The sequence below is a fragment of the Paenibacillus sp. 1182 genome (genome assembly GCF_017833915.1).
GTDB lineage: Bacteria > Bacillota > Bacilli > Paenibacillales > Paenibacillaceae > Paenibacillus > Paenibacillus polymyxa_D.
Genome location: NZ_JAFICR010000020.1, coordinates 1 through 57,671, shown reverse-complemented (window position 1 = coordinate 57,671; position 57,671 = coordinate 1). Strand labels below are relative to the sequence as shown.

General features: G+C 47.3%; 59 protein-coding genes, 1 rRNA gene and 1 riboswitch (1 of these 61 running past the window's edge). Of the genes, 3 read left to right on the top strand and 57 right to left on the bottom strand.

Annotated elements, in window-relative coordinates:
- The 32 genes from folK to pth form a co-directional block, all read right to left on the bottom strand.
- Positions 1–468: the 5' portion of a 2-amino-4-hydroxy-6-hydroxymethyldihydropteridine diphosphokinase gene (folK, locus tag JOD82_RS27335; protein ID WP_029514636.1), read on the bottom strand. It extends 81 nt beyond the left edge of the window; only the first 468 of its 549 coding nucleotides appear in the window; its start codon is at positions 466–468; its stop codon lies off the left edge, out of view.
- Positions 469–477: 9 nt separating this feature from the next.
- Positions 478–840, bottom strand: a complete 363-nt coding sequence (folB, locus tag JOD82_RS27330; RefSeq protein WP_013368705.1) for a dihydroneopterin aldolase — start codon at positions 838–840, stop codon at positions 478–480.
- A 449-nt stretch (positions 841–1,289) separates the two neighbouring features.
- The gene (folP, locus tag JOD82_RS27325) at positions 1,290–2,156 is read right to left on the bottom strand and encodes a dihydropteroate synthase (protein ID WP_029514634.1); all 867 of its coding nucleotides are present in this window, start codon (positions 2,154–2,156) and stop codon (positions 1,290–1,292) included.
- Positions 2,153–3,049, bottom strand: coding sequence for an aminotransferase class IV (locus tag JOD82_RS27320; protein ID WP_209950322.1), 897 nt, complete (start codon positions 3,047–3,049; stop codon positions 2,153–2,155). Before JOD82_RS27320 ends, folP begins: the two co-directional genes overlap by 4 nt.
- A gap of 3 nt (positions 3,050–3,052) precedes the next feature.
- Positions 3,053–3,628, bottom strand: a complete 576-nt coding sequence (pabA, locus tag JOD82_RS27315; protein ID WP_013308153.1) for an aminodeoxychorismate/anthranilate synthase component II — start codon at positions 3,626–3,628, stop codon at positions 3,053–3,055.
- A 5-nt stretch (positions 3,629–3,633) separates the two neighbouring features.
- A complete protein-coding gene (locus JOD82_RS27310) occupies positions 3,634–5,256 on the bottom strand; it encodes an anthranilate synthase component I family protein (protein WP_209950321.1) in 1,623 nt (540 codons plus the stop codon).
- Positions 5,257–5,382: 126 nt separating this feature from the next.
- The gene (cysK, locus tag JOD82_RS27305; RefSeq protein ID WP_029514630.1) at positions 5,383–6,321 is read right to left on the bottom strand and encodes a cysteine synthase A; all 939 of its coding nucleotides are present in this window, start codon (positions 6,319–6,321) and stop codon (positions 5,383–5,385) included.
- Between the two features lie 239 nt (positions 6,322–6,560).
- Positions 6,561–7,505, bottom strand: a complete 945-nt coding sequence (locus JOD82_RS27300; RefSeq protein ID WP_209950320.1) for a peptidyl-prolyl cis-trans isomerase — start codon at positions 7,503–7,505, stop codon at positions 6,561–6,563.
- 20 nt (positions 7,506–7,525) lie between these two features.
- Positions 7,526–8,410, bottom strand: coding sequence for an Hsp33 family molecular chaperone HslO (hslO, locus tag JOD82_RS27295; RefSeq protein ID WP_025718327.1), 885 nt, complete (start codon positions 8,408–8,410; stop codon positions 7,526–7,528).
- Between the two features lie 217 nt (positions 8,411–8,627).
- Positions 8,628–9,395, bottom strand: coding sequence for a type III pantothenate kinase (locus JOD82_RS27290; RefSeq protein WP_013308148.1), 768 nt, complete (start codon positions 9,393–9,395; stop codon positions 8,628–8,630).
- A gap of 6 nt (positions 9,396–9,401) precedes the next feature.
- A complete protein-coding gene (gene nadC / locus JOD82_RS27285) occupies positions 9,402–10,292 on the bottom strand; it encodes a carboxylating nicotinate-nucleotide diphosphorylase (RefSeq protein ID WP_029514628.1) in 891 nt (296 codons plus the stop codon).
- On the bottom strand, positions 10,282–11,895 hold the full coding sequence (gene nadB, locus JOD82_RS27280; RefSeq protein WP_029514627.1) for an L-aspartate oxidase: 1,614 nt from the start codon (positions 11,893–11,895) through the stop codon (positions 10,282–10,284). The genes nadC and nadB overlap by 11 nt, the downstream gene beginning before the upstream one ends.
- A 277-nt stretch (positions 11,896–12,172) precedes the next feature.
- The gene (gene ftsH, locus JOD82_RS27275) at positions 12,173–14,212 is read right to left on the bottom strand and encodes an ATP-dependent zinc metalloprotease FtsH (protein ID WP_029514626.1); all 2,040 of its coding nucleotides are present in this window, start codon (positions 14,210–14,212) and stop codon (positions 12,173–12,175) included.
- Positions 14,213–14,309: 97 nt separating this feature from the next.
- Positions 14,310–14,849, bottom strand: a complete 540-nt coding sequence (hpt, locus tag JOD82_RS27270) for a hypoxanthine phosphoribosyltransferase (RefSeq protein WP_023986447.1) — start codon at positions 14,847–14,849, stop codon at positions 14,310–14,312.
- A 47-nt stretch (positions 14,850–14,896) separates the two neighbouring features.
- Positions 14,897–16,345: a tRNA lysidine(34) synthetase TilS gene (tilS, locus tag JOD82_RS27265; RefSeq protein WP_209950319.1), complete on the bottom strand. Its 1,449-nt coding sequence runs from the start codon at positions 16,343–16,345 to the stop codon at positions 14,897–14,899.
- Between the two features lie 66 nt (positions 16,346–16,411).
- Positions 16,412–17,350, bottom strand: a complete 939-nt coding sequence (locus tag JOD82_RS27260; RefSeq protein ID WP_069011234.1) for a protein kinase domain-containing protein — start codon at positions 17,348–17,350, stop codon at positions 16,412–16,414.
- The gene (locus JOD82_RS27255; RefSeq protein ID WP_023986444.1) at positions 17,334–18,083 is read right to left on the bottom strand and encodes a vWA domain-containing protein; all 750 of its coding nucleotides are present in this window, start codon (positions 18,081–18,083) and stop codon (positions 17,334–17,336) included. The genes JOD82_RS27260 and JOD82_RS27255 overlap by 17 nt, the downstream gene beginning before the upstream one ends.
- 127 nt (positions 18,084–18,210) lie before the next feature.
- Entirely contained in the window at positions 18,211–20,718 is a 2,508-nt protein-coding gene (gene spoIIE, locus JOD82_RS27250) for a stage II sporulation protein E (protein ID WP_209950318.1), read from the bottom strand.
- Positions 20,719–20,791: 73 nt separating this feature from the next.
- Positions 20,792–21,130, bottom strand: coding sequence for a hypothetical protein (locus tag JOD82_RS27245; RefSeq protein WP_209950317.1), 339 nt, complete (start codon positions 21,128–21,130; stop codon positions 20,792–20,794).
- A 93-nt stretch (positions 21,131–21,223) separates the two neighbouring features.
- A complete protein-coding gene (locus JOD82_RS27240; RefSeq protein WP_014279051.1) occupies positions 21,224–21,748 on the bottom strand; it encodes a S1 domain-containing RNA-binding protein in 525 nt (174 codons plus the stop codon).
- Between the two features lie 123 nt (positions 21,749–21,871).
- On the bottom strand, positions 21,872–22,201 hold the full coding sequence (locus JOD82_RS27235; RefSeq protein WP_029514621.1) for an FtsB family cell division protein: 330 nt from the start codon (positions 22,199–22,201) through the stop codon (positions 21,872–21,874).
- Positions 22,202–22,205: 4 nt separating this feature from the next.
- Positions 22,206–22,784: a spore cortex biosynthesis protein YabQ gene (gene yabQ / locus JOD82_RS27230; protein ID WP_029514620.1), complete on the bottom strand. Its 579-nt coding sequence runs from the start codon at positions 22,782–22,784 to the stop codon at positions 22,206–22,208.
- A complete protein-coding gene (gene yabP, locus JOD82_RS27225) occupies positions 22,781–23,065 on the bottom strand; it encodes a sporulation protein YabP (RefSeq protein WP_025721693.1) in 285 nt (94 codons plus the stop codon). The genes yabQ and yabP overlap by 4 nt, the downstream gene beginning before the upstream one ends.
- Positions 23,066–23,243: 178 nt before the next feature.
- A complete protein-coding gene (locus JOD82_RS27220) occupies positions 23,244–23,522 on the bottom strand; it encodes an RNA-binding S4 domain-containing protein (RefSeq protein WP_016818913.1) in 279 nt (92 codons plus the stop codon).
- Positions 23,522–23,794, bottom strand: coding sequence for an HU family DNA-binding protein (locus tag JOD82_RS27215; RefSeq protein WP_007428028.1), 273 nt, complete (start codon positions 23,792–23,794; stop codon positions 23,522–23,524). The genes JOD82_RS27220 and JOD82_RS27215 overlap by 1 nt, the downstream gene beginning before the upstream one ends.
- A gap of 333 nt (positions 23,795–24,127) precedes the next feature.
- A complete protein-coding gene (gene yabN, locus JOD82_RS27210; protein WP_209950316.1) occupies positions 24,128–25,627 on the bottom strand; it encodes a bifunctional methyltransferase/pyrophosphohydrolase YabN in 1,500 nt (499 codons plus the stop codon).
- Positions 25,628–25,783: 156 nt separating this feature from the next.
- Positions 25,784–27,442, bottom strand: a complete 1,659-nt coding sequence (locus JOD82_RS27205; RefSeq protein ID WP_209950315.1) for a putative polysaccharide biosynthesis protein — start codon at positions 27,440–27,442, stop codon at positions 25,784–25,786.
- A gap of 141 nt (positions 27,443–27,583) precedes the next feature.
- Positions 27,584–28,126 (bottom strand): stage V sporulation protein T, encoded by a 543-nt coding sequence (spoVT, locus tag JOD82_RS27200; RefSeq protein ID WP_029519371.1) that lies wholly within the window; start codon positions 28,124–28,126, stop codon positions 27,584–27,586.
- A 167-nt stretch (positions 28,127–28,293) separates the two neighbouring features.
- The gene (locus JOD82_RS27195; protein WP_209950314.1) at positions 28,294–29,412 is read right to left on the bottom strand and encodes a peptidylprolyl isomerase; all 1,119 of its coding nucleotides are present in this window, start codon (positions 29,410–29,412) and stop codon (positions 28,294–28,296) included.
- Positions 29,396–32,923: a transcription-repair coupling factor gene (gene mfd / locus JOD82_RS27190; RefSeq protein WP_029519373.1), complete on the bottom strand. Its 3,528-nt coding sequence runs from the start codon at positions 32,921–32,923 to the stop codon at positions 29,396–29,398. The genes JOD82_RS27195 and mfd overlap by 17 nt, the downstream gene beginning before the upstream one ends.
- A 134-nt stretch (positions 32,924–33,057) precedes the next feature.
- Positions 33,058–33,288, bottom strand: a complete 231-nt coding sequence (fin, locus tag JOD82_RS27185; protein ID WP_007428020.1) for an anti-sigma-F factor Fin — start codon at positions 33,286–33,288, stop codon at positions 33,058–33,060.
- Positions 33,289–33,374: 86 nt separating this feature from the next.
- Positions 33,375–33,935, bottom strand: a complete 561-nt coding sequence (pth, locus tag JOD82_RS27180) for an aminoacyl-tRNA hydrolase (RefSeq protein ID WP_029519374.1) — start codon at positions 33,933–33,935, stop codon at positions 33,375–33,377.
- Positions 33,936–34,131: 196 nt separating this feature from the next.
- Between pth and JOD82_RS29660 the strand changes: the two genes are divergently transcribed.
- On the top strand, positions 34,132–34,332 hold the full coding sequence (locus JOD82_RS29660; RefSeq protein ID WP_029519375.1) for a hypothetical protein: 201 nt from the start codon (positions 34,132–34,134) through the stop codon (positions 34,330–34,332).
- Positions 34,333–34,399: 67 nt separating this feature from the next.
- Here the strand turns inward: JOD82_RS29660 and JOD82_RS27175 are convergent, their stop codons facing one another.
- From JOD82_RS27175 to JOD82_RS27110, 13 genes are all read right to left on the bottom strand, one after another.
- On the bottom strand, positions 34,400–35,353 hold the full coding sequence (locus JOD82_RS27175) for a ribose-phosphate diphosphokinase (protein WP_013308125.1): 954 nt from the start codon (positions 35,351–35,353) through the stop codon (positions 34,400–34,402).
- A gap of 59 nt (positions 35,354–35,412) precedes the next feature.
- On the bottom strand, positions 35,413–36,810 hold the full coding sequence (gene glmU / locus JOD82_RS27170; RefSeq protein WP_209950313.1) for a bifunctional UDP-N-acetylglucosamine diphosphorylase/glucosamine-1-phosphate N-acetyltransferase GlmU: 1,398 nt from the start codon (positions 36,808–36,810) through the stop codon (positions 35,413–35,415).
- Positions 36,811–37,155: 345 nt separating this feature from the next.
- Entirely contained in the window at positions 37,156–37,443 is a 288-nt protein-coding gene (gene spoVG / locus JOD82_RS27165) for a septation regulator SpoVG (RefSeq protein ID WP_007428016.1), read from the bottom strand.
- Between the two features lie 175 nt (positions 37,444–37,618).
- Positions 37,619–38,446 (bottom strand): pur operon repressor, encoded by an 828-nt coding sequence (gene purR, locus JOD82_RS27160; protein ID WP_013308122.1) that lies wholly within the window; start codon positions 38,444–38,446, stop codon positions 37,619–37,621.
- Between the two features lie 181 nt (positions 38,447–38,627).
- Positions 38,628–39,482, bottom strand: coding sequence for a 4-(cytidine 5'-diphospho)-2-C-methyl-D-erythritol kinase (gene ispE, locus JOD82_RS27155; protein ID WP_029519377.1), 855 nt, complete (start codon positions 39,480–39,482; stop codon positions 38,628–38,630).
- Between the two features lie 144 nt (positions 39,483–39,626).
- Positions 39,627–39,806, bottom strand: a complete 180-nt coding sequence (locus JOD82_RS27150) for a small, acid-soluble spore protein, alpha/beta type (RefSeq protein WP_007428013.1) — start codon at positions 39,804–39,806, stop codon at positions 39,627–39,629.
- 162 nt (positions 39,807–39,968) lie between these two features.
- Positions 39,969–40,250 (bottom strand): biofilm formation stimulator Veg, encoded by a 282-nt coding sequence (gene veg / locus JOD82_RS27145; protein ID WP_013308120.1) that lies wholly within the window; start codon positions 40,248–40,250, stop codon positions 39,969–39,971.
- A gap of 201 nt (positions 40,251–40,451) precedes the next feature.
- Positions 40,452–41,348, bottom strand: coding sequence for a sporulation peptidase YabG (gene yabG / locus JOD82_RS27140; protein WP_023986432.1), 897 nt, complete (start codon positions 41,346–41,348; stop codon positions 40,452–40,454).
- Between the two features lie 55 nt (positions 41,349–41,403).
- Positions 41,404–42,288 (bottom strand): 16S rRNA (adenine(1518)-N(6)/adenine(1519)-N(6))-dimethyltransferase RsmA, encoded by an 885-nt coding sequence (gene rsmA, locus JOD82_RS27135; RefSeq protein WP_209950312.1) that lies wholly within the window; start codon positions 42,286–42,288, stop codon positions 41,404–41,406.
- 7 nt (positions 42,289–42,295) lie between these two features.
- Positions 42,296–42,841 carry a ribonuclease M5 gene (gene rnmV, locus JOD82_RS27130; RefSeq protein ID WP_013308117.1) on the bottom strand — a complete coding sequence of 182 codons (546 nt, stop codon included), beginning with the start codon at positions 42,839–42,841 and terminating at the stop codon, positions 42,296–42,298.
- 146 nt (positions 42,842–42,987) lie between these two features.
- Positions 42,988–44,136: a resuscitation-promoting factor gene (locus JOD82_RS27125; RefSeq protein ID WP_029519383.1), complete on the bottom strand. Its 1,149-nt coding sequence runs from the start codon at positions 44,134–44,136 to the stop codon at positions 42,988–42,990.
- A 271-nt stretch (positions 44,137–44,407) separates the two neighbouring features.
- A riboswitch (cyclic di-AMP (ydaO/yuaA leader) is annotated at positions 44,408–44,690 on the bottom strand.
- Positions 44,691–44,891: 201 nt separating this feature from the next.
- The gene (locus JOD82_RS27115; protein ID WP_209950310.1) at positions 44,892–45,662 is read right to left on the bottom strand and encodes a TatD family hydrolase; all 771 of its coding nucleotides are present in this window, start codon (positions 45,660–45,662) and stop codon (positions 44,892–44,894) included.
- Positions 45,663–45,704: 42 nt separating this feature from the next.
- Positions 45,705–46,988, bottom strand: coding sequence for an HD domain-containing protein (locus JOD82_RS27110; RefSeq protein ID WP_029519386.1), 1,284 nt, complete (start codon positions 46,986–46,988; stop codon positions 45,705–45,707).
- 331 nt (positions 46,989–47,319) lie between these two features.
- On the opposite strand from JOD82_RS27110, the gene JOD82_RS27105 reads away from it, so the two are divergent.
- On the top strand, positions 47,320–47,574 hold the full coding sequence (locus JOD82_RS27105; RefSeq protein ID WP_007428005.1) for an AbrB/MazE/SpoVT family DNA-binding domain-containing protein: 255 nt from the start codon (positions 47,320–47,322) through the stop codon (positions 47,572–47,574).
- 124 nt (positions 47,575–47,698) lie between these two features.
- Here JOD82_RS27105 and rsmI read toward each other — a convergent pair whose 3' ends face one another.
- The 10 genes from rsmI to JOD82_RS27055 all read right to left on the bottom strand — a co-directional run bounded on the left by rsmI (position 47,699) and on the right by JOD82_RS27055 (position 55,629).
- Positions 47,699–48,580 (bottom strand): 16S rRNA (cytidine(1402)-2'-O)-methyltransferase, encoded by an 882-nt coding sequence (gene rsmI, locus JOD82_RS27100; protein ID WP_029519388.1) that lies wholly within the window; start codon positions 48,578–48,580, stop codon positions 47,699–47,701.
- Positions 48,577–49,332, bottom strand: coding sequence for a tRNA1(Val) (adenine(37)-N6)-methyltransferase (locus tag JOD82_RS27095; protein WP_029519389.1), 756 nt, complete (start codon positions 49,330–49,332; stop codon positions 48,577–48,579). The genes rsmI and JOD82_RS27095 overlap by 4 nt, the downstream gene beginning before the upstream one ends.
- Before the next feature lie 91 nt (positions 49,333–49,423).
- Positions 49,424–49,798, bottom strand: a complete 375-nt coding sequence (gene yabA, locus JOD82_RS27090; RefSeq protein ID WP_025722558.1) for a DNA replication initiation control protein YabA — start codon at positions 49,796–49,798, stop codon at positions 49,424–49,426.
- Positions 49,799–49,825: 27 nt separating this feature from the next.
- Positions 49,826–50,626: a PSP1 domain-containing protein gene (locus tag JOD82_RS27085; protein ID WP_013308110.1), complete on the bottom strand. Its 801-nt coding sequence runs from the start codon at positions 50,624–50,626 to the stop codon at positions 49,826–49,828.
- A gap of 138 nt (positions 50,627–50,764) precedes the next feature.
- Complete coding sequence (gene holB, locus JOD82_RS27080) at positions 50,765–51,760, bottom strand: DNA polymerase III subunit delta' (protein ID WP_023986424.1); 996 nt, start codon at positions 51,758–51,760, stop codon at positions 50,765–50,767.
- Between the two features lie 161 nt (positions 51,761–51,921).
- The gene (locus JOD82_RS27075; protein WP_013308108.1) at positions 51,922–52,365 is read right to left on the bottom strand and encodes a YaaR family protein; all 444 of its coding nucleotides are present in this window, start codon (positions 52,363–52,365) and stop codon (positions 51,922–51,924) included.
- A 197-nt stretch (positions 52,366–52,562) separates the two neighbouring features.
- Positions 52,563–52,892: a cyclic-di-AMP receptor gene (locus JOD82_RS27070; protein ID WP_007427998.1), complete on the bottom strand. Its 330-nt coding sequence runs from the start codon at positions 52,890–52,892 to the stop codon at positions 52,563–52,565.
- 74 nt (positions 52,893–52,966) lie between these two features.
- Positions 52,967–53,614, bottom strand: coding sequence for a dTMP kinase (gene tmk / locus JOD82_RS27065; RefSeq protein ID WP_209950309.1), 648 nt, complete (start codon positions 53,612–53,614; stop codon positions 52,967–52,969).
- Between the two features lie 103 nt (positions 53,615–53,717).
- Complete coding sequence (locus tag JOD82_RS27060; protein ID WP_209950308.1) at positions 53,718–55,301, bottom strand: aminotransferase class I/II-fold pyridoxal phosphate-dependent enzyme; 1,584 nt, start codon at positions 55,299–55,301, stop codon at positions 53,718–53,720.
- A gap of 142 nt (positions 55,302–55,443) precedes the next feature.
- On the bottom strand, positions 55,444–55,629 hold the full coding sequence (locus JOD82_RS27055; protein ID WP_023986422.1) for a sigma factor G inhibitor Gin: 186 nt from the start codon (positions 55,627–55,629) through the stop codon (positions 55,444–55,446).
- A 400-nt stretch (positions 55,630–56,029) separates the two neighbouring features.
- On the opposite strand from JOD82_RS27055, the gene JOD82_RS27050 reads away from it, so the two are divergent.
- The gene (locus JOD82_RS27050) at positions 56,030–56,557 is read left to right on the top strand and encodes a hypothetical protein (RefSeq protein ID WP_029519392.1); all 528 of its coding nucleotides are present in this window, start codon (positions 56,030–56,032) and stop codon (positions 56,555–56,557) included.
- 365 nt (positions 56,558–56,922) lie between these two features.
- Here the strand turns inward: JOD82_RS27050 and JOD82_RS27045 are convergent, their stop codons facing one another.
- Positions 56,923–57,342 carry a hypothetical protein gene (locus tag JOD82_RS27045; RefSeq protein ID WP_013308104.1) on the bottom strand — a complete coding sequence of 140 codons (420 nt, stop codon included), beginning with the start codon at positions 57,340–57,342 and terminating at the stop codon, positions 56,923–56,925.
- Positions 57,343–57,576: 234 nt separating this feature from the next.
- A 5S ribosomal RNA gene (gene rrf, locus JOD82_RS27040) occupies positions 57,577–57,671 on the bottom strand; the annotation flags it as partial.

Genomic DNA, 57,671 nt, shown 5'->3' with positions numbered 1-57,671 from the left:
CAATGCAGTATGCACGATACTGTACAGACCGGACGGATCTTGGTTCGGAACGATGTCAGCCAAGGGAACCAGTACAAAAGCACGCTCCAACATGCGAGGGTGAGGAAGCTCCAAATCCGGTGTAGCCAGTTGTGCCGCTCCCATCCATAACAAGTCCAGATCAATGGTTCGTGGACCATTAGGAATATGTCTTACTCTCCCCAGACGACTCTCCACCTCCAGCATATATACCAGAAGCTCCTCTGGAGCAAGTGTTGTAGATAGGGCTACCGTCATGTTCAAAAAAGAAGGTTGATCCAGATACCCAACAGGCTCTGTTTCGTACAGGCTGGAGCACCGTATTACCCGGATACCCGGATGTTCGTCCAGCGCCGTAATGGCTTCATACAGGGTATGCTCGCGCTCCCCCAAATTAGCCCCTAAAGCAATATAAGCCTCTGATGCCTCAGAGGTCGAATGTGCATTCATGTATCTTTCCTACTTTCTTGCGCGATAAAGCTCAACCGTCACGCCTTGAAAATGAATATCAAATGGCGGATGCGGCTTCGTGACTTTGACAGTCAGTGCATTGACACTAGTATAAGTGTCCAGTAGGGAAGATGCAATACGTTCGCCCAAAGCTTCAATCAATTGGTAAGACTCCTTTTCTACAATATCTTTAACGGTGTAATGCACCTCGGCGTAATTAACCGTTTTGTCCAAAGCATCCTGCTCACCCGCTTCACGCAGATCAAGCTCCAGTTCCAAATCAATATAGTAACGTTGTCCCAGCTTACGTTCCTCTGGAAAAACGCCATGATATCCGTAATACTCCATACGATGCAATTTCATTTTATCCATTGTGGGTAGGCCCCCTGTTATTTATTAGATTTTTCTAAATAAGCTCAACTAAAGGTGTACACGCGGCACCACTACGCGGTCGGATGGTACTTCCCATCGCTGTTGTGCCCAGATTTCCTTATATTAGGATAAAATGGTTGGAATCCTGGCACAAAGGCGACCGCTTCGCTTGTACAGCACCATTCCGTCCACTTCGTTTTCGTTCTACTATTTTTTCCGTTCTTCTTACATTAATTTCTCTCTAAAAAATACAGTGACTTTATGGTGCGTTGTAGCGGAATGAAGGATTTGAATCCGGAGAAGCGTAGCGCTCGCCTCCAAAGCTTTTCAAGGAAAAGCTACATCGTAAGCATATACTCAACGGGATTCCTACAGTCATATGTTTTACCAATTCAAAAGAATCCCGTTGCAACAGCGATCACAGGATCAAATCATTCATGAAGCGTCTCCTAACCACCATAACTCAGTGCATTTTTAGACCCGTACACCATCGCATCACACATACGTACGGTGCGCTTGATTTGCGCCACATCGTGTACACGCACAATCTGGCACCCTTGAGCAATGCCAAAAGCAACAGTAGCCGCCGTGCCCTCCACCACATCATTCACAGGCAAATCCAGTGCTGTACGAATAAATCTTTTGCGCGACGTAGCCAATAACAGCGGAAAGCCCAGCTGACCCAATCTATCGAGAGAAGTCATGGCATGAATATTTTCATCGTAATCCTTGGCAAAACCGATACCTGGGTCTAAAATGATCTGTTCCTCACGTACCCCCGCATCCAGCGCTAATCGGATACTCTCTTTTAAATCGGACAGCATATCAGAAACCAAATCACTATAGTTATGGTCATGACGATTATGCATCAAAATGACCGGGCAATCGAATTCCGAAGCTACACGTGCCATATCAGGGTCTGCCTTAAACCCCCACACATCATTAATGATATGTGCGCCAGCTTCGAGTGCCTTTCTGGCTACTTCAGCTTTGTAAGTATCTACAGATAATGGAATGTGCGGTGCGATACGATGGATGGCCTGGACGACCGGAATGACCCGAGCCAGCTCCTCTTCCACACCTACTGGATCATGACCGGGACGGGTAGACTCCCCGCCAATGTCAATGATATCAGCTCCATCTTCCACCAGCTTCAATGCATGTAAAACAGCAATCTCCGGGTTATAATGTAATCCTCCATCGGAAAATGAATCCGGGGTCACATTCAGTATACCCATGATCTGTGTGGAATGTCCGAGTGTAAGCTCGGCATCCCCCATTCGGTAACTACGTTGATAAAGGGTCGGTATGTTCACTTGATCCCTGCTTTCTGTCTATAATCGTGCAACAGCAAAGCTGTTATGGACTTGGGGTGCGTCAAGAGAACCGATACATGGTTGGTTGCTCCTCCCGGCTCCAACAACAAATCCACGGGCCGTATTTCTTGTATAGAGTTGGTCATAAAAATTTCATCAGCCTGTTTCAGCTCGTCCCAGCGGTACAAGCCTTGCTCACAAGGAATGTCTCGCAGATGCGCCAGCTCCAAAATGAATTCACGTGTAATGCCTGGCAGAATCCCTGTAGACAAGTCAGGGGTATACAGCGTATTATTCCGCACAAAAAACAAATTGCTGACCATTCCCTCTGCCAGAAAACCATCCGCCGTAAGCATCATTCCTTCAGCCTTATAACGGACAGCCTCGGCATACTGCTGAAGTTCCCGCTTCGCAAGAATGTTATTCATATAATGGAGCGACTTTAAGCGAACCTCACCCTCTGGAGTGTTTCTGGGGGTTCGCAACAACTGAAGCGCCGATGGGGAAGTGGATTGCCCGGTTTGTGTATTGGTAGAGGGCAACGGTTTGGCAAACAAAATATGGTTGGGGCGCGTATAGTCACCCGTCGGCAATCCTAGCGCCTCTTCACCCGCTGATACGGTGTAGCGGATATAGGCTTCATCCAGTCCATTCGCCACCATCAGATGCTGAATGTGTTTCGTAAGCTGCTCCTCATCAGGTTGAAAAGGAATGCCAAGCATTCGGCAGCCTTCCTGTAGTCGATGCAGATGCCGATCCAGCAAGAATGGGGCACCCTTGTAGGTGCGGAATGTTTCAAACAAACCCATTCCGTATAAAAAGCCGTGATCACTTACGTGAACCACGGCTTTTGCGGCTTCCGTGAGGACGCCGTTGACTCCGATATATTTCATGAATCAAACGCCTACCTTGCGTTTTAGGAAATTGCGTAACAGCTGATGCCCGTAATCCGTAATAATGGATTCTGGATGGAACTGAACTCCTTCTACGGCAAATTCTTTATGCCGCAAACCCATAATTTCACCTTCTGCGGTTTCAGCGGTAATCTCTAGACACTCAGGCAGACTCTCGCGCTCTACCAGCAATGAGTGATACCGGGTTGCTGTGAACGGAGAAGGCAAGCCTTCAAATACTGACGTATTGTGATGAAGAATCGGTGAGGTTTTACCGTGCATGAGTCGTTCAGCCCGGATAACCTTACCGCCAAAAGCCTGTCCGATGGCCTGATGGCCGAGGCAAACGCCAAAAATCGGAATGCGACCTTTAAAATGGCTGATCACATCCAGTGATATCCCCGCCTCATTCGGCGTGCATGGACCCGGCGAGATCAAAATATGCTCTGGTGCCAGCTCTTCTATGCCTTTCACATCAATCTCATCGTTCCGTTTTACGGTTACTTCTTCGCCAAGTTCACCCAAATACTGAACAAGATTGTACGTAAACGAATCATAATTATCAATCACCAAAATCATACGACTCACCCTCCTGTGATACCGCTTCTGCTCAAAGCGGCTTCTTCTTCACCACATTGTACCGCCTTCATGACAGCTCTGGCCTTGTTCCGACATTCCCGATATTCCCTGTACGGGTCTGAATCAATGACGATCCCCGCACCTGTCTGTAAATAGGCAGTGCTGCCTTTAACAGCTAGTGTTCTTATTATAATATTTAATTCCATATTACCGTTATAGTCAATCCATCCAAGGGACCCAGTATAAGGCCCCCGCCGGACAGGCTCTAATTCTTCGATGATTTCCATCGTGCGCACCTTGGGTGCCCCGGTAATGGTTCCGCCTGGAAAGGTAGCCGCAATTACATCTATAGCTGTACGACCTGAGGCTAACTTCCCCTCCACCTGAGAAACCAAATGCATAACGTGCGAATAATACTCGACAGTCAGCAGTTCAGGTACATGCACCGATCCGTATTCGGCAATCCGTCCGATATCGTTACGCTCCAGATCGACGAGCATAATATGCTCGGCGCGTTCTTTTTCGCTTGATAGAAGCTCTGCTGCCATAGCGGCATCTTCATCCGGTGTTAGCCCCCTTCTTCTCGTACCTGCAATAGGTCGGGCGCTCACACGTCCATCCTCCAGCTTCACCAACAATTCTGGCGATCCACTGACGATCCGTAAATCTGGCATACGCAGCATACCCATATAAGGGGATGGATTCAGCAGACGAAGCCATTCATATATATTCTCAGGAAGGGCTGCAAGCGTACGTTGCTGACGAATCGACAAGTTAACCTGAAATACATCCCCTTGGGCAATATATTCCTGCACACGTTTCACGGCATGTTCAAAATCTTGTTGGTTGAATGCCGCTGCCCATCCTTCAGATTCTTGATGAGCAGCCTCTAATCCTTTTTCGGACAGCCGAGCACAACGGCGAGGATGAGCTGGATCAGTCTCTCCCGCATGTATGATGTTCTTCCACTGAGTCAGCATGCGTCCTGCACGTTGGACCGCTTCCGCATAAAGTTTGCCAAGTATCGATATGGTCTCATCCACCATAAGCTCATTAGCCAAATCAGTCTGGCTAATGAATTCACCGGAGCGGGCAGGATTGGGCATATGAACAGCGCAATATATGCAGGATTTTTCGTGATCATAAATCCACAGCTCATTCACCCTCATCCATACATAATCAGGTATGCCCGTATCGTCTGCAGCTTGAGATGGCAAACGCTCCAACGAGCGAGCTACATCGTATCCAAGATAACCCGCAAATCCTCCAGAGAAAAAGGGCATGCCAGGTACACGCGGTGCACGGTAAGGAGCGATCCAGTTGTTCATGACTTTCAAAGGTTGACCATGCATATCTCCATGCTTCCCACTTTGCAAATCAGTCCAAACTGCATGTTCTCCCTTGCCTTCCAATACAGCAACCGGATTTAAGGCCAGATAGGTGTACCTCCCACCTTTAGCGCTCTCCAGCAAAAAGGCATATGGCGACGAATCCTCCCAAGCCTTCCGCCACGATGACGGTAGCCCTCCCACGGGTAATGGGTACTCGGCGATATAGGGAAGTATGCTCCAGCCTTCCTCCTGCCAAACCTGCCACTGCGCCTCCGTCACTCTAGCTGTCGATTTCATCCGTGTGTGCTTCCCCTTCCCAACTTTTCAATAAGTCTACATTCTCTCCTTAAAAAGAAACCCCCACTCCCCTGCAACAGGGAAATGAGGGAATCCTTACGTATAGTATACACAATTACGACATAATTACAGCTCGAAATTGTACAGTGGTGTACTCAGGTAACGTTCTCCATTACTTGGAATAATGACAACGATCCGTTTACCCTTGCCCAATTGCTTAGCAAGTTTCAAAGCCGCATGGACAGCCGCGCCAGATGAAATACCGGACAAAATGCCCTCTTCCTTGGCCACTCTACGTGCTACCTCGAAAGCTTCGTCGTTTTCTACATGAATAATTTCATCATAGATATCACGGTTTAAAATTTCAGGAATAAAGTTGGCACCCAACCCTTGGATCTTGTGGGGTCCTGGCTTACCGCCTGCTAACAGCGGGGAAGAGGCAGGTTCTACGGCCACAACTTTAATATCAGGGAATTCTTTCTTAAGCACTTCACCGGCTCCAGAAATGGTTCCGCCAGTACCTATTCCCGCTATAAAAGCGTCCAGAGTTCCGCCAATGGAATGAATGGCTTCCACAATCTCAGGACCGGTCGTTTCACGGTGAATTTTGATATTAGCTTTGTTCTTGAACTGCTCAGCAGCAAAATAATCCGGATTTTCACTCAGCAATTCTTCCATTTTCTTAACGGACCCGTTCATGCCTTCTGATCCTGGTGTTAACACAAGTTCGGCTCCATAAGCGCGCAACAAATTACGACGCTCTATGCTCATCGTTTCTGGCATAACGATGACTGCCTTATAGCCCTTCGCAGCAGCAACCATAGCCAAGCCGATTCCTGTATTACCGCTAGTTGCTTCAATAATGGTACCGCCTGGCTTAAGCAGACCTTCACGTTCAGCTTCTTCTACCATACTAATCGCAATACGATCTTTTACACTGGAGCCTGGGTTCTGATATTCCAGTTTCAAATAGATTTCAGCGCTATCTTCCGGTACGATCCGGTTGAGGCGAACGAGGGGGGTTTCCCCGATAAGTTCGGTGATGTTATTAACAACTTTAGCCATGATAATTCCTCCCTGACTGTAGATGATATATTAAAAAATGCGAAATCATATTGTAGATCAATCTTAGTCAATCACTTTAATTTTGTACCGTTCATTTAATTTCCGATAAAAATAGTGGGTTTTATACGCTAATCATAACAATCTTCAATTCCAATGTCAATACGAGTGAGTAAGCTGCGATGCTGTCAACCCGCGTTATCAGCATCGCGCTTCCTTCAAACCAATGTTCTTTCACTACGTTACAGAGAAGCGGAGGATGCATTCTTTCCAGATAAAATACGCGCTCCATACTTATCACGCAGACTCTTCTCAACCTCTTCCAAAGGAGCGGCTTGTGCAAGCGCAAGAGATCGACGAATTTGCTGCCGGATCTGCTGCTTATCCGGAGAATTCTTCAACCGGACATCCTGTACATAAATGACAGCATAGCCATCGTTAACAGAGATTGGACCCGCAACATCCCCAGAGCTTAGCTCTCTCGCCGCCTTCATAATCGCCTCCGGTTGCAATGGATCATATTCATCCACCCATCCCAGCTGTCCACTGCTATCTTTGTCGAAAGGCTTACCTGAATGCTCTTGAATCAGCACATCGAAGCTCTCCCCCTGCTTAACCCGGTCTAGCAACGCTTCTGCTTCCTCCGCATTATCCACATAAAGAGCTGCCAATTGGATCTGCTTACCGACGGCAAATTCCTCGGGATGCTGCTCCCAATACTCGTCAATCTCAGCTTCCTGAACTTGAATACCCTGCGTAGCTATTTTCTCCAAACCAATCCGGTATTCCGCTTCATTCCGCAAGTCAACCGGATCTAAGCCAAACTGTCGCTGCATTTCATCAAAGTAGGTATGATCTGAGTCATACCCTTTACTATCCTGCTCCAGCACCTGCTGTAAGTCCTCTTGGGTGATCTTGATACCGAGACGCTTGGTTTCAGCCTGCACGGCTTTACGATTCAACATTTGCAACAGCGTATTGGTTCCATATCGCTTTTTCAGTTCCGCTACCCACTGTTCCTCCGATATGCCTTCCTGACCCATCTCCGCCACAGTATGATCGCCGTCATCCTTGCTTACATCACCCGGCTTTGACAGCCCCCGAAGCATGATAAGACCACCCAAGGCGGCGACGCTAACGGTCAGAATAATGACAGCTGTCCATAATCCCTTTTCCCGTGTAGTCATCGCTTGCACCGCCCATCCGGTTAGGCTTTGGCTTGATCTAACAGATTTTGCAGCTCATCTTTATTAAACTGATAAGCCTCATTACAAAAGTGACATACGACCTCAGCCTGTCCTTCTTCCTCAATTAACTGCTCTAATTCGCTTTCTCCCAAACTGATCAATGTTTTTTCCACGCGCTCACGTGAACACTCACATTGAAAATGGATATCCAATTCATCGAGAATCCGAACGTCCGGCAACATCCAGCGCAGCATTTCATCAAGTTCCAACCCTTGATCCAGCAAAGCGGTAACGGGCGGAATGGAGCTGACTGCATTTTCGATCGCAGTTATCTCATCATCATTCAAGCCTGGAAGCAATTGAATAATAAATCCACCGGCCACAATAACCGAGTTATCAGTATCTACCAGCACACCCAAGCCCACCGCTGACGGGGTCTGCTCCGATTTGGCAAAATAATAGGTAAAGTCCTCACCCAGTTCACCGGAAATAATCGGAGTACTGCCGCGATACGGTTCTTTTAACCCCAAATCCTTGATGATATGAATGAACCCCTCTGTACCTACAGCACCCGCTACATCCAGTTTGCCCATACTATTGCTCGGCAAATGCACATGTGGTTCAGTAACATAACCTCGCACTTCCCCTACAGCATTGGCATCAACGACGATTTGCCCAATCGGTCCATCACCTTTAACTTGAATGGTTAATCGCTCTTTGCCTTTTAGCATAGAACCCATAATAGCTCCTGCTGTGAGGGTTCGCCCCAAAGCAGCGGTAGCCGTTGGATACGTATCATGTCTTCTCCGCAATTCCTCTACCAATTGAGTTGTCCGAACAGCAAAAGCTCTAACCCTCCCATCCATGGCTGTGCCACGAATAAGTCGATCCTGCTTATTTTCCATATTGATATCCTCCCCTATTCTCCAGGACAGCTATGCTGCTTATTTTCGTTGTATTGCTCATCATTGAAGCATAATTTCCTACTATATAAACAACCTGCATCGACAGATCACGCGAATTGTTCAAAAACGTAACATATTTCAGTATAGACGAAAAACGCCGCTAATCCAAACCGATAAGATCATCGGTTGGACGCAGCGGCAGCTTATATCCACTTTTTTATTCAGCGTTACGTTGGTAAATGATACGTAATCCTTCAAGCGTCAACATCGGCAACACTTTCTGAATGCTCTCTGTCTCTGATGCGATTAGCTCTGCAAGACCTCCGGTAGCAATAACCGTAGGCTCCGCCTGCATTTCTTCCTTAATGCGCCTCACAATGCCATCCACTTGCCCAGCATAACCGAAGATAATCCCAGCTTGCATGGCATGAACCGTATTACGACCAATAACCTTTTTGGGTTTCTCCAACTCGATACGGGGCAGCTTGGAAGCCCGTTGATACAGTGCCTCTGTCGAAATCCCGATACCCGGTACAATTACACCACCCAGGTAGTTTCCCTTATCGTCAATACAATCAAACGTCGTCGCGGTTCCAAAATCCACCACAACCAGCGGCCCGCCGAACCGTTCGACAGCCGCAACAGCGTTCACGATCCGATCCGCACCTACTTCACGCGGATTCTCATAACGCAGGTTAAGACCGGTCTTGATTCCCGGTCCGACGATTAACGGCGTTTTGCCTATGTATTTATCGCACATTTCTTCTAATACACGGACCAATGGCGGAACGACAGAGGAAATAATAACTCCTTGGATGTCATCCTTTAATACGCCACCCATACTAAAAAGATTATGTATGAGTACGCCGTATTCATCTGCGGTTGCCTGTCTGGAGGTACTGATCCGGTAATGGTGCAACAGCTCCCGCCCTTCGTACATCCCCAGAACAATATTGGTATTACCTACATCCACTACAAGAATCAATGGGTGTCACCTATCTTTCTTTGCGTTAAGGTCAAGGCTGATATCCAGACTATGAAAAGAGTATGTCAGCCTGCCTACAGAAATCACATCTACGCCACTCTCAGCCATCTCACGCACTGTATCCAGCGATACATTGCCCGAGGCTTCTGTTTTGACATGTGGTGCCCGTTCCCGAATGAACCGAACGGCTTCCTTCATATCTGGGGCAGACATGTTATCCAGCATAATGATATCCGCCCCAGCTTCCAGGGCTTCCTGCACTTGTTTCATGTTTTCCGTCTCTACTTCAATCGTCATCGTATGCGGTATATTAGCGCGCGCTCGACTCACAGCTTGTTCAATCCCACCTGCGCCCTTAATATGATTATCCTTAATCATAACAGCATCGTACAGGCCAAAGCGATGATTCGAGCCACCGCCTACACGAACAGCATACTTCTCCAGCAGCCGATGTCCCGGTGTTGTTTTGCGTGTATCCACCAAGCGGGTGGACAAACCATGCAATTGTTCTATAAAAGCTCGAGTCCGCGTGGCAATGCCAGACATTCGTTGTAGCAAATTTAACGCCAGTCGCTCTCCAGTCAAAATCGCATGGGTACTTCCATTCACTTCAGCCAAAACGCTTCCCTTTTCAATCCACTGTCCATCGGTCACCAGCGGAGTAAACGACAAGGAAGGGTCCACTACCTGAAATACAAGGGCAGCCACGGGTAAACCCGCAACTACGCCGCTCTCCTTGGCATGAATGACAGCCTTGGATTGGTGGCCCTGCTCAATCGTCCAGCGCGTGGTCACATCGCCAGAGCCCGTATCTTCTCGCAGCCAGCTGCGAATTTGTGCCGTCAGTTCCTCCTGATATCCACTAAACTCTCCATAAAGCTCGCTGTTAGATGTCATGAACGTACTCCTCCGTTATCCCTTGATCACGTCGCTGCTGGACATGCTTTCGCCAGGCGCTATCATCTGTCTCAGGAAAATCCTCGCGATAATGCGCTCCCCGGCTCTCCTCACGCAGTAACGCACAATCTGTTACTAATAAAGCACATGTGAGCAAATTGGCAAATTCGATCTCTTCCCGGCTAGCGATCACAGCCCCGAAAATAGGCATTTGCCCTTGCAGCTCATCTAATGCTGCTTGCAGCCCCTCGCCGTGCCGACGAACTCCAGCATAACGAACCATTGCTTCTTGCAGCTTAAGCCGTTGCTCCGTGACGGATGAAGCCGGGAACTCTGTGCGGTTATCGCTATAAGATATCAACGTATGGCCGACCAGCGGTGGCAATGAATGCAGTCGCTCAATAATCCTACTGGCGAATACAATAGCTTCAGATAATGAATTGCTCGCAAGACGATTAGCTCCGTGAACACCTGTAGAAGAGGTCTCCCCGCAGGCGAATAAACGCGCAATGGAGCTTTCCCCGTGTAAATTGGTCTGAACACCACCCATCATATAATGGGCAGCAGGCGCAATGGGAATCCAGTCTGTCGTCATATCCAAACCAAATGACAGACATGTCCGATAAATGGTTGGAAAACGTCGCTTCACCCGCTCAGGCGGCTCATGCGTAATATCCAAGTATACAAACGCAGCTTGGGTGCGTTCCATCTCATGAATGATAGCACGAGCTACGATATCTCTGGGTGCAAGCTCCTGCCGTGAATCATACTTGTCCATGAAGCGTTCTCCGTGAATATTGCGTAACACGGCTCCTTCTCCCCGTACAGCTTCGGAAATTAGAAACCTTGGAGCGCCCGGATGGCACAACGCCGTAGGATGAAACTGTATGAATTCCATATCCCGGACAATCGCCCCAGCACGATACGCCATAGCAATACCATCCCCGGTTGCAATATCCGGGTTAGTCGTATAACGGTATAATTGCCCGCTACCTCCTGAGCACAAAATCGTTGCATTAGCAGTGATATACGACCTTTCCCCACCTGGCTTTTGGACGAGGGCCCCAATACACTCACCATGCTCAGTCAGCAGGTCGACGACCATGCACTCTTCCCACACTTCGATACCGGGATGAGCAGCAACCTGCTTTGACAACGCACGAACAATTTCATAACCCGTAGCGTCCCCATTCGCATGCAAAATACGCCGATGGCTATGCGCTCCTTCCCGTGTCAATGCTAGTTCACCATCCACACGATCAAAAGCCGTTCCCATACGTATTAACTCTTGAATACCACCTGGACCTTCATGGACAAGCGTTCTGACCGCCTCTGGTTCGCACAAACCTGCACCAGCAATCAGGGTGTCCTGCATATGATAAGCAGGTGTATCCTCATCCGATGTGACAGCAGCAATGCCGCCTTGAGCATAACGTGTGTTGCTTTCCATCAAAGTCTTCTTGGTGATCAGCAACACTTTCCGATTCTCTGCAGCCTTAATGGCTGTATATAAGCCCGCAATGCCCGAGCCGATAATTAACACGTCGGCTTCCAATCGGGTCAATTCCGCTACATCAAAATCAACTAGATATCTTGGAATCATGCCTTCACCTGATTTCACAGAAGAATAGCGCACACCATAGGTTCTACAGTATGCGCTCACGTATATGTTCAAAATAATAGAAAGTCGATTGCAGCAGCTGTTGGCTTTTATAAGCTAAGAAGACGACAGCCGTTTATTTAACAATAAATGTACACAACGTTCCGGTGTCTGTCAAATCACGTTAGCAATAATCTTCCATTTAAAAAGCTCCGGAAAACCAATAATACCTGGTTCCCCGGAGCTTGCATATAAGCTTATTCAACTATCCATTGAATGATTAGGTTGTTGTCGGTGGAGTACCACCGGAGTTGCCCGAATTGTTATCATCCTCTGGCTTTTGCAGATTAGGGATATCATTCGGTTGATCTGTTGTATTCTTAGGCTCTTCATCCTTACCTTGAATACGTACACGGACGTCTCCAATGTTGTCGATCACAGGCTCACCGTTTTCCGGTGTTCCTTCTCCTTCAGTCGTGCCACCATCCAAAGAACCTGTCTCAATCAAACGTTTGATTTGTTCAAGTTCCAAGGTTTCTTCTACCAGCAAGGTTTGAGCAATCAAATGAACCTCTTTGGAATACTTGGTCAGGAGTTCTCTAGCACGCTCATAAGATTCAGTGATGAAACGATTCATCTCCTGGTCAATCTGATAAGCGATCTGATCACTGTAGTTCTGCTCATGACCGATATCGCGTCCAAGGAATACTTGGCCTTGTGAAGTACCGAACTGCATCGGACCAAGTTTCTCACTCATACCATATTCTACGATCATGCTACGTGCGATGCTTGTTGCTTGTTGGAAGTCGCTATAGGCTCCTGTTCCGATCTCACCAATGAACAGTTCCTCGGATACGCGTCCACCCAACAATCCAGTGATTTTGTCCAGCAATTCCTGCTTAGTTGTCAGCATGCGGTCTTCCTTCGGAAGCATGATGACATATCCGCCTGCACGTCCACGTGGAATAATCGTTACCTTGTGAACCATGTCGGCATTTTCCAAGAAGAAACCAATAATCGTATGGCCTGCTTCATGATAAGCAACAATTCGTTTCTCGCGGTCACTGATTACGCGGCTGCGTTTTTCTGTACCTACGATAACACGGTCGATTGCTTCATCTACTTCTCGCATCGAAATATCCCTGCGGTTACGACGAGCCGCCAACAAGGCAGCTTCGTTCAACAGATTTTCGAGATCAGCGCCTGTAAAGCCTGTTGTACGTTTCGCAATTACGTCCAATTTAACATCCTTCGTTAACGGCTTGTTGCGAGCATGTACATACAATACTGCTTCACGGCCTTTAACATCTGGACGGTCAACCGTAATTTGACGGTCAAAACGTCCTGGACGAAGCAACGCCGGGTCGAGAATATCCGGACGGTTTGTAGCAGCTACGATGATAATACCTTCGTTTGCGCCGAATCCATCCATCTCTACGAGCAATTGGTTGAGCGTCTGCTCACGTTCATCATGTCCGCCACCCAATCCAGCGCCACGTTGACGTCCAACGGCATCAATCTCATCAATGAAAATGATACAAGGTGCGTTCTTCTTAGCGTTCTCGAACAAATCACGAACACGGGAAGCACCGACCCCGACGAACATTTCTACAAAATCAGAACCTGAGATACTGAAAAACGGTACTCCAGCCTCGCCTGCAACAGCTCTTGCCAAGAGTGTTTTACCCGTACCTGGAGGGCCCACTAACAGAACACCTTTCGGAATACGAGCGCCCACAGCTGCAAACTTGCGTGGGTCCTTCAAGAATTCTACGACTTCGACAAGCTCCTGCTTCTCTTCGTCAGCCCCTGCCACGTCCTCGAACGTAACCTTCTTCTTCTCTTCGTTATACAGACGGGCTTTGCTCTTGCCGAAGTTCATAACTTTGCCGCCACCGCCCTGTGCCTGATTAAACAGGAAGAAGAACAACAGGAACATGATCACCAAAGGAATGATAGAAGTCAAAAACGTCAGCCAGATGCTTTCGCCTTCCATTTTCTTCTGTACATATTCAAACCCGTTCGTTTCGCTGGCATTTACCAGTTCACTTAGTGCTTGATCCGTTGGTGGAACATATACGGAAAAATTGGTCGATTTAGCATTAGCCGGCTGCTTCTTATATGCACCGGTTACAAGATAGGCGTAACCGTCAAATTGGACCGTTACTTTAGAGATGTTATTAGCTTTAACCTCTTGCCGTAATTGGTCATATCTAGGGAGATCGGAGGCTTCGTTACTGTTACTAACAAACTGAACGATACCCACCACAACTAAAAAAAGAATCAAATAAAAACCAGAATTCCGGATGAACCGATTCATCCCCTACCTCCTCTCGAGACACTTAAGTTATTTTACCATAGCCTGTAAGTCCTTCTCAACAAAGGGCCTTATTTAGTCCTAGGACTGGAGGCTGAGATTAGCTGGTATAGATTTCCGGCTTCAAAATCCCTATGTATGGGAGGTTCCGGTAGTGCTCGGCATAGTCCAGACCATAGCCGACAACAAACGCATCTGGAAGCGTAAATCCAGTATAATCTGCTTCAAGATTAACCGTCCGGCGTGCAGGCTTGTCGAACAAGGTTACGACACATACCGAATTGGCATTACGATTCTTGAGCAGTTCAATCAAATGTGTCAGCGTCAGGCCGCTGTCGATAATATCTTCGACAATCAGAACGTCGCGTCCTTCCACAGATGCGTCCAAATCCTTAATGATTTTGATGATACCTGAGGATTTTGTGGACGCTCCATAACTTGATACAGCCATGAAATCAAGCTCCAATGGCACTGTAATGGATTTAACCAAATCAGCCATAAAGATAAACGCACCTTTCAGTACGCAAATCACCAATGGATTTTTCCCTTCATATTTTACGCTGAGCTGTGCACCCAATTCCTTAATTTTACTCTGAATTTCTTCTTCGCTGATCAATATTTCCTGAATATCATTTTGCAACGGTGTAAACCTCCTAAGTTTATACTATGAAAGCCGTTCCTGTGCAATTACCGGTGCCCCGGACTCTCTCGTCTTTGCCATGACATATATATAACCGAAGACGTGTGCTCTTGCACCGCGGCATGTACAGAACGTCGTACGCCCGGAATCCAGAGAATAGCTCCAGATTGGTCGCAGACGATGGGAATAACGGAACGCATTGAAGGAGGTATTTTTTCATTAATAAAAATATCTTTAACCTTTTTTCTTCCGTTTAATCCCATTACATACATGGTATCTCCAGGTAATCGCGAGCGTACAGTCAAAGGCAGACTCAATTGATCTGCGTCGAACCACGCTTCCTCCTTATTGGCCGGATGATCCCCATCCAAATAGGAAGCCCTTCGCCACCGAAGTATACCACCTGCCTCAGGCAACTCTAGCTCACCGGAAATAGGCAATACACTTAGTCCATAGCACCATTCGCCCATAACGACTTGCGTACGGTCAAACAAAACCGCTTGGTCATATTCGCGGACTCCAACCGCACCGCCTCCCAAATCCAAACTCCATGTAGACGATGCCTCTTGGAGAAGTCTTAGTCGAACGGTCTCAATTTTACGAAAATCAAAATTTTCACTGTCCGAAGGCAGATAATTTAATATTAGTTTAATCAACCTCCGTTGTAAAGCAACGGGTAGCTTACGGTATGAAGCGATGGGAAACATGTACCTGCCATTATCCAAGCTCACCATTTTCTCGTATACTGACAGCGTAGATGCCTCCATAAAGTCATTTTCGTCAGCCATCGTTTCGGCCAGCCGGTTCAGAGATGGTGTCAGTCGCTCATTATATTGCCCCAAAAAAGGAAGCACATCCATGCGGATGGCGTTACGGCGGTATTTGGACGATAAATTAGTGCTGTCTATCACGTAGGAAAGACCATACAAGTTACAAAACTCAATCAGGTCAGCCTTGTACATACGTAGCAGCGGGCGAATGAGTTGCACATTTTTTTCATTGCGTGCCAAACGCATACCCGCCAAACCTGCTGGGCCGCTACCACGCAGCAAGTGCAAAAGAACTGTTTCGGCTTGATCGTCGCCGTGGTGAGCCATTGCAATATGCTGTGCTTCCCACTTTGTAGCCATATCATGTAAAAAGCTGTAGCGCAGCTCGCGTGCTGCTTCCTGTGGTCCCTTACCACTCTCCTTCATATAAGCGGGTACATCGACCCGAGTCATTTCAAATGGAAGTTCAAGCTTTCGGGCAATATTGCGTACCACTTCAGCCTCCGCATCCGATTCCTCTGGTCTGAATCCATGATGAACGTGAGCGCAGACGAGTTGTAAAGGCATATGTATAACGGATATTTCATGTAAAATGTGCAAAAGGGCCACCGAATCCGGCCCACCGGATACAGCAACCACAATGCGGTCTCCGGGGCTCCACAGTGAATGATCTCGCGCCAAGGCGAGCACTTCCTGTACAACACCGGTCGGTTTTGTTGTTCCCATTCCCGACCCTCTTTTCTCCCTACCGTAAAAATGATGATCATCTGTTATCTTATGTAAGTCATGCTGCTACCTTAACGCAATCCAGAGCGCTCCGGCAAGCAGCAAAAGCGATACCGTGAAAGCATATCCCAGCCAGCGTGGATTCCCTCCTTTGACCGACGATTGCCTGACATGTGCGGAAGCCAAACGTGACCAAGATCGGGCCGCTGCACGAGTATCGGAATATTCTCCACGCACTGCACCCAGTAGCCATTCGGCATAGGGGCGTAATACACGGCTGCGGCGAATGATGACCGTCAATTCTGCCGTATTACGCAACTGTGGCAGCCTGCTGGCAGCCGCCTTTAACGATTCGCTCTCCAATATATGAATCGTTAGAAGAGCGAAGGCAAACAGGTCGTACTGGGAATCAGCATTTCGGCTGCCAGCATTCCAAAATCCCCTGTCATACCATTCTGTAAATTGTTTAACACTCCGGCCAGCAAGAGACACCCCACCGTAATCAATTAATTCAGCCTCTCCATAGGCATTGACCAAAATATTCTGCGGCTTCAGGTCGCCAAACACCCACCCTGCCTGATGGAGATCCGCCAGACGATTCAGTATACCGGTTCCAGCCACGCCATACCATTCCGGCCCTTTGGCTGCCACAAAGCGATGAAGTGGATCACCCTTAACGTACCGCATAACATAAAAGGGTATCTCTCCGCTGCGTAACACTACATCATCCACCTCAAACAAAAAGGAAGGATTCCCATTTCGCTGGAGGGCGGTCTGAGTGCCCTGAGACTGCAATGTGGTTAGCACATTAATCTCCGATTGCAGATCAAGCGTGTTCTTCCCCATTTTCAGAGCAAATTGCCGATCGGCCTGTGCTTCTTTTACCAAATATACAGTTCCGTTCGCTCCCCGGCCCAGCAAGCGCTGGATGACATAGCTGCTCCGCTTCCACTTGCCCTTGATGACCGTTCCGGGTGCAAGAACGGGATCAGACGACGTAGTCACCGAGCATCCCTTCTCCTTTGCCATAGGATTCTTCCAGATCTTTCTGTTCTCCTAGTGTAACATATCGGTAATAATCAATCACTTGTAAAATGGCAGGACCTGTCGGTGTTGCCCCTTTCATCCGCAAGCGTCCAAATATCGATTTGATCTGATTAAGCTCAGAGGTCCAACCGATATCCATGACTGCGTCTTCTCCCATTTTGCCGCCCGGAAAATGAAATACAGATATACGGCTGTGTCCGCTTCTGGACTGTAAACTGAGCAGCAAATCACGAATGCTGTCCTCTACAGCAGGCAGCTTGGGCTTCATGCTCGCACTTGCATCAATGAGTAAAGCAATCTCCAGGGTGCTTGTTTCTGTCAGCTCATCCATCACCTCAACCACTTGGGCTCGTTTTGCCGGAGGAAGTTCACCGATATGTTTGGCGCCACCCTCGCCCAAAATGTGCGTTAACTCTCTATTAACCGCCTGCTGAATGGTTTGAACCACCGTTTTGCGCGTCATCATCTGCATGGTCTGTGCCAACTGCTTCGTCCCAACGATTTGGCTAAACCCTCCCCCTGCTTTAGCAATTTCTTGAATCTCCGCGCTGCCAAGCTCGCCAATAGTTCCATAATCTATGACTCCGGCGACATTCACTGTAATACCTTCCCGTAGAGCTTGGGCAGCCGCCATGACTGGACTAACACCTACATTTGAGCACCCGTCTGTTATGATCAAAATTTGCTTCATCGTTTTTTGACCTCCGCTTCCTCTTAATCTATTCCGATAGATTCTATCTTTGCCTAATCCGGAACGATTCAAACGAAGGATGCGGATTTTTAAAAAACGAATAAGGAATTTCCCGGGCAATGTCGGATTAGCTCACCGTCCGTGGACGTTCCAACCACCTCATGCCAGGTACATGGAGAGTTGCCCATTCTGGGCGGAAGTGATCTATTTTACTAACGACTACTGTCATATCGTCATAGATTTGATTTTGTTGGTATCGAATAACCCTTTCTAGTAAACAGTCGGCCAACTGCTGAGGATCTTCGCTTTCAATTTCCTGAATCATGCGTTTCATCCATATTTCCTTATTAACCGCATAACCCGGTGAGTCGTATATACCGTCTGTAATCATAATGAGAATATCACCCGGCTGGAGCTGCAGGGATACCAAATCAATTTCAATATCCTGTATAATGCCAATCGGCAAATTGCTGGCAGATACGGGAATGACCTCCTCTCCTCTTTTAATAAAGCTTGGCGTAGATCCAATTTTCATAAAGGTTGTCTGGGCCGTATACTGATCAATCAGCGCCATATCGACCGTAGCATACATTTCCTCAGGTGATCGCAGCATCAGGACAGAGTTAACCGACTTGATCGCCAATTTTTCGTCCATACCCGATTGCAGTAATTCCTCCAAAATGTTAAGTGCTGCACTGCTCTCTTGCTGCGCGCGCTCTCCGTTTCCCATGCCATCGCTTAAGGAGACTGCAAAAGTCCCGTTCCCTAGCTCCATCATGCTGTAGCTGTCTCCTGAGAAAAAATCACCTCCTTTGGCCGCACTAGCTACCCCTGTAGCAATCTCATACGTTTTAGCAGAGCCGAACATGACTGTAGCCAAGCCTTGGCGGCGATCTGCCTCCGTTTCGCGCATCACAGCTATATGCTCGTCCAGTATGTCCGACAGCAGTGGAGCAATGATTTTCCGACATTCATCAAATCCCCTTGTATAGGCATGGACAATCTCAATTTCTACCTGACCTGCATCCAGATTAATAATCTCAATAGATTGGATGGACAAGCCCAGTCTATCAAGAGCCTCCCGTATTTGCTCCTCCTGCCGATGCATGGTCTGCCCTTCCCGCTGAATTTCTCGCGCTAAATCCTCCATGATTTGTGATACGCCCGATAGCTGGTCAGCAACAAGCTGACGACTATCGTATACTTGGCGCTTCCACTGCATATTATGTTGGTAGAGGCTATACTGCTGCTTCATCACTTGCAGGACAGCGCCCGTTTTAGCACATGCCTTACTCCATTGCGGGGGAATCTGTTCCGGCCCCAAATCCGGGTTATCCTCAATGGCGCTCATCATTTCAGTCATATACTGATGGGTTTGCATGAACTTGCCGTCCCAGCACTGCTCACACTTGAAGCAGGAGGCACATGTCCCTTCCGCCACCGCATTCATAAAGTGTTCGATTTCACCATCCGACTTCGCGCCCTCACTTGCAGATATCTGGTGAAAGCTGCGGGATAGCTGACTGAATACACGGGAAAACTTCGTTACTCGCTCTGCGGTAAGATCGCGGACCCTTTTGGCATATTCATGCTGAGATTTAGCATGGTCCTGCGTACCGGGAACATAGGTAGAAACCGCTTTAAAGAAACTTTTTGGGGTCATTAAAAATAATAGAATCGCCGCACAGCTCTCCCAGGTTGATGTCAGCACGTCTCCGGTCCCATCCAAATAGATCGTCAGAATGGAGGAGCCTAGCAGCATCCCAAGCGCAACAGCACCCTTTTTCCCTTCACGCAGCATCCCTGCCAGCAAACCTGCAAAAGCGAGTAAACTCATCTGCACAATTGCAGACATATTGGCCAAGCTTAAAATTAAACCGGTAATGACACCGACCGATGCACCCAGCGAAGCACCTCCCACCAAAGCAAACACCAAGACCAAATATCGCGACAATACATGATCGACAGACAATGAATGAACAGTCCATCCTACTGCTCCTGTCATCACAGAGGCTAATAATATAATAAGACATAAAATTTCCTCATTTTTGAGCTGGCTTGTCTTCTTGCGGTACGTAAACAACGGTATGGCCTGTGTGAATACCAGCGTAAGCATAAAGCTGAGAACCGCATCCGTTCCCACAATGATAAGTTCATACCATGTGAAAGTTGGAGCCATCACGGCGTTAAATAAATTGACCATAAACACAGACAAGAAAACCATAAGCGGGGCATAGGATAGTTCCAGACGATCGAAGGTTCGTAACCCGCGATACAGGAAATAAAATACCAGTAGCTCACCACCAATCATAAATAACGATGGATAAGGAGCTAACAGGCTGCCTAACACAACGGATAAAGCTACAGGCAGCATCAGGTCACGCCGAAGAAACGTAATGACCGCAAAATAAGCGAGGGCAAAAGGAGAAAGCTCGTCCAAAATAGTGGCGCGTCCCAGTAGAACTCCCATAGCCGACAATAGCAGCATCCATCTTTGCGCTGTTACCCATTGCACCACTTTATGTGAATCCAGCCGTTTTCTGAGTCTGGAAGACCAACCTTCCGTACGCTCTTTGGATTTGGACTTTCTAGATTTTAACCCCGGAAAATGTACCACGTTCCATTTCTCCATCATGCGTCAGGCACCCCATTCATCAATTTGATGTTCCCATCTTAAACCGGAATGATTGAGAAAGTTTGTCAGAACCTCACGTCTTATTCCAAGAAATTTCCGACAAAAAAACGTTCTGCGCGAAAGGACAGAGCATCACCTTGAACATCAAGCTACGCCCGTATGGAAGCAGATGGAAGTTGCGTCTCTTAACTCCTTGCTTGACCTCTCTATGTCGTCCATCACTATGACCAAGACTAGCGATTTGCACAGAAGATAGACGGAAAACCGTTGGAGTTTGTCGGACGATTATGTCCTCACGACAAAAAAAACATTCGCTTTCCAGCACGAATGCTTCCTCGTCTTCATCAAAATTGCGAATCTCATAAAATACATGTATAACGATAACCGGATTTATCGCCCACAGCCATTGCATGTCGCATCTATTGTCGGTAGAACGCAAAAAAACCGTAGCAGTCTTTCGACTGTACGGTTTTCCGTGTATGGTTGATACGGTTGTCAAAGTGAATTAAACACGCTTCGCGCCGCGTCCTCCGCGTTTACCTTCGGTGTTCTTTTTCAGCGACGAAATGCGTTCCTCACTATCTTTCAGGAAGCGTGACATTTTATCCTCAAATGAAGGTTTACCCGGTGCAGGCTTGAAAGAACGGCCTCCACGATCGCGGTTGAAACCACCGCCACCACCACCGCGTCCTTGACTTGGACCTGAACCTCCACCGCCGAAACGGTCGCCTCCGCCTGGTCCTCCCGTACGCTCCGGTCTTGGAGCTCTTGGGGGACGGGCTTCACTTGCCGGCTTGTCAATCGTTTGCTTAATGGAAAGTCCGATTTTGCCATCTTTGTCAACATTAATGACTTTCACCGTCACGACATCATTAATCTTCAGGTGGTCGTTAACATCCTTAACATAGTTATCGGCGATTTCCGAGATGTGAACGAGACCCGTGACACCTCCAGACAAATCCACAAATGCTCCAAAATGCGTGATGCCTGTCACTTTGCCCTCTAACTTGGTGCCCACTTCAATTGCCATAGAATAAAATGATCCTCCCTTAAAATATACAACCGATTTTTTTGCAAAAAAATCCCGCTGTGGTGATTTGATTATACAAAATGGCGGAACCAAGGTCAACTAAGCATTGGCCCGATAATGTTCCTATTTCTGATCTCCGATGATTGGCGTCTCTTCCGGTTTGTAAAGACCGTACTTGCTTCTGGCAATCTCGCCAATGTACTCAGGGTCCTTGAGACGATTCACTTCGGTTTGAAGCTGTTGTTCCGTTTGTGTAGCAGCTTGCTTCTGCTTTTCCTTCTGGATGAGCTGTTCATTTCGATCGGCCATAATCATGCCTTGAGAAAAAAAGGTAAAAATTGCCCAACTACCAAAGGCGGCAAGCGATAGCAACCAAATCATGATTCGCCTGCGCCCGCCCGCGTTGGACTTGGACGTAGAAGATGAATGGCGATCTACAGACGAATTACGCATGATACTACCTCCTTCCAAACCATCTTTTCGCTGTGTTTTTCAGTCTGATACCCAGCTTTACGAGCGACTCTGGAGTCCTCCAGCGCGCTTTAAGTGGACCGATCAGCCATAGGATCGGCTTCCAAACCGGCATCAGGATGTATATCAGCATCCTTCCCAGGAACACAATAAGTGCCCATGTCCATCCGACTAGCTTGCGTAACAGCCGATACAGCGCTAACACCGGAAGAACAATCAGGATGCGCAGTATGCTGTTCACGATCAACGTCAGTCTGCGAACTATCTCTAATAACATTACCACAAAACGTTGGGTTGTAACACTAAAGGCCCAAAAATAGAGCCAAACCCCCAAAAGTAGTCCTAAAAAGACATAAAACCGCAGCTCACCGCGATTACTCGCGTATAGCACACGGAAAATAAACAAAGCCGAGGCCACCCAGTACAGCACGTCCAATATATGAACGCTCCAGCGGGCAAAATGAAAGCGGATGGACAGCACCCGGTAGCTGTCAAACACCACTCCCATGGCTATGCCCGACACCAGCATCCACGTTAACGTCAGCCATTGCGTGTAAGGGTTCATTTGAAGATCTTGCCGAATAGGCTTTTTCCGTTTTTAGCCGGGGCCCCGGGCTCCAGGTAGACGAGGGAAGTAATCAGACCTTCAATGGACAACAGTCCCTCTTCTAGGCTGAGGTTTTTGATATGTAAATGTTGTCCGCGAATGGTGAGATGGCCCAGCTCGGTCTGAAGCAAAAATTCTTCACTGTCAAAGCTCTCCACATTGCTGACGCCTGAAATATCGAGTTGCTTGCGGCTTTGCATGCGCAGATCATGGTGCTTCGACTTCCCTTGTTCAATCATGGCATGTACCCCTCCTTCTGTTCTTAGCTTATGAAGGGGGCCGTATGATTTAGAACCGCTTTTGCTGTTAATCAGCATATGATGGACGAAAACTCGTCATCTAAAGAAAAAAAGCATTCCTTCATAAAATAATGAAGGAATGCTTTCATGTACAGTTGTGAGAAAGTCAGATGTCTGCTTACCAGTTTAAACCATTGTCCCTGGCAATAGGCTCTTCCTTTACCAACGTGTACATACTTGCAGCCTCGTCCTTGCGTGTAGTGTCGGCGAGCCGTTCCACTCGCACGGTCACCAGCTTCTGGCCAAACTGGACGGTAATTTCATCGCCTACTTTGACCGCACTGCTCGGCTTGGCTTCGCGTCCGTTCACCAGCACTCTCCCTTGTTCGGAGACGTCCTTGGCTACCGTACGCCGCTTAATCAGCCGCGAGACTTTCAAGAATTTATCAAGACGCATTAGTTAACGGCTTCTTTAAGCTTATTACCGGCTTTAAAAGCAGGAACGGTCGATTCTGGAATTTCAATCGTGTTACCGGTTTGTGGATTGCGGCCTGTACGGCTGGAACGCTTGCGTGTTTCGAAAGTACCAAAGCCGATCAGTTGCACTTTGTCACCGCTAGCGAGTGCATCTGTAATTTCACCAAGAACGCCATTCAATACAGCTTCAACGTCACGTTTGCTCAAACCGCTTTTGCTGGAAATATTGTTGATCAGATCTGTCTTGTTCATAAGATAAAAGCCTCCCAAATGTCAAAAAATAATCATCACGCTACATGTCCATTGATGGAGCAGACGTGAGGTCCAACTGTGGCCGAAGCCCTTCTGAATGTCACTGTAACACGCTTAACTATAAGCTACAGTTATTTTCAGAATTACTACAAGTTATTCTGGCTTGTCCGTAAAAATCCTGCAATGACAGGCGTTTTTTTATTCGACCCCAGTTAAGCCAACATCCTACTACAAAACTCTGCCCATTGGCAAGTCCTCTCAAACTGGGCCTTCTTTCAACCCTGCATATGTCTCATTTTACTGTTCTGTGCAGCCAAAAGCGAATATGTGGAATCACGCTTTACCAAGGAGCTTTTTCGCTTCCTGCCAGTAAGTCTCCATTTCATCTACGCTGCTTTCTTCGGGACGACGCCCCTGCTCGCGTAATTTCTGCTCAATATACTGGAAACGGTCGACAAATTTGCGATTGGTAGCCGACAATGCCTCTTCCGGGTCTACTCCCATAAACCGGGCTGCATTCACGGCAACAAATAGCACATCGCCTAACTCCAGCAACTGGGCTTCCGCAGCATGCCCTTCACGAACCGCTTCCTTCAGCTCAGCCACTTCTTCGTCCAATTTATCGAATACGCCCTCAATGCTATCCCAGTTAAAGCCCACTTTAGCTGCTTTCTTCTGGAGCTTGTACGATTTCATAAGAGCAGGCAGATCTCGCGGAACCCCGTCCAGTACAGAAGGGTATGCCGCCGTCGTGCCTTTAAGCCGTTTTTCCTCAGCCTTCATCTGCTCCCAGTTTTGCAGCGCTTCTTCCGCATCATTCGCTTGATTGTCACCAAATACATGTGGATGACGGAAAATAAGCTTATCATTCAGCCCCTGGATAACATCATACACATTGAAGGTTCCGACTTCCTCTTCCATTTGGGCATGCAGCAAAATTTGCAACAACAGATCGCCCAGCTCTTCCTTCATATGCTCAGGGTCGTCCTCATCTATCGTTTCGATGACTTCATACGTTTCTTCGATCAGATTTTTGCGAATCGACTGATGTGTCTGTTCACGATCCCAAGGACAGCCTTCCGGGCTGCGCAAAATATCGACAATCTCGTGTAAACGGTCAAAAGAACGCCGTTTCAGCGCTTCATCTTCACTGCGAGGTACGTATACCAAGGATAGGTTCCCGTAGCCCTCTACTCGATCCAGCTCGTACAGCGGTACCTTGTGCACCGCTTCCTCCCCTTCTACCCCAAGAGCGTGACCGACATATACCTCATAATCGTCAGGATACCGCTCCATCAGGCACAGCTTCACATCAGAAGCCGTAAAGGTGTCATACACCTGTCCGATCAGCGTATGCAGCTGAGGCTGGAGCCAGCTGGCATCCAGTGTTCCTGCGTCCAGCAGCTGAAAACCCTCAATCGGATCAAAACCAAGACGCACAAAAGCTTCATCCAGGAAACTTTCGCCGCCCAGAATATTCAGTTCAATCCCTTGCGCAGGACAACGCTCCTTAAGCAACTGCACCGCTGCTTCTGCCACCATAGGGTGACCAGGAACCGCATAGACGATTTCGCTTCCGTCTGCCGCCTTAGCAGCCGTCGTAATCAATTGGCTGGTAATTTCCTCGTATACCTCTGGGAAAGACTCTTTTGTCTCATATACCTCGTCAAACGACTCAAAAGCCACCTCAAACTCATTCAGCACTTGAACCGCAGGATGCTCCTTGGTCCGCAGATACAGCGCTGAAGCGCCTCGCATTTTGTTCAATATCCCTATCGTAAGCTGATCCGGATCCCCCGAGCCCAAACCTACGACCGTTAATGTTACGCTCATATCCCATCCTCCGTTTCGCAGAAACAAGGCTCATGCTCGAAAAAATACACGGCCTAACCCCGCCTCCGCTTCCTTTGCTTTGGCATTACTATACCACAAAGTGGTATAGGCTCATAAAATGGCTGTGCCGATTCACGCCGTAAGCCGTATGCCTGGCTAAGCCAGTACACGTAGCCTGCGCAGCACGGCTGCCAGCGGGCGTCCGAGCTTGGGCACCGCCACAAGCTCGGCTTCCGTGATCAGCCTCAAGCGTGCGAGGCCGATCACGAACACTGCGGCGCCTGCGGCTACACCCAGCAGGCTCTCCACGGCTGCCGTGGCACGACCTTCGGCAGCCCACCCCAAGGCACCCAGCACAGCGCTGGTGCCCCACATCGCTGCCCCGGCCGCACCAGCCAGGGCGATAAGCAGCGCCGCCGGCTTGAGCACGCTGGCGGACCAGCTCGCGCGCAGGCCTACCAAGCGAGCCAGCAGCACGATGTTGATCACTGCCGCCAGCAGATAGGCGACAGCCCCCGCAATGGCGGCTCCAGCCGTGCCTAGCTGCGGCACGAGTAGCCAGTTTAGCAGCGCCTTGGCTGCTGCGGCCGCGAGCATCGCCAGAGCCGGCGCGCGAACTGCGCCAAGCCCTTGCAGCAGCGCAGCCGAGAAAATGCTGAGCGTGCCGCCTACGGCGGTTAGCGCCATCCAGCGCATGACCCCGCTGCCGGTGTCGTCCGCATACAGCATCACATTGACGGGCACAGCCAGCACGATCAAGCCTGTCGCAGCGGCCAGTCCCAGTAGCCAAAACCAGCGTAGCGATTGCTCGCACTGGCGACGTGCCAGTTCCGTACCGCCGGTTACCCGGGCCTCAGCCAGCGATGGAATGAATAATGCCGACAGGGTGGTGGCAAACATCATGACTAGCTGTACCAGCGGCAGACCTCGGTTATACACGCCAAAGGCCACCATAACCGCAGTATCGTCCAATCCCTCCTGCTTTAACAAGCGAGGTACAGTAAATGTGTCTACCAGGCTAATTAACGGAACGGCTAGCGCTCCAAGGCAAACAGGCAGGGCATAACGCAGTATCGCCTTTAACAAGGCACCATTGCTTTCCGCTGGGTGTAGCTCTCCAGCTTGTGCTTGCACTGTCGCCATGACCGTCCCTTGCCTTCTAAGCCTCTTCCTGTGATTTCGCCAATATAGCAACATGACGACCAAGCCCGCTGCTCCACCTGCTGCTGAACCAAACACGGCTCCGGCAGCAATCATATCTGCTCCCGCTCCTTGTGACAGCATGAGCAGCAACAGTATAATCATCACGCTTACCCTTATCGCCTGCTCCGTCACTTGGGAAACAGCAGTCGGAAGCATATTTTGCAAACCTTGAAAATATCCTCTCAGTCCCGCCATAACCGGCACGAACAAAAAGGCAAACGCCGCCGCCCTCACCGACGGAATGACGTGAGCATTGTCGATCCATTGACCAATGAGCGGCGCACACGTATACATCAGCACGCCCAGGATTAATCCGAAGACACCCAAGACAAGCGAAGATAACCGAGCAACACGTTGCCCCGCTGCTCGGTTTCCCACTGCCTCAAACTCAGCTACAAATTTGGATATTGCAGCCGGAAATCCAGCAGCTGCAATGGTAATGAACAGCGTATAAAAAGGATAAACCGTATTATAAATGCCAAACACGCCGTCGCCGCCGATATTCTGCAGCGGGATTTTTTGCACTGTGCCGATCAGCTTGCTCGCTACCGCTGCCAGTGTCAAAATGACAGCACCTCGTAGCAGCCGCGAAGCGGCGCGATTTTCCTGCATTCTCCGTCTCCACTCCCACCTGAAATATGCATCTTACCCGAGTCCTATTATACCGCCTCTTCTCACGGAAAGAAAAAAAACCCTGTGCAACGTAGGACGGCTTTCGCCATTCTGTACGTCATACAGGGGTGAAACGGGATGTTACTGTTCCATTTGTTTGCCCAGGAAGCCAGCGGCTGTTTCAGCCATTTTGACCTCCATTTCGGACATTTTTACATTTTCGTCCTTGTTCAACAATACAACGGAACCAATGGGATCACCACCGGAAACAATGGGAGCCGCCACAAAGGACGAGAGTGTTTCTTCGTGGTCTCGCGTTAGCTCATAAGAGCCGCTGGCTGTCTCCAGCACAGTTTTGCGATTATCCATACTACCTTCGATAATGCTACCGATTGGCTTGTCCAGAAACTCTTTTTTAGAGCCTCCAGCCACCGTAATAATGGTGTCCCGATCGGTAATCATTGTAATATGGCCCGTGCTTTCAAACAGGGACTCAGCATATTCTTTGGCGAAATCACCAAGTTCACCAATAGGTGAATACTTTTTCAAAATGACTTCTCCGTCACGATCCACAAAAATCTCAAGCGGATCTCCTTCACGAATTCTCAAGGTGCGGCGAATTTCCTTTGGAATAACTACCCGCCCAAGGTCATCAATACGGCGAACTATACCAGTAGCTTTCATTTCACATGTTGCCCCACTTTCTCAAGAAGAATTTAGTAAACTACTGACGGTATCGAAAGACGCTTCCACTCCCCCAGAAGCGGTCACGAAGAACGTCACGGTCATGGTGTTTATGGTGATATCTGACCATAGTATTCATCTGTTCCCAATTCCTTATGCATGTTCAGTTATTTACCTTCGTTTGTAGCTCCATCTTTGGCTGTTCCTGCCTTGGCATCGCCCGTACCGTTTGTTGTTGCGCCCGGTGTAGTTGTGCTACCGGCACCAGAAGTTGCACCGCTTTTCTCTTGCGTAGCTGGTACCTTCGGCAGATTGATTTTCAAATCAAGTTTCGTCAAATCATTTTCGGTAAAGTTTTGGATACTTTCCCCGGCCAATTTATTTTTCAGGGCAGCCTTTTCGTTGTCTTTCAATTTATCAAACGTTGGCTCATTGCGGGACTCCACTTTGATCACGTGATATCCGTATTCCGTTTCCACCGGCTCACCGATTTTGTTAATCGGTTGGGTCTCAGCGGCCTCTTTAAAGGCAGGTACCCATTGCGCTACGGATGCATTCTCATACAGACCTCCGTTAGACGCAGAACCTGGGTCTTCTGAATATTTCTTGGCAATCGTCGCAAAATCCGCTCCTCCGTCCAGCTTCGCCTTCACTTCTTTCGCCAGCTTGAGGGCATCCTCTTTTTTGCGCTGTTTCTTTGTTTTAGGATCTTGGAAGTTAATCAATACATGACGCACGGTTGCTGTCGTGAATTGATCTTTATTTTTCTCAAATTCCTGTTTTAGCTGATCATCTGTTACTTTGTTAGTTTCGCTGTTGATTACCGTCATTACACGCGTGAAGTAATCTTTCACACCTTGTTCAGTCAGTTTCTTATCACTCAGAAATGTCTTGAACTTATCTTCTCCGACTGACTTTTTATACTGCTCCAGTTGTTCGTTCCCTTCTTTGGCACCCTGCTCCTTGGCTTTGTCGTCCGCTTTAGCCGCCAGAAGCTTGTACACCACTTCCTGCTTTACAATTTGCTCTCGTACCTGATCCGAAGCTAACGCAGCCTCATACTCTGGGTACAGGAATTTCATCATACTGATTTCTTGGTTGAACTCATTTTCGGTAATCGTTCCACCCTTATAGGTCACGACAACCTTGCTGTTGTCCTTCGGTTCATCCTTGACCTTGTTCTCATCCGGTTGCTTCGTACATGCTGCCAGAACCGATATAGCTAGCAGCGCTGCCATTCCCAAGGAGAGCATTCTCCAAGGTTTTCTTTTATTTAGTTGTGGCATTTTGCAGTTCCTCCTTCAATGTGAATGCTTCTTTCAATGCACTCAAAAATTGTTCCAGCAGTTCTAGCAACTGTGGATCATTTAGACCTTTGCCCTTTATGCGTGCGCTCATAGATGTGCCCTGTTCAAATTGTACACGTCTTTCAAAGCGATTGCCAATCTCGGCAAGTTTGGCGGTCTGTACCGCCTGCTGACGCCCTTCATGGAATTTCAACACGATATTGTCATCCCGTTGCACTATGGACTCGATGCCATACATGCGTCCATATACCTTGAGGCGAGCCACGGCTAGCAAATGACGCACAGCCTCTGGCAGATCGCCAAATCGGTCGACCAGTTCATCCTCCAGTTCAGAAGCCTCGTCAAAGGTACTGACCGCTGCAACCTTTTTATAAATCTCAATTTTCTGGATGCTGTCATAAATATAGTCACCCGGCAGGTAAGCATCGACGCCTAAATCAATCGACGTACTCCAATTCCGATTGGACTGATCCTCTTCTCCAAGTACGCTGACTTTACGTTTATTAATTTCCTCAGCCAGCATCTGCGAGTAAAGATCAAAGCCGACGGATGCGATGAATCCATGCTGCTCAGCGCCAAGCAAGTTACCCGCGCCGCGGATGGACAAATCGCGCATTGCAATCTTGAAGCCGGAGCCCAGCTCCGTAAATTCTTTAATCGACTGAAGGCGCTTCTCCGCCACTTCCGTGAGCACCTTATCCCGCTGGTACGTGAAATAAGCATAGGCAATCCGATTGGAACGACCTACACGCCCACGCAGCTGATAAAGCTGGGATAGCCCCATTTTATCGGCATCATGCACAATGAGTGTATTCACATTGGGAATATCCACGCCGGTTTCAATAATGCTGGTGCTGACCAGCACATCATATTCGCCATCCAGGAAATCCAAAATAGTTTTCTCCAGTTCGGTTTCGGACATTTGTCCGTGACCCACGCCCACCTTGGCCTCCGGTACGAGCGCATTGATCTCTGCAGCCATCTCCTGAATGCCCTGCACACGATTATACAGATAGTACACCTGCCCTCCGCGTGCCATCTCGCGTTCAATGGCCTCACGGACTAGAGTCTGGCTATGCTCAACCACATACGTTTGCACTGGAAAACGGTTTTCCGGTGGCGTCTCAATGACTGACAAGTCACGTACACCCAGCATGGACATATGCAACGTACGCGGAATAGGTGTTGCCGTTAACGTCAGCACATCTACGTTCGTTTTCAGCTTCTTCAGCTTTTCCTTGTGGGTTACGCCAAATCGCTGTTCTTCATCGACAATCAGCATTCCCAAATCCTTAAACACCAGATCCTGCGACAACAGACGATGGGTACCAATGACAATATCGACCGTGCCTTGCCGGACCCCTTTAATCGTTTCATTCTGCTCTTTGCGCGAGCGGAAACGGCTCAATACCTGAATATTGAACGGATACCCTGAAAAACGTTCACGGAACGTCTCATAGTGTTGCTGTGCCAAAATCGTCGTCGGTACCAGCACCGCTACTTGTTTGCCTTCAATAGCAGACTTAAAAGCAGCACGAATCGCAACTTCAGTTTTGCCGTAACCTACATCACCGCATAGCAAACGATCCATCGGGCGGCTCTGCTCCATGTCCTTCTTAATCTCTTCGATGGCCCGAATCTGGTCACGTGTCTCATCATACGGGAACATATCCTCAAACTCTTGTTGCTCCGGTGAATCCTTTTCAAAAGCAAACCCTGGTGCCGACTGTCGTTCTGCATATAGCTTGATCAAGTCATCCGCAATATCCTGAACCGAGCTGCGCACCTTACTTTTAACCCGTGTCCACTCATTGCCACCCAGTTTATAAATCTTGGGTTCCTTGTCCTCTGAGCCAACATATTTCTGAATCAGATCAATTTGTTCAATCGGCACTGACAGCTTATCTCCACCCGCGTAGAGGACATGCATGTAATCCTTATGGATACCGCCAACCTCCAGCGTGCCGATCCCCATGTACTTCCCGATCCCGTGATTTTGGTGTACGACGTAGTCGCCCACCTTCAGCTCGCTATAGCTCTTAATTCGTTCTGCATTGTCCACATGGCGGCCCTGCTTACGAGCTTTCCGCTGCTTCTGAGAAAACATTTCACCCTCGGTAATGACCGCCAGGTGAATAGATGGCATTTCAAAACCGCTTTGCAGATTGCCGATAGCCATCGTCGGCTCATCAATACCATAATCCTCAAGCACTCGGCGCATCCGGTCCAGACGTTCATCTCCACTCGCCAGCATCATAACCTGTGTGCCAGCTTTGCGCCAACGATCCATCTCCGCCTTGAGCACATTCATTTGGCCATGGAAATCCTGCATGCCTCGGCAGATGAAGTTCAAAATATTTTGCGGCTGGGTATGAGGAACCTGACGGAGGAAAATCGACAGGAACAACGTCTGAAATCTCCGGTTGTACAGCAGATTGTCCGCGTCGTCTGACAGTTCTAGCTGCGGTAACGTTTTACCGTTTTGAAGCAAATGCAGATTCCATTCTGACTCATCCCGTTCCAGTTGCTTGGCTGTTTCCAGCATACGCGCCGGTTCGTCAATAATCAGAATCGTATCTTCCGGCATATAATCTGCCAGGGTTTTACGTTCAGGATACAGCAGGGAGATATATTTATAGATTTCGTCAAAATACACATGCTCTCGCAGCAACTCAATTTCACGATGGATCTCTTCTTTCAGATGCTGCTTAGCTTGACGATCCGTCATTTTGCCCAGCTGCTCCTCCAACAAAATAGCAGCGGCATCTGCCGCCTGATCCATACGCTGGTTATTCGCAATAACTTCCTTACACGGCGTTACAGTAACGGCCTGAACCTTTTCCACCGAGCGCTGATCTTGCGGATCAAACTTACGGATCGAATCAATTTCATCGTCAAACAGCTCCACACGATAGCCCCAACGGGTTGTCATTGGATAAAAATCAATAATTCCTCCACGTACGCTCATCTCTCCACGTGATTCCACACGCTCTACACGCTGGTATCCCATCTCGACCATATGTAGCAAAAACGCTTCCAGCTGAATTGTTTCGCCTTCTTTCAGCTCAATACGAGCCTCACGCCATGTTTCCGCCATTGGCAATAAACGTCGAACACCAGAAAACGGCACGACAACAATCCCACGAAAACCCTGGGCGCAGCGTATCAATACATCAATTCGTTGGGATAAGGTCTCTGGACTGGATATGGCTGCTTCAGCAGCTACCAGCTCATTGGCAGGATACAATAAAACCTGATCAGGGGAAAGCGCTTCCTGTAAGTCATCTGCTATTTTTTGAGCGGCAAACATATTGTGCGTCATGACCATTAACGGTCGTCCGGTATCTTCGGCAAGCGCGGCCATCAGTACCTGTCGGGAAGAGCCTGATAAACCTGATATCAGTTGTTCCTTCATCCCTGATGATATGCCTGCTGCAATGGATGCATAATCAGCATCCTTCGTAAAAGCCTGAATAAGTGCTTGTAACAAAAAAGGCACCCCTTTATGCTTATAAATAGTTACATGTAAACCGAAAAAGAAGCCTCAGCAATGCTGCCAAGGCTCCATAAGCGGAATTGCCGCTTCACCTCTCAAGCTGGTACATCGGACCAGTTGAATACCTGTTATTGGAGCGGATTAACGAGCAGACTCAGCTCTGGATTATTCTCCAGTGCCTGACTGCAATGCTCGCAAATGACTTTGACGGTCACTTCACCGCCCGAATTATACGCTATTATATCTCTACGTTCGGCAGGGGTCAAGGAATGGAAGCCTAACCTTTCTTCGGTTATTGCCGCGGAATCAATTCGTCCCAAGAAAGTTCGACAATGTCTGCATACATAATTAACAACCATGTAATGTATATGCCTCCTGAAAGTTTTCTATACCTTTCAGTATGTCCAACAATCTTCCATTTAAGCCCGTCTGCCTACGTCTAAACTTACTTGTTGAATTCAGCCATCGTCCGTTCAAACGGATGACTCAAGCTGTATTCTAAGGCGTTGCACGTGTCCTCGATCATTCCGGCCAGCAATTCTTTTTCCTTCTTTGGAAAGGTACCTAGAACATAATCGACAATAGCATGTCCAGGCTCCGGGCGGGAAATGCCCATGCGAATCCGATTGAAGGACTGCGTGCCGGTATGTTGAATGATCGATTTAATGCCGTTATGGCCGCCTGCGCTACCTTGATAACGCAATCTTATTTTACCGACTTCTGTATCCAGGTCATCGTACACGACAACCAGATCTTCCATATCGGCCTTATAATAGTCCATATAAGCACGTAGAGACTCGCCTGATAGATTCATATAGGTCATTGGCTTAATCAGTACAGTTTTCACGCCACCAATGTGGCCCTCTCCAATCAACGCCTTGCATTTGCTTTGGTTAATCTGGATGTTATGACGCGAGGCAAGAGCATCCAATGCCATAAATCCGACATTATGTCTCGTTTTCTCGTATTGGGGACCGGGGTTACCCAATCCTACAATCCACTTCATAACCTTGACACCCTCTTTCACAGTCTGGATTTTTTGGTAAAATAGTTGTATTGAGGATTTTGCAAAAATCTAATAAGCGACTTTCAATGAACAATATATAGATCGAAATGGTCTAGTTCGTCTATATATTGCACTTTGGAGCGACTGGAATCGAATTTTGCAAAATCCTGTTATGAATAGGAAGGTGCGTGCCGGTATGCTCAATCAAGGTGATATCCTCTTATATGACAGCCATTTTCTATATCATTTAAAACATTCCGTTCCTGTCCAGGTTTATGACGGGAATGTACATATCCAGATTGGCATCGTTGCGCGTTTTAATGAGCATTTCGTCGAAATAGAGGACACACTATACAATCGTCAACGTTTCACATTCATATCTCGCCCAGGCTTTTAGCCTGACATGCTGATAGGGGTTACCTTTTCCACATGGAAAAGGCAACCCCTTTTTAATGAGCCAGCGCTTATTCGATTTCAAACAGTTTGCTGATCGACAATTCTTCATGCACACGGATGATAGCTTCTCCCATTAATGGAGCCACAGACAATACCTTCAGCTTGCTTGTCGGATTCGGGTGAACGATCGGGATCGTATCCGTCACAACCACCTCTTTTAATGGCGAATTCTCCAGTCTTTCCATCGCAGGACCAGACAATACGGCATGTGTACAACACGCATACACATCTTTTACGCCGCCTTCTTTAAGCGCATTTGCACCTAATACAATCGTTCCGGCTGTATCAATGATATCATCAATTAAAATAGCCGTTTTACCCTCAATGTTCCCGATGATGTTCATCACTTCACTGACATTTGGCTCTGGACGACGCTTATCAATAATAGCGAGCGGCGCACTCAGGAAGTCCGCCAGCTTGCGCGCACGAACAACCCCGCCATGATCGGGTGAAACGACAATCGGGTTCTCAATTTGCTTGGAACGGAAATATTGGGCCAGAATTGGTGCTCCCAGCATATGATCCACTGGAATATCAAAGAATCCCTGAATCTGCATCGCATGCAAATCCATACTGATTACGCGGTGAGCCCCCGCCTTTTCAATCAAGTTAGCGACAAGTTTCGCTGTAATCGGATCGCGTGAACGAGCTTTACGATCCTGACGAGCGTAACCGTAATATGGCATAACGACATTGATACTTTTGGCAGAAGCGCGTTTAAGTGCATCAATCATAACCAATAACTCCATCAAGTTGTCGTTAACCGGCAGACAAGTTGACTGCACAATATACACATGGCAGCCGCGTACGCTTTCCGACAGCTTAACCTGGATTTCACCGTCACTAAACGATGTGGTATGGGATTCCCCCATTGGGATGCCGATGTAGTCCGCAATCTGGTGGGCTAACTTCGGATTGGAGTTACAAGTAAATATTTTGAGTTTGGAATCGCAATAAGTCATTAATAGAAACCCTCCGTGCTGGTTCATTCATTACAGATTCAACAGCTTGCTGATTAAGGTCATTCCGATCTTTTCTTCTTCGCTTTGGCACGTGCGCGGATTTTGTCCGCATATCCGACTTTGTTCTCTTGACGTGGTCTGGCAATAGCCAGATCGTTATCAGGGACAGCATGTGTTACAGTGGAGCCTGCTACAACATAAGCACCTTTTCCAATCTTAATCGGGGCGATCAGATTCACATTGCTGCCAATAAAGGCATCGTCTTCAATTTCTGTAATGGATTTATTATATCCATCATAATTGACCGTTATTGCCCCGCAGCCAATATTTACATTTGTACCCACCTTGGCATCACCGACATAGCTCAAATGAGACACCTTGGAATGATCTCCAATGGTCGCATTTTTCACCTCAACAAAGTCACCAATTTTCACATGTTCGCCAAGCTTCGCGCCTGGACGCAGATAAGCAAACGGCCCCACAGATGTACTGCTTCCCACTTCCGCTTCGTTCAACACCGAATGTTTTACCGTTGCGCCTGAATGGATAATCGTATTCTGAATCTCAGCCTGCGGACCAATCACACAATCTTCTCCGATTTGTGTTTGACCATGCAGCCATGTGTTCGGGTACAGTACCGTATCGGAACCAATAACAACCTCGCTCCCGATATAGGTAGAAGACGGATCAATGACAGTGACACCATTCAGCATATGCTTGCGAACGATGCGCTCACGCATATAACCCTCAGCTACCGACAAAGCGACTCTGTCGTTAACACCGATGGATTCAGACACATCATCTGTCAAATACGCCTCAACCTGTTCACCTTCACCATGCAAAATACCAATGACATCTGTCAGGTAATATTCCTGCTGTGCATTGGTGTTCGTTACCTTGTCCAGCGCTGCAAACAGCTTGGCATTGTCAAAGCAGTACGTTCCCGTATTGATCTCCCGGACAGCATCCTCCTCAGGTGAACAATCTTTCTGTTCCACGATCTTGAGCACGGCCCCGGAAGCATCACGGATAACTCGTCCATATCCTTTCGGGTCGTCCAACTCAGCGGTCAAAATCGTCGCAGCTGCCCCATGGCTCTCGTGCAATTGCACCAAGCCTTCTAGCGTTTCCGCTGTGATCAAAGGAGTATCCCCACAAATGACAATGGTTGTACCCTTTTCCTGACCGAGCAAGTCCTTGGCTTGCTTAACAGCATGGCCCGTTCCCAACTGCTCTGCCTGAAGCGCATATTCTGCCGACGGTCCCAAATAAGACTGTACCGCCTCTGCTCCATGACCCACGACGACTACACTTCGGGACACACCGATTTCACGAACCGTGTCGAGCACATGCCCAACCATCGGTTTTCCGCACACCGGATGCAGAACTTTATATAATTTGGATTTCATACGTTTTCCCTGCCCTGCGGCAAGAATGACTGCCAACCTTTCCAACAAGTCCAACCTCCTATCCTGAAAATAACAGTTACCCCTTGGCTAAAACGTTAATTCCCAGATCAGATTTTGCTTAACTTTTCACAATCCTCCTGAAAAATAACGGCGAACCTTTGGTTAATGGCTATTTTTTCAGGCCAGCTTGTGCTGGACATTCATCCCCGGGACGCATCGCTGCCTAGTCCCTGTCTTATGAAAAAGCCGCTTCGGCAGCCCGGATGGCTCCAAGTTGCCTTAAAACTGACTGTTAACTCACTAAAGAATATATCTCATTCCAGACAAAAAGAAAAGAGAGCCACAGTTAGTGGCTCTCTTTTTCTTTTGTTCCCCAATCCTGCTTTAGGCGAATTAAGCGCCTTCTTCAATAGCAACTTCTTCATCCACAGCCGCACGTTCGTACTCAGTCAATACAGCAGCTTGGATCTTCTCACGGGTTCCTGAAGATATCGGGTGAGCGATATCGCGAAACTCTCCGTCTGGAGTTCGTTTGCTTGGCATAGCTACGAACATCCCGTTATTACCGTCGATAACTCGGATGTCATGAACAACGAACTCGTTATCAATCGTAATGGATGCAATCGCCTTCATTCTTCCTTCTGAGTTCACTCGGCGGAGTCTAACATCCGTAATCTGCATGTGTGTTTCACCACCTTTTTCCAAATAGGACTTGGTGTATACATTCCACACAGCAGTTCGAAATCCTTCTTTTTTTCGGCAATTCGTATCCTAAATTCAGGTAATTTTTTTGAAAAGATTTCTTTTCGACATATTTAGGTATTTTATGATGGATTGTGACAATTTACAGCCCTGTTCACTCATCAAAATAATTGCCCAGCTTGACCGTAATTTGCTTGCTTCGAGAATCGACTGCGGTCAGATTCGCCAGTGAAATATAATCGTGCAGCAGGCGCTCTTCGTTCTCCACCTCGCCCGATTCTACCAGCACACCTACACCGGCCACCTCAGCATCAAACTCAGCCAGCAAGTCGACCATCCCCTGAATCGTGCCACCGGCCTTCATAAAATCATCTACGATGAGCACACGCGATTTCTCACGCATCGCACGTCTGGATAATGACATCGTATGCAGGCTCTTTTGTGATCCTGAAACATAATTAATGCTTACAGCCGAGCCTTCTGTCACCTGATGATCACGCCGTACGAGAACGACTGGCAAATTCAGCTGTGCTCCGGTTGCATAGGCAAGTGGAATACCCTTGGTCTCCACCGTCATAACCACATCAATCTGACGATTGGCAAAGGCGGTCGCGAATATTTTACCAGCTTCGTTCATCATCGCAGGTTGGCCCAGCAAATCGGACAAATACAGGTATCCTCCCGGTAATATGCGGTCAGGCTGCTCCAGTTGCGCACACAGGTCGTTCGCAAACGCAAGCGCATGCTGCTTGGAAAGCCTCGGGATCAGTTTCACGCCCCCTGCCGCTCCCGCCAGCGTCAGAAGCTCGCCAGTACCTTCATCCTCAAATACTTCCTTGATGATGGCCAGATCCTCGCTTATGGACGACTTAGCTGCCCCGTAGCGATCCGCAAAATGAGTAAGAGGCACCAGCGTATGCGGCCGTGACAATAAAAATTGCGTCATTTCCACCAATCGTGAGCTTCTTTTAAGTTTTTTCACAACAATTCCTCGCGATCTATTCTCCTGCCGCCCGCTTCGTACAGTAAAGCACCGGCGGACTGGCCGGTTGCTGGCGGAATGTAAGTGATATAGTGAAATCCGAATATTTAATAGTAAATATATCATCTTCGTACGTATTTGTACAACAATTGCCACTATAATAAGAAAGAAATATCTAAAATCAGGTCAAAAGTCGTACTGCGTACACATCTTTACAAAACCCTCTTAGTCCATTGTAAATCCGTGGCACTTTGGCTTCCTTCGATACTAGTCCGAACACCGTAGGTCCACTACCTGACATCAGCACACCGTCTGCTCCTAAGCGGATCATGGAGTTTTTAAGATGCTCTACCTCTGGATACAGCTTTAGTGTTACATCCTCCAGTACATTCCCCAGTGCGTTGCATACATCGGTAAAAGAAGCGTTACGGATCGCATGCTCCATCTGGCGTGCAGACGGGTGGTGCGTAATCTGATCCGCTTTGACACGACCGTACACTTCAGCCGTCGATACATTAATCGGCGGCTTCGCAAGGATCACCCAGCATTGTGGCGGATTCGGAAGTGGCTTGAGCAGTTCTCCGCGTCCACTCGCTAAAGCTGTACCCCCTGTAATACAGAAAGGTACATCTGAGCCCAGCTCCGCACCCAGCACCCTTAATTCGGCATCCGAGATACCAAGCTTCCATAGCTTGTTCAGTCCACGCAGCGCTGCGGCAGCATCACTACTTCCACCCGCCAACCCTGCTGCCACCGGGATATGCTTATCCAGATGGATGTGGACGCCCGTAGACACGTTATAACGTTCTTTGATCAGACGCGCAGCCTGAAAAGCCAAATTCTTTTCATCCAATGGTATGTACCCGGCTTGACTTGAAATAATAATGGTATCACGCGGTAACTCAGACATCGTCAATCGGTCAGACAGATCGACCATGGTCATAATCATTTCGACCTCGTGATAACCATCGTCCCGTTTACGTAGAACATCAAGCATTAAATTGATTTTCGCCGGTGCTTTTTCATATATTTTCAAGGCGTTCACCCACCTTCAACTTTTCCCTCAAGACAGCTTAACATATTATATCAGACTCAGCGTGTCAAGTCATGAGGTTCAAAAAAGCGGAGATGACCCGGTCTAATCCCGGATATCCCCGCTTTTCATCAGCACCACCGATGGCTACGATTTGCGAGAAGCAGCCTGCTCAGCAAGCTGGATGGCCCGCTTGACCATATTGCCCGCATCCTTGGCTTTAATGCCTCCCCAGCCTTCTTCCTTGACCGTGTCGTAAAATCCAAGATCTTTGGCCAGCTCGTACTTTAGCTCCTCCGACATGACACTCCGTCTTCTTCGGCTCATACATACGCCTCCTTCGGCAATGGAATAAGGAAGATCATTCCCGGCTTAGTATGTGCAGAGATGTCATGCTTCATCCTGCTCTGTATATACAAAACGGCCCCGTCATTTGAAATGACGAAGCCGTCGTTAAACCTGCAAAGCTGGTATAAATCACGAAATGAATTAAGGTGTTTCAAAATATTCGACTACACTTGTATGGGAGTCGGGATCATATACGCTGACTTCCACCGACTCGGTAAGGATGTCAGCATAGCTGTAGGAGACACGTTTAAACGTCTGTTGCTCCTGATCCAGCTTGACGATAAAAACAGAAGGGTACGTTTCTTCCAAGACACCAGTTCGTTCGACGGTCTTACGGCGTCCGCCGTTAGCCCGCAGCAAAATTTTTTGCCCTACATGTGCGTCGAGACTGCGTTTGATTTCCAACAGCGTATTTTTAGCCATTGCCTAACGACCACCTCTTTCCTTGTCCATTATAACGAATTTTAGAGGGATTGTCAAATCGAGCTAAATATTATAACAACACGAAAAATAAGTTGTCAATTTAATTTTTTGCGAACAGGAATAATTTATATAAAAAATGACAAAAAGCCTCTGAAAGCAGAGGCTTTTTGTTCAAGTCAATCCTATTGGCACATTTGAATCCTAGATTGCAGAAGGCGTTACTTTAAGCGTTGACAAATTTTCAAGCTTCGGCAGGCCGATGCGATAGCTTCCTCTGGTTTCAATTCCACCCACTCCGCGACTGCCGCTGATTGTCTGGTGAAACAGGTCCCCCATATTCACCGTATCACGGATCGAAGTAAAAGCCGCCTTGGCAGCCACGTAAACGGGGTCCAGCGCGTGAATCAGGATACGCCCTGGTGAGCTGGCGAAGTTCGCTCCCGCACGCAGCAGCGCCTCAAAATGGGACTGGCACGCCCCCGCTACAATGGTCAGCGAATCCAGATGACGTTCATATTGTCTTGCTACCTGAATTGCCGCCACAAAATTTTGCGAATTTTTATAACTTTTCAAGCTGTACAAATCGTAAGGCTGTGGCTGCTTTAGCACGCCATCATGTCCGGTAATCACTACAATATCCGGACGGATACGGGGAAGCAGCCGGTACAACGTATCCGCCATTGCCGATTCATGAACGTGATGTCCCTCTGCAGGAACACGGAGCTGTTCATATAAACTGAGACATTTTTTCAAATAGCCGGGATCCCCATCCAGATGAAGAACCTTTCCCGGCATTTCAAAATACGTTGACTCGACTGGATCACTCCAGTCCCCAACCAGAGCTGCCTGACTACGAGCAGCTTGCTGCTGGCGTGCCCGTTGCAACAGATTAAGAGACTCACCAGCCTTAATGTGAGCCTGCTGAGTCTTACCGCTAATCTGGTCTGCAGGCACTCTGACCAGATCGTTCACCGGGGAATCGGCCAGCAACCGAAATTCTATTCCCTTAATGATCGCTTTATCCCGCTGGATGTCCTCAACGCGAAACGTGACATCTCCGCCGTACGATTTCCGAACGACCAAGTCTCCTAAACTCATCACACTGTATCACCCCTCGTATATCGTATGGGTGAATGCACAGTTTGGTTCCAGCTTAGGATATACCTGCTTCCACCAGAACAGCACTGAGACGCGCAAATTCCTCAATACTTAGCGTTTCTCCTCGACGGGAGGGTTCAATACCAGCTTGTTGCAACAGCGGCTCCAGCGTGTCCCTGTTCTCTTTGGTGAAGAATCGGCTTTTTAAGTTATTGGAAATCGTTTTACGACGCTGGGCAAAAGCAGCATGAACCACTTCAAAGAAGTGCTTCTCATCCACCACTTCCACCGGAGGGGCTTCCCGTACACGCAACCGAATGACTGCAGACTCCACATTTGGCTGGGGAATAAATACTGTATTCGGTACAATACAGACCAATTCAGGTTCGCTGTAATATTGTACTGCAATGCTCAGGCTACCGTAATCCTTCGTTCCAGGAGACGCAGCCATACGCTCAGCCACTTCTTTTTGGATCATAACGACGATATTCTCCAAAGGGAGCTTGTCCTCCAGTAGCCTCATCAGAATCGGTGTAGTAACGTAATACGGCAGATTAGCCACGACACTTACTTTACTCACGTCTGCAAAATCAGCTGCAAACACCTCGCGTAAATCCAGCTTCAGCACGTCTCCATGACGTACCTTCACATGCTCATAAGGGGCCAACACTTCTTCGAGAATTGGCAGTAGCCGCTGGTCAATCTCGACAGCGGTAACTACCTTGGCCGATTGCGCCAGCTTCTCAGTCAAAGCGCCAATCCCAGGACCAATCTCAAGTGCGCCCTTCGTCTCATCCAATCCGGCAGCATTCACAATCTTATTGAGAATATTTTGATCAATCAGGAAATTTTGTCCCAAACTCTTTTTGAACGAAAAACCGTGCCGTTGAATAATTTCCTTTGTACGCCGCGGTGTTGCTATATCTTGAATTCCTGTCATACGGATATCACAATCCTTCACTTTCAATTTGTGCCAGCGCTCCGGCAAATTCCTCGCGGCTGATCTGAAATACAGAGAGCCGTTTATGTAGCTGCTTTCCGTTACAATAACCAATACCCAGCACATTCCCTAAGGCCATACGGCGTGCAGCAGCATTGGGGTGGGTGATAAGTCCAGCATCAATCAGGTCCGCCCACTCAATCAGCGGGTCGGCGCCTTCTACTGTCGTATGAACCCGTGCGAGAGCGTGTCTGATCGCTTCCGGTGAGGCATTCTCCACACCAATATCTCCTTTGCGCGTCGCTTCTGCCTCGGGTATAAAGGCCTGCTTGCAGCCGGGTACCTTGGAAGCGATAATCTTACGGATGCGCTCCCCTGCATGATCGGGATCGGTTAAAATGATGACCCCCCGCCGCTCCTGCGCCAATGCAATTTTACGCAGCGTCATTTTATTAATGGCTGAGCCGCCAGTTTCTATCGTATCCGCTTCAACAGCGCGGCGAATGGCCACCGTATCATCCCGGCCCTCTACCACGATCACTTCCTTGATCATTTGCATTTCCCTCCACTGCTACACAGCAAGCTATATTTATCTTTCCCTGCTTTTGAAAACAAAATAAGAAGAGGATATCCTCTTCTTAGCATGGCATAACTATGTTGTTAATACTATCGCATTGCCCTCAACATACACAACCTGTTTTAGTTGATTTCAGGCTTTACCGGTCCGATAACATATACGGTTTTACCGTGCTTACGACCAAATTGGTTGGCTCGGCTCAAACTCTCATAATACACATCGATTTTGTGGCCTTTAATCGCGCCACCGGTATCCTCCGCACGGCGGAAGCCCACTCCTTCGATATACACCCACCAGCCGATTGGAATTATACTCGGATCGACAGCGATGGTACGGCCTTCCGTCACGCGCGTGCCGGATGCAGTACGTGTACCGATACCTGGCTCCTGTGAGGAATACGCCGTCATGGAGACATTTTGTAAAACTTTGCTATATTTAAAATTGACGCCTGCTTTACGGACAGCACTGCCCGAACTAACCGTTGTTGTCTTAACCGCATCATTGGGACCGACGGAAGCAGCAAGAACGACCGGCTTTTTCTTCGTTCCTACCGCAATAACCTTATCCACACGGTTCTGTGCAACTTCCTTGTTAACCAGCTGTTTGGATACCAACTTTCCATCATGATATACCTTTTGAACGTGCTGGACTACCACACCCGATTTGCCGCTTTGAATGACCCGATTATCGCCTTTATAAAGACTTGGATCGGCCGTTTTGATGACCTGATAAGGCACCTGTTTTTTCTGTTCGACCTGCTGTTTCTTCACACGGACGATTTTTATGTCCATGTTAGACGAAACAGAGGCATCCAACGCAGGATAAACTTTATCCGTTGACGATAATTTATAGCCCGAGGTACGAATGGCACCTTCTACTGTATTTTCTGTTGTGTACAGCTTTTTCGTCTCATTGCCTGAAGATACTTTAACTTGATTGGCACGTTTAATGACTACGCGGTCCCCATCCTGTACTGCTCCATTTAGCGGCATAGAAATTGTATCATGCGGCTGAAGTGAAATGGAATGCTCGCTCAGCAAATCTTGAAGCTTGGATTCCCGGGTTTCTACCGCAGATGCCTTGCCATCAATGACAAAAAAGACTTGTTTTTTAGATTGCGTGTACATCAGAATTGAAATCATAATCGTTAGCGCGATTAGAAAAATAGCAACCAAAGCAGCCTGGCGCACATTCTCTTGCTTCCAACGCAATACGTAAGACATGCTGGATGAGCGTGACTCATGGGTCTCCTCTTTTTGGAAAATGCCCATTTCCTCCGTCCTCCTTACATAGCCCGCCGTCTGGAGTAAGACATAGTTGAGATTTGACGTGACTATAACAGATTTTCTACAAGACAAGCCCAAACTGCGACTGTCCTGCACCATGTACCCGTCTTCGCGGCATGCTGTCCTCCCCTGTTTAACCACAGTATGATGACAGATTTTCTTTTATTCACAACAAAAAAAGCCAAAGAAAGAGACTAGAGAGCTCTTTCGTGGCTTCCGGCATGTGTGAATATGCGGGAAAACTCATGCACGAGATGGCTTCTCTCTTGTTACGCTTACGGGGTTAGCTGTCGGGTTCGGACGTAGAGAGTCGCCCTAGCTTGGGTCAACCGCTCATGGCGGTCGCCTTCACATTCACCCCGAAGACCCAGAAAGAAATCGAAATACGGCTCCTCCACCTGTTCAATCCCATCCGGGAAAAGAAATTAGGTCGAGCCGGCTGGCGGAAGGGACGTTCCCTTCTTGCACATACGCCGGACATACTGTAAGCCATATCGGTTCCCCCGTTCCCTGTAAAAGGGACTCAGCGAGACTGGTTCATGAAATGACTTGTTGATGTTTACATTCAAACAACAATTCACTGAAAAGATGATATCCTGTTTCTATGCATGTTGTAAAGCAGGTTTCAAGTACATTTTTCAAAATATTCGGTTAAAATATTGTAATATTCTCGAGTTTCCTGCAACAAATTCATGATTAGCTTCGTCTATCTCTTTATTTTGATCGATTTCTTCGCTTTTTTATTGAATGTCAAATCGTTCCAAGGCATTTTGGGTCGTTATTGACACTAATTCCTCCACTGTAATCCCCTTAATTTGGGCTGCAGCCTCTGCTACCAGTCTCACATGCGCAGACTCATTTCGCTTCCCGCGAAACGGATGCGGCGTCAGGTAGGGCGCGTCCGTTTCAATGAGCAGACGGTCCAGTGGCACCTGTGCCAGCACCTCTTTTGGCTGCTTGGCATTTTTAAACGTAATAGGACCACCGAAGGAAAGGTGAAATCCCATATCCAGCACCATTTGGGCTGTCTCCCAGCTCCCAGAAAAGGAGTGCATGACTCCGCCAATCTCACCCGCTTTTTCCTCACGCAAAATCTTAACAATATCTTCATGGGCATCCCGGTTATGAATAACAATGGGCATTTTGAGCTCACGAGCCAGACCAATTTGATTTCGAAACACCCGATGCTGAACATCCTTCGGTGATGTATCCCAATAATAATCCAGACCGATCTCTCCGATGGCTACGACCTTCTTATGACTGCATAACGATGCAATCCATTCTAAATCTCCCTCTTGCATTGTAATCGCATCCTGCGGGTGCCATCCAACTGCCGCATAAATAAAATCATACGTCTCGGCCAATTTCATGGTGGATGGAATGGTCTCACGATTAAATCCGATATTGATCATCCGCGTTACTCCTGATTCGACAGCACGTGCTATAACTTCTTCACGATCTTCGTCAAATTGTGGCGCATCCAAGTGAGTATGAGTGTCGAACAAATCCAAGGTTTACATCTCCTTTTTTTACTTACATTTCTATATAGTTGTCTATTCTTTGACAAAATAATTCCTTATTTCGGCAGGAAGCCTGTCTTTTACCGCGTTCAATTTATTCTGGGGAAAATACATATGATATTTCCCTCGGTGAATACCACTTATGGAGCGCACAATTTCCGAAACTTCGGATATTTCACTCACCTCGCCCTGACGTCCAAGCAGTAAAATCTGGTTGTCCGTCGAGCCACCCTGCCGAAACACATCATAAGGAAGATCCGTCGGAAAATCAATTTCAAAATCATATTCAGGGTGCAAACCAGCCTCTTCCAAAGCTTTCCGAATACTGTCAATGGTATCTGTATCCATATTTTCAATCTCTACATATTTATACAATCTACGGTCCATAAAGCGGCTGCTCAAATCACTTAAAATTTCGTCCTTTTCTCGTTTCCACTGGCTAAATACGGTCTGAATTAATGACTCATCGAGCATCAGATATTGCTCTACTGTAAGCTCTCCTTTCAACAGATCCGGCAGCGGGTCCAGCAGAAAACCAAACTCATATCCGTTTTTAAACAATTCCTTTGCTCGCTTGAAAATTTTACGTAAAAGGATCTCCGAGCTGCGTGTTACAGGATGAAAATAAATTTGCCAATACATCTGATAGCGTGACATTAAATAATCCTCTACTGCATGCATGCCTGATTCCTTCACAACAATTCTCCCATTATGAGGACGCAACAGTCGTAAAATACGGTCCAAATCAATCGTGCCGTAGTTGACACCTGTCGAATGAGCATCCCGCAACAAATAATCCATACGATCGGCATCTAGCGGACTGGTCACCAAGTTAACAACAATCGGCTTATCATACGTTTTGGCTATAACCGCAGCCACCTTTTGTGGAAGCTTCTCGTCGACTTGCCGTAGCACGGCGTTGATCTTCGTGTCTCCCAGTACAATGCGGCATGTCCAATCCTCATGGTTCATATGAAAGGCTTCCTCAATTGAATGTGAAAATGGGCCATGCCCCACATCATGCAATAGAGCTGCACACAGAGCAACCAACCTTTCCTCTTTCGGCCAATCTGGGAAATCTCCACGTTCAAATTGAGAAATAATACTTCTCGTAATCTCATATACGCCCAATGAATGTGAAAAACGGCTATGCTCCGCTCCATGAAACGTAAGATACGATGTGCCTAACTGCCGTATGCGGCGTAAACGTTGGAACTCCGGCGTGTTGATCAACCGCCATATCACAGTATCCTGAACATGAATGTAATTATGTACCGGGTCTTTAAATACTTTTTCTTCACTGAGTGGCTGGTGCAAGATATCAGCTCCTTTAATATTCGGAATAATGGATTAAAATACAATAAAATCCTAAAGCATTTCCCTCATTCGACATTCTTTGTCGTAATATGTCGAATTATAGTTTTTCGACATTTCCAAATCGACAAATTGAATAAATCATCAATAAGATAAGGCAATGCACATGAGTAAAGCTCTTTAATCTAAATACTTTTGCATAATCAGACTGTTACTACATTTTTTAGGTTGACTGTTTTGGGAATCGTTGGTATAGTAAATATCAGAAAAGAGAAAATTTTGTCGAATCATGACACTTATATTATTTTAAACGGCGAGAGGAGCCTGATTTATTATGATGAAATCCACTGGTATTGTAAGAAAAGTCGACGAGCTCGGACGTGTTGTTATTCCAATCGAATTGCGCCGTACCCTGGGAATCGGGGAAAAAGACGCGTTGGAAATTTATGTTGATGGCGAACGCATCATGCTTAAAAAATACGAGCCTGCTTGTATCTTCTGCGGTAATGCTGAGAACGTAATTTACTTCAAAGGGAAAATTGTTTGCCAAGATTGCATTTCTGAAATCCCAACACCTGTGACAAACTGAGAATTTTAGTATATAATAGACTTATCAGATATTGTTAATTCTAACCTTTTTCATATACACTCCTTGTTGCCTTCCACGGTTTGAACCCAACCGTTGGAAGGCCCTTTTTTGTTTAGGCAGATATTCATAAGAGTGCGTTGTAAACATCTCTCTTGGAGATTGCACGATCTGTGGCTGTACGCTTCATTGCGTCCTTGCGTGTAAGTCCCTCTTGCTCGTAATGTGCGACGTGGGACTCCAAAGATAAGGACTGCCACCATGCCTGACGTTCCTGTTCTTCTTCCTCTTCGTCTTTTCCTTCAACCACTAGACAATACTCACCAATCGGTGGATTTTCCTCTAGTTTAGCAAGGCATTGCTCCACGGTTCCTCGTACCCATTCCTCATGCAGCTTGGTCAGCTCACGCGCAAGCACCACTTTGCGTGAACCTAATGTTTCCTTCAACACCATCAATGTCTTCACAATACGATGAGGCGATTCATAAAAAATAATTGTGCCGTGAGATACCTGAAACGATAGCAACAGCTTCTCCAGGTCCTTTTTCTCCCGTGGTGGAAAACCAGCGAAGGTGAACCTTTCTGTATCCAGTCCTGAGGCAATTAAAGCAGATAGTGCCGCATTCGCTCCTGGGATGGGGATGACGCTAATTCCCGCTTCCAGTGCCAGCTTGACCAGATCCGAACCAGGGTCAGAAATGGCCGGTAGACCTGCATCGCTAACCAGCGCCAAGTTTTTCCCTTCTATTATGTAACGTATCAGTTCAGGCCCACTGGCAACCTTATTATGTTCATGATAACTAAAGAGCATATCCGGTGTGATTTCGAAATGAGTGAGCAGTTTACGTGTCTGCCGCGTATCTTCGGCAGCGATAATACTACACGACTTTAAGGTGTTAATTGCCCTAAAGGTCATATCTTCCAGATTCCCAATAGGTGTTGCAACAAGATACAATTTTCCCCGTTCTTCTTCGCTGTTACTAAAGCTTTTTTGTACAGCTGCTTTCACACAGAATCCCCCTTGCTTACTTCTCCATAGATATCTCTTATCTCCTGAGTATAATTCCCATTTTCCTGATATACAATGAGCGGAGGCAACAAACGAACCTCGGGTTTACCGTCACGTAATGCTTCAACCAGTACCATATTGGCTTCCATATGAACTCGTGGGTGAACAAAACGTATTCTTTTGGGTTCCAAACTATGTTTACGCATCAAGGTTATAATCTCGCCCAGCCGCTGCGGGCGATGAACCATGGATACTTTCCCCCCATTACGGACAAGCCGGGTGGATGCCTGAATGACTTCTTCCAGTGTGCAGTTCACTTCATGACGGGCAATTGCCTGGTGAGGATTCAGCTTGATATCGCTACCATTTAGCGGCATATAGGGGGGATTCACGGTAATCGCATCATAAACACCATGTCCCGTGATGTGAACCAGCTCACGCAGGTCCCCTTCCCGAATCTGAATTGCTGCTTCTAATCCATTCAAGCTGACACTGCGTCTAGCCATATCTGCCAAGCGTGGTTGAATCTCAATTCCTTCAATAGACGCTTTTGTTCGTGTCGTTAGCAGCAGGGGGACAACCCCATTGCCTGTACACAGATCAAGAATCTTTCCACGCTGCGGAATACCAGCAAAACGTGCCAGCAAGACCGCATCCATCGAGAAGCTGAATACTTCATCACTCTGGATAATGCGCAAATTATGTGAAAGCAGATCATCAATTCGTTCAGACTTCTTTTCTTTTTCCTCCATAGTGCTCTCCCATCTTTTATAACCAAAGTCGCTTTTCACTCATACTTCCCTACAAAAAAAGCCGTAGGCATCTTGCTCCTACGGCTTGTTTTTATTTATTCAAAAATGACAGACAGAAGAGGCAATCGCCTTCCGTTCGCAAATGTCCGTAATACACGTTGCATATATGAAATCCTTCATGATACAGCCTTGCTAGATTGTCGTAGCCTTCGCCCACGACCTCACCCGTTTGCCCTTCATCCTTAATGACGATCGGAGGAGGAAGCTTCGGCTTGTTTGCCGTCTTTTCTTCTCCAGAGGTTTCACGTTTGAGCATCTTGCGCACCTGTTCGTTTTCAATCGTTAGTCGTTGATTTTCCTCCAGCAGCTCTTTAACTGCCAGTTTCAATTCACCCAGATCGCTATGCAACTGTCCCATTTGGGTTTCCATTTCGTGAATACGCGCAAAAACATTTAATTTATCCAAGTTTCCACCCCGAAGCAACCTAATGGTTTACTTGACGACTACATCGTCCATTGGAAGTTCCTTGACCTTACTGATCTCAAACAGTTGAACATGCACCGTGCGATGACCTGCATTCACACCTACGACTTTACCTTCCCCCAAAGAGGTGATAACCATCTTACCCACCTGAGGTAGCTCTTCTCGCATACTTTCGTAGTTATCATGTTCAAACTTGAGACAGCACATCAATCTCCCGCACAACCCGGAAATCTTCGTCGGATTCAGCGACAAACTCTGATCCTTCGCCATCTTAATAGATACCGGCTCAAAATCCCCCAGCCATGAGGAGCAACACAGAATACGTCCACAAGGTCCAATTCCGCCAAGCATTTTAGCCTCATCCCGTACGCCGATCTGCCGCAGCTCGATCCGTGTACGAAAAATACTGGCCAAGTCCTTTACAAGCTCTCGAAAATCTACTCGACCCTCTGCCGTAAAATAAAAAATGATCTTATTGCGGTCAAATGTAAATTCTACATCTACCAATTTCATTTTAAGGCCATGGTCTTTAATTTTATTTAAACACGTGCCGAATGCATCCTTGGCCGCTAATTTATTCTCTTCTACCACAAGAGCGTCATCATCCCCAGCAATACGAATGACTTTTTTTAAGGGCAGGACAACATCCGAATCATTTACCTCTTTTTTGCCCACTACAACCTTGCCATATTCAATACCGCGCGCGGTCTCTACAATGACACAGTTTTCTTTCTCCACTGGAAGATCCAGCGGATCAAAATAATAAGTCTTGCCCGCCTTCTTGAAACGGACACCCACTACACTATACAAAAATTAACCCCCTTGTATGCCACTAAACCTCATTTGAAGCCGACATTGTACGAATGGCCGCAATTGAAGTCTCACTGTCGCACAAACCGGGAACCTGGCGTCGCGGATTGTGCAGAGTGGAACAAGCGCGCCTTCCTGTTAGCCGGTGATAGAACCGCTTGTATCGGACAACCCAATCAGAAGCTGCTCCACGCATAACTGCCCGTTGACGTGAAAACGGAGCTTCTTCCTGCAATTCGCGGCCAAATCCATATAAGAGACCCATTGTTCCGTGCTGCGGGTGATTGCCAATTTGGAGACGGACTCCAAATGATCTATGAAAACAATGCTTTCGTGCCTTCCGTAACGGAAATGAAGCATATCCTTAAACCACAAATGAAACAGATGAAACAGAATATCCAGGTGTTCAGAAAGTCCAGTTTTAAAAATCTTCTGTTGAGCCAGAATAATAGACGAGCTCCCCCGACTCATGGACTCCTTCACTAATTGTAACACTACGTTTCTAATTTCTGCAAACCAATTCTGCTGGAGAATTTCTCTACATGATTCCAGTCCTGAAGCAATATGAACGACCGACCGGACAAGCCCTGCCGTATAGCCTTCCCCAATTAATGCCTGCATCATCACCTCCGGCTGTAAAGCGTGGAAAGGAACCTGCTGCGTCCGTGATTGAATCGTAGGCAGCAACGCCTGTCCATTTTCAGAAATGAGTATACCGACCACTGGAATTTGGGGCTCCTCCAGAAATTTAAGTAAGCTATTAGCAGCTTGCACTGTCATGGTATCCGCCTGTCGGATGATATATACCTTCGGATTGGAGCTTTCAGATTTGTAAGAAAATATACGTTGAAGCCCGCGAATCTGATCAATTTTAATCGTAGCTCCATCCGGCTCTACAATATGCAAATCTGGATGATTCCCGTGCTCTACCTTGCGGCATGACAAACACTCCCCACATGCATCGTCCGTCTGTCGCTCACAAAATAAAGCCTTAGCAAAGATCTGCGCCATGTTCATCTGCCCGCTTCCCGGCGGCCCGCTAAAAACATAGGCATGGTTGACCGTATGATTCCGTAGTGCACTTTGCAGCATTTTTTTGGCTACATCCTGGCCCATTATATGTTGAAAAGACATATTTCCTCACTTTCTCCACTGAAAATAACTGTGACCCATCGGCAAATCGTTGTTCTTCCAGGCATGTACATAGTCAAAAATAATCTGCCAGCATGATCAGCAAGCAGATTATTTCTTCGTGGCAATAGCCCGTCTGTATTCATTTATAACATAAGTCTGCATTAAAATGAGAGATTAATTAGCAATCCTCTGATCTCACCGACCCCTTGCAAAAGCTCAATCTTGCCTTGCTCGGTTTCGAGCAGTTCATCTGCCATTTTGAGCAACAGCTCATCCACTTCATCAATCAGCTTATAACGTTTGCTGCGTCCCCGGCGATCCCAGCCCTTCGTGTCCTTCATGGACACGCCTCGCCGAACGGTATCTTCCAAAAACCGTTTAACCAGCATCTTATAGGCCTTCAGCTCACGAATCGTCATTGAACGTGCAAGACGATCTCCCTGCATTTGTATTTCCTTAAAGCGCCGATTCAATTCCTCCTGCGAAGCTTGCTCACCATTTTGCTGCATAACGTCGGAGAAGCTCTTGGGCTGAATTGGCTTTGCACTCATTTCATTTGTAGACAATGTACTTTGTAAAGGGCGATAGCCCGGATTTATTTTCATATAAACCTGCTTTCTCCCCGGATGCTTCCACTTTCCCCCTTCATGAACAGTTCAACCTAGAACTCAGGGTTTCTTCGGCTTTCCGGGGACTGCGCTGTAGCGCTGCCGTTTTAGTAGATCTGCCCTCATTCCCATCATGCAGGAAGATACAGGCGATTCCCCTATCATATCGGCAGAATAGGCCCTATTGTGTAGATTCAGAAATGCTCGAAACGGTCTACAGGCATCACGAATACCGTCGCTCCACCCACCTGCACTTCAACAGGCAACGGTAAATAGGAGTCCGTCGTCCCGCTCATAGGGGTAACGGGTGTGACCAGCTGTTCACGAACCTTGCAACTGCTGCGAATGACGTTCATTAATGAGTCCACCTGATTGTCATCAACACCGATCATAAATGTCGTATTACCTGCACGCAGAAATCCTCCTGTGCTCGCCAATTTGGTAGCACGGAAATTAGCTTTCACCAGTCCGCTGGATAATCTATTACTGTCCTTATCCTGTACAATCGCAATAATCAGCTTCATCCTGTATTCCTCCTTCAAGTCATATTAGAGACAACCTTGTCCCTAGCTCAATTTTACCGTATATCCTTCGACAATTATATGCTAAAATTCTGAGCAAACCGTGTTTTCAGCAAATCCTTCAATACTTGCTCCACCTGCTCTGGCGCCGGAGATGCATCAACAATTGTAATTCGCTCCGGAAATTTGCGAGCCAACTCCAAATATGCCTCTCGCACCTTATGGTGAAACGATATACTCTCCATGTCGAGGCGGTCCATTTCTGCTCCTCGTGACGCACTAATTCTTGCCAATCCCAGTTCGGGCTCAATATCCAGATAAAATGTGGCATCCGGCTCCCAATCATCTACCGCAAAGCGATTAATTGAAGCTACCTCTTCAATTCCGATTCCTCTTGCAAATCCTTGATAGACTAAGCTACTATCCACAAAACGATCACATAATACGATAGCTCCCTGTTCAATAGCCGGCTTTACCTTCTCCACCAAATGCTGACGCCGTGCCGCCGCGTATAAAAGTGCCTCTGTTCGAGCATCCATACTGGTATGAGCAGGGTCCAAAATGATAGAACGAATCTTTTCGGAAATTTCGATGCCACCCGGCTCCCTTGTCGTGATGACTGGATAGCCTTCTTCCTCCATAAACTTCGCCAGCCGTTGAATCATAGTTGTTTTACCGGAGCCGTCTCCCCCCTCCAGTGTAATAAAAATGCCTTTGCGATTCATGTTATTCCCTGCTTTCCTGTCTGAAAAATAAAAGTCACCCACAGGCTACGTATGCTTCTTTTATTCAGTCTTCTGTATTTGTTAAGTCTCTAGTATCTAATCTTTATTGTAAACGGAATACCCGAATTGTAAGCATACTTTCATCTGCTACCCCGTGCCATTTGGCTCCCAGCTTACGTAGACGACCCATCCGCAGTGCAATCGCTTCTGTGATCGTTTCTCCTGCATATAGCAGTGGAATACCTGGAGGATACGGGATAATCATTTCGGCCGCTACCCTGCCAGCACATTCCTCTACAGGCACCGTCTCCATCTGATCGGGGCTAATCGGTCGAAGCCCAAACGGCACCGGAATAGAGTATCCCTTCATTCTATCATTGTTCCACGTGGAAAAGTCTAATTCGAGTCTTTGCTGCTCTTTTTCCGTTGGCCCCGGCTCACCAGCCGTCTCCTTAAATCTTATATCATTATTTATATGCACAAGAGCCTGCAACAGGTGACTCGCATCCTTAGCCGTAGAGCCTAACGTAAACAATAAAACAACATGTTTTTCGTCGCTCATCTCTGGAACACATCCGTAAGACTCCAATTCGTGCTTGAGTTCAAATCCATTCAGTATACCCCATGTATCATACAGCACCAATTTAAAAGGATCCTGGGTTGAATATCTGCTTATTCCCTCCTCAGATCTTTCTAGGACCTCAGAGATTCCCCTGTGAGCGTATTCCCCCTCTAGTGCCTGCTGTGTAGGTTCTAACAAGCGAAAGCGCGGGAGCTGCTCCAGGCCCTTTCTAAAAGCATCTACTGCCGCTAAGCCCATGGTAAAAGCATCTGCTCCATACGCCTCTATATACCATCTTGCCAAATCCAATGAAGCCATTAACGGATAAGAAGGGCTAGAGCTTTGCACCATCGCCAGTCGCTGACGAAGTAGTTCCCGATGAATTCTCTTTCCCTGCACATGTAACATGGCCCCCATGGTCATGGCTGGGAGCATTTTATGTGTCGATTGGACGACTACATCAGCCCCGCAGGATAGCGCAGAGGCTGGCAAACGAGGATGTAGTCCATAATGGGCACCGTGTGCCTCATCTACCAATAGCGGCACATGGGCTGCATGACAAGCCTTAGCCGTTGCCGTCAGGTCATGCCCCATCCCATAGTAATTAGGTAGTGTAAGTAACACCCCTTTAGCCGAAGAATAGGCCTTCAGTGCAGCCTTTATTGTATCCGTTGTTGGGGCAACCGCCAGCCCGCTTTGTGTATCTATTTCCGGATCCAGGAATACCGCATTAGCCCCTGACAGCATGAGACCGTTCAGGACAGATTTGTGTACATTTCTCTGTACCAGCAGTAGATCTCCCGGCTCCGTACATACAGTTAAAATCATAGCCAAATTACCGACCGTGCTTCCTCCAATTAGCCAAAAGCTCTCTTCAGCACCAAAACACTTTGCAGCCAGCTCTTGCCCTTCACGAATCACATCTTCTGGGTGATGCAAATCATCCAGTCCAGTAATTTCTGTCGCATCAATAGACATCACTTCTTGCAACAGAGATGCAATATTTTCATGCTCATATACTTGTCCATTTTTATGACCGGGCACATGGAAAGAAGCATTGCCCTGAGTCCGGTAACGTATTAGGGCTTCCATTAATGGTGCGTGTACCGCCTTTTTCCCCATCATTCTGCAATCCTTCCAAACAAAGCTTTATATCTACCTTATTTTATCGTAAAATCAAGCGGAATCCTACTTTTACTCACAGAAAAAAAGGCCCGTATCGACAGACCTTGAATGCCAATCCTTCAAAGACTAATTGCAAAGGATATTATGCATTTTTCTGTACCCAGATTTGCTTTAGTTGATCAATAAAAAAATGATATTTGGCATCAGTTGCATCCGTGTGTACCATTTCAGCTTCACACGTATCACAGATAAACTCGGAAACGATAAAAATGCCTTCATGCTTGTGCTGTCCGCATATAATACAGCGGTGGCCGCCTTGATCATGCATATCCATCCCACCTTGTTTCTTTTACTATTAGTATGGGGCACTTTCTACTATTTTAAACCTTTTCATAGCTCAGTTTGACGATATACTCTATATATATTCCTCCTGGGCCATTATGGTGTTTGTACCCCGTATGTTTAAAAAACAGCCGTCTATGCCGATATAATAAGAAAAAGCTCTTATGTATGGATACCCTTTCATCGGAGCCTTGAACACTTCATCAGTGATAGCTTTTCCAGTAATTATAGAGTAGGCTAGCTAACACTGGATGTCGATCATTCTGTATTTCTACAAAAACGATTAAATGCTTATTTAAAGCGGCATGAGCGAAGTACCGTCCCTTTTTCCGGCTGTGGACGGGAAGCCACTTGTGATGCAGTAGATTAATGAAAGGACTGTTCGCATGACAGAGGAAACCGGAACCAAAGCTACCTACTATCACTACAAGCTCATTAAAAAAATCAGTATACCGCGTCAACTAGTATGGAGTCATATTTCACTGCCTATTATTATGCTTCTCTTTCTGCTTCTTGCCTTTTCCTGGACTAGCGTGTTTTTGTTTGCTCTTGCCTTTTTCCTTACCTTATGGGTACACTTCGTAATCTCACGATCTGTCCTATACATCGGTGGCGGAGCATCCTTCCGCAAACGTTGGGCATTCCACCGTAAGTTACCATGGCTAGGCTATATGACAGACCAGTACATAGGCTATAGCATCTTTCGTCGTGTGCACATACATACCCTCTGGATCGGTATCTGCTTATCAGGCGTATTCATTCTCTGGTCTCCACCAGCCTTTACGGTATCCTTACTCTTCTGGCATCTATGGCTTATTGCACCGCGTCTATACATCCTCAGTCGGCTTACGGGCGAGAGAAAAGACGGCATGTTGAAGTTTACCGATGAAGATGCCTCATATTATCAACAGTAAATCTAACCACTCATATCCGTACAGATAAAAAATTCCGATCTGAACTACCTACAACGATCTAGACTGAAGCAAAAAGGAGCAACCTCAATCGGTTACTCCTTTTTTTGCGACTTAACAACCATAATCGCTTTATTCTCTTATCAAGTAAACTTTCCTCACCTTTATCCTCGTTATTAATGTAGAGCAATTATTCAACATGCAAATATATAAAAGGAAGCTACTCCCTACTCAACGGCAGTTCTGAGTGCTTCCCCACATCCAATCTCATCATTCACCATTATACACAGCATACGATACGCTATGAGTTTACTATAAATATGATCTACATTAAGTCCTATGCTGCTTACCGGTTGAAAACCGTACTCCTAATTAAGATCCACGCTTTTGCTCTTCACAACAGCCTTTCTGTCTTTTGGAACCAATACAGTAAAAGAACCATCATGCACAGACAAATGCACCATGTGTTTATTTTTCTGAAACACCTTCTGATTTGAGGTGGATAGATTCGGTTCCTCAGTCCACCCCCAAGCTGCAATCTCCTCTAGATAAGGAGCAGGTAGACTATCACTTTCCTTCAACGCTGGCAGTGCATAGCGAACATAGTCCATGTCCGAATTACTGCTGGCCCGATCGGTTTTACTAGCTTCTTTGGGAACCGGAAACGTCTTCTCGTTGGCAGCACCCTCAAACGATGTCCAAGAAGGCTCCTCTTCCACGCACCCGGTAAGAATCGCGACAGCGACACTGAATAGCACCAATAGAGCAAGCCATTTATTTCGCCGCATGATCTTCCCTCCTTACCAGCCTGATTGATTATACAAAAATCCTATGATGGAGTTTGCATAATTCTGCAACAATGCAGCGTGTGTGTATGGGATTCAATACCTATATTATACAGGGTTTACTCTTACATTCCGTAACAAAAATGTTACCTTCCTTTTGTAAGGATATTTCTAAAATATCCGTATATGCAAAAGAGGACCATGATCTCATTGAGATCATGGTCCTCTTTACCTGTTGCTTGGCGACGTCCTACTCTCCCAGGACCCTGCGGTCCAAGTACCATCGGCGCTGGAGGGCTTAACGGTCGTGTTCGGGATGGGTACGTGTGGAA

Excerpts from the sequence above, each read along its gene's own strand:
- veg (WP_013308120.1), bottom strand. The coding sequence starts at position 40,250 with ATGGCTAAAAATACGCTGTTGGAAATCAAACGCAGTCTCGACGCACAT.
- JOD82_RS27320 (WP_209950322.1), bottom strand. The coding sequence starts at position 3,049 with ATGAAATATATCGGAGTCAACGGCGTCCTCACGGAAGCCGCAAAAGCC.
- nadB (WP_029514627.1), bottom strand. The coding sequence starts at position 11,895 with ATGATTCCAAGATATCTAGTTGATTTTGATGTAGCGGAATTGACCCGA.
- yabN (WP_209950316.1), bottom strand. The coding sequence starts at position 25,627 with ATGAGCGTAACATTAACGGTCGTAGGTTTGGGCTCGGGGGATCCGGAT.
- JOD82_RS27240 (WP_014279051.1), bottom strand. The coding sequence starts at position 21,748 with ATGGCAATTGAAGTGGGCACCAAGTTAGAGGGCAAAGTGACAGGCATC.
- yabP (WP_025721693.1), bottom strand. The coding sequence starts at position 23,065 with ATGATTGAACAAGGGAAGTCGAAGCACCATGATCTGCGCATGCAAAGC.
- JOD82_RS27095 (WP_029519389.1), bottom strand. The coding sequence starts at position 49,332 with ATGGAGGAAAAAGAAAAGAAGTCTGAACGAATTGATGATCTGCTTTCA.
- ftsH (WP_029514626.1), bottom strand. The coding sequence starts at position 14,212 with ATGAATCGGTTCATCCGGAATTCTGGTTTTTATTTGATTCTTTTTTTA.
- JOD82_RS27195 (WP_209950314.1), bottom strand. The coding sequence starts at position 29,412 with ATGCCACAACTAAATAAAAGAAAACCTTGGAGAATGCTCTCCTTGGGA.
- holB (WP_023986424.1), bottom strand. The coding sequence starts at position 51,760 with ATGTCTTTTCAACATATAATGGGCCAGGATGTAGCCAAAAAAATGCTG.
- JOD82_RS27150 (WP_007428013.1), bottom strand. The coding sequence starts at position 39,806 with ATGAGCCGAAGAAGACGGAGTGTCATGTCGGAGGAGCTAAAGTACGAG.
- JOD82_RS27215 (WP_007428028.1), bottom strand. The coding sequence starts at position 23,794 with ATGAACAAGACAGATCTGATCAACAATATTTCCAGCAAAAGCGGTTTG.
- JOD82_RS27060 (WP_209950308.1), bottom strand. The coding sequence starts at position 55,301 with ATGATGGGGAAAAAGGCGGTACACGCACCATTAATGGAAGCCCTAATA.
- spoVT (WP_029519371.1), bottom strand. The coding sequence starts at position 28,126 with ATGAAAGCTACTGGTATAGTTCGCCGTATTGATGACCTTGGGCGGGTA.
- hslO (WP_025718327.1), bottom strand. The coding sequence starts at position 8,410 with ATGGAAAATAAGCAGGATCGACTTATTCGTGGCACAGCCATGGATGGG.
- fin (WP_007428020.1), bottom strand. The coding sequence starts at position 33,288 with ATGGTTGTTAATTATGTATGCAGACATTGTCGAACTTTCTTGGGACGA.
- JOD82_RS27055 (WP_023986422.1), bottom strand. The coding sequence starts at position 55,629 with ATGCATGATCAAGGCGGCCACCGCTGTATTATATGCGGACAGCACAAG.
- JOD82_RS27050 (WP_029519392.1), top strand. The coding sequence starts at position 56,030 with ATGACAGAGGAAACCGGAACCAAAGCTACCTACTATCACTACAAGCTC.
- rsmA (WP_209950312.1), bottom strand. The coding sequence starts at position 42,288 with ATGACAGGAATTCAAGATATAGCAACACCGCGGCGTACAAAGGAAATT.
- JOD82_RS29660 (WP_029519375.1), top strand. The coding sequence starts at position 34,132 with ATGCTCAATCAAGGTGATATCCTCTTATATGACAGCCATTTTCTATAT.
- JOD82_RS27105 (WP_007428005.1), top strand. The coding sequence starts at position 47,320 with ATGATGAAATCCACTGGTATTGTAAGAAAAGTCGACGAGCTCGGACGT.
- pabA (WP_013308153.1), bottom strand. The coding sequence starts at position 3,628 with ATGATTTTGGTGATTGATAATTATGATTCGTTTACGTACAATCTTGTT.
- folB (WP_013368705.1), bottom strand. The coding sequence starts at position 840 with ATGGATAAAATGAAATTGCATCGTATGGAGTATTACGGATATCATGGC.
- yabQ (WP_029514620.1), bottom strand. The coding sequence starts at position 22,784 with ATGAACCCTTACACGCAATGGCTGACGTTAACGTGGATGCTGGTGTCG.
- spoVG (WP_007428016.1), bottom strand. The coding sequence starts at position 37,443 with ATGCAGATTACGGATGTTAGACTCCGCCGAGTGAACTCAGAAGGAAGA.
- JOD82_RS27125 (WP_029519383.1), bottom strand. The coding sequence starts at position 44,136 with ATGGGCATTTTCCAAAAAGAGGAGACCCATGAGTCACGCTCATCCAGC.
- yabG (WP_023986432.1), bottom strand. The coding sequence starts at position 41,348 with ATGAGTTTAGGAGACTTGGTCGTTCGGAAATCGTACGGCGGAGATGTC.
- JOD82_RS27220 (WP_016818913.1), bottom strand. The coding sequence starts at position 23,522 with ATGCGTCTTGATAAATTCTTGAAAGTCTCGCGGCTGATTAAGCGGCGT.
- JOD82_RS27205 (WP_209950315.1), bottom strand. The coding sequence starts at position 27,442 with ATGCAGGAAAATCGCGCCGCTTCGCGGCTGCTACGAGGTGCTGTCATT.
- tilS (WP_209950319.1), bottom strand. The coding sequence starts at position 16,345 with ATGGGAACAACAAAACCGACCGGTGTTGTACAGGAAGTGCTCGCCTTG.
- pth (WP_029519374.1), bottom strand. The coding sequence starts at position 33,935 with ATGAAGTGGATTGTAGGATTGGGTAACCCCGGTCCCCAATACGAGAAA.
- JOD82_RS27310 (WP_209950321.1), bottom strand. The coding sequence starts at position 5,256 with ATGAAATCGACAGCTAGAGTGACGGAGGCGCAGTGGCAGGTTTGGCAG.
- JOD82_RS27235 (WP_029514621.1), bottom strand. The coding sequence starts at position 22,201 with ATGCGTAATTCGTCTGTAGATCGCCATTCATCTTCTACGTCCAAGTCC.
- JOD82_RS27300 (WP_209950320.1), bottom strand. The coding sequence starts at position 7,505 with ATGACTACACGGGAAAAGGGATTATGGACAGCTGTCATTATTCTGACC.
- spoIIE (WP_209950318.1), bottom strand. The coding sequence starts at position 20,718 with ATGATGGAGAAATGGAACGTGGTACATTTTCCGGGGTTAAAATCTAGA.
- rnmV (WP_013308117.1), bottom strand. The coding sequence starts at position 42,841 with ATGATCAAGGAAGTGATCGTGGTAGAGGGCCGGGATGATACGGTGGCC.
- JOD82_RS27075 (WP_013308108.1), bottom strand. The coding sequence starts at position 52,365 with ATGAAAATAAATCCGGGCTATCGCCCTTTACAAAGTACATTGTCTACA.
- JOD82_RS27175 (WP_013308125.1), bottom strand. The coding sequence starts at position 35,353 with ATGACTTATTGCGATTCCAAACTCAAAATATTTACTTGTAACTCCAAT.
- JOD82_RS27070 (WP_007427998.1), bottom strand. The coding sequence starts at position 52,892 with ATGAAGCTGATTATTGCGATTGTACAGGATAAGGACAGTAATAGATTA.
- JOD82_RS27245 (WP_209950317.1), bottom strand. The coding sequence starts at position 21,130 with ATGCAATGGCTGTGGGCGATAAATCCGGTTATCGTTATACATGTATTT.
- tmk (WP_209950309.1), bottom strand. The coding sequence starts at position 53,614 with ATGAATCGCAAAGGCATTTTTATTACACTGGAGGGGGGAGACGGCTCC.
- cysK (WP_029514630.1), bottom strand. The coding sequence starts at position 6,321 with ATGGCTAAAGTTGTTAATAACATCACCGAACTTATCGGGGAAACCCCC.
- JOD82_RS27255 (WP_023986444.1), bottom strand. The coding sequence starts at position 18,083 with ATGAAGCAAATTTTGATCATAACAGACGGGTGCTCAAATGTAGGTGTT.
- nadC (WP_029514628.1), bottom strand. The coding sequence starts at position 10,292 with ATGACATCTAACAGCGAGCTTTATGGAGAGTTTAGTGGATATCAGGAG.
- JOD82_RS27045 (WP_013308104.1), bottom strand. The coding sequence starts at position 57,342 with ATGCGGCGAAATAAATGGCTTGCTCTATTGGTGCTATTCAGTGTCGCT.